Source organism: Microcoleus sp. EPA2, from assembly GCA_020882975.1.
Classification (GTDB): Bacteria; Cyanobacteriota; Cyanobacteriia; order Cyanobacteriales; family Microcoleaceae; genus Microcoleus.
In genome coordinates, this window is record JAHRFD010000012.1 from 115,343 (window position 1) to 157,569 (window position 42,227).

The 42,227-nt window shown below is 43.5% G+C and carries 45 protein-coding genes (1 of these 45 cut by a window edge); 18 read left to right on the forward strand and 27 right to left on the reverse strand.

The genetic code is table 11. The features are described 5' to 3' along the window. The 3 genes from AAFP14_RS13220 to AAFP14_RS13230 all read right to left on the reverse strand — a co-directional run. A protein-coding gene (locus tag AAFP14_RS13220) for a peptidase domain-containing ABC transporter (RefSeq protein ID WP_341732710.1) crosses the window boundary here: on the reverse strand, window positions 1-1,516 show its 5' portion. It extends 1,490 nt beyond the left edge of the window; only the first 1,516 of its 3,006 coding nucleotides appear in the window; the start codon lies at window positions 1,514-1,516; the stop codon falls past the left edge of the window. A gap of 153 nt (window positions 1,517-1,669) precedes the next feature. Further along, window positions 1,670-2,419, reverse strand: coding sequence for a peptidylprolyl isomerase (locus AAFP14_RS13225; protein ID WP_341732711.1), 750 nt, complete (start codon window positions 2,417-2,419; stop codon window positions 1,670-1,672). Between the two features lie 413 nt (window positions 2,420-2,832). After that, a complete protein-coding gene (locus tag AAFP14_RS13230; protein WP_341732712.1) occupies window positions 2,833-6,636 on the reverse strand; it encodes a glycosyltransferase in 3,804 nt (1,267 codons plus the stop codon). 46 nt (window positions 6,637-6,682) lie between these two features. On the opposite strand from AAFP14_RS13230, the gene AAFP14_RS13235 reads away from it, so the two are divergent. From AAFP14_RS13235 to AAFP14_RS13245, 3 genes are all read left to right on the forward strand, one after another. Next, the gene (locus AAFP14_RS13235) at window positions 6,683-8,404 is read left to right on the forward strand and encodes a methyltransferase domain-containing protein (protein ID WP_341732713.1); all 1,722 of its coding nucleotides are present in this window, start codon (window positions 6,683-6,685) and stop codon (window positions 8,402-8,404) included. After that, the gene (locus AAFP14_RS13240; protein WP_341732714.1) at window positions 8,397-8,612 is read left to right on the forward strand and encodes a hypothetical protein; all 216 of its coding nucleotides are present in this window, start codon (window positions 8,397-8,399) and stop codon (window positions 8,610-8,612) included. Before AAFP14_RS13235 ends, AAFP14_RS13240 begins: the two co-directional genes overlap by 8 nt. Window positions 8,613-8,809: 197 nt before the next feature. Beyond that, window positions 8,810-9,676 (forward strand): calcium-binding protein, encoded by an 867-nt coding sequence (locus tag AAFP14_RS13245; RefSeq protein WP_341732715.1) that lies wholly within the window; start codon window positions 8,810-8,812, stop codon window positions 9,674-9,676. 176 nt (window positions 9,677-9,852) lie between these two features. Here the strand turns inward: AAFP14_RS13245 and AAFP14_RS13250 are convergent, their stop codons facing one another. After that, window positions 9,853-10,305 carry a helix-turn-helix domain-containing protein gene (locus AAFP14_RS13250; RefSeq protein ID WP_341732716.1) on the reverse strand — a complete coding sequence of 151 codons (453 nt, stop codon included), beginning with the start codon at window positions 10,303-10,305 and terminating at the stop codon, window positions 9,853-9,855. Between the two features lie 215 nt (window positions 10,306-10,520). On the opposite strand from AAFP14_RS13250, the gene AAFP14_RS13255 reads away from it, so the two are divergent. After that, a complete protein-coding gene (locus AAFP14_RS13255; protein WP_341732717.1) occupies window positions 10,521-11,696 on the forward strand; it encodes a DNA cytosine methyltransferase in 1,176 nt (391 codons plus the stop codon). Here AAFP14_RS13255 and AAFP14_RS13260 read toward each other — a convergent pair. From AAFP14_RS13260 to AAFP14_RS13270, 3 genes are read right to left on the reverse strand one after another with little or no spacing between them, the layout of a single operon-like run. Beyond that, a complete protein-coding gene (locus AAFP14_RS13260) occupies window positions 11,662-11,886 on the reverse strand; it encodes a type II toxin-antitoxin system HicB family antitoxin (protein ID WP_006631052.1) in 225 nt (74 codons plus the stop codon). The two genes, AAFP14_RS13255 and AAFP14_RS13260, sit on opposite strands and share 35 nt — an antisense overlap. Next, window positions 11,883-12,104: a type II toxin-antitoxin system HicA family toxin gene (locus tag AAFP14_RS13265; protein WP_341732718.1), complete on the reverse strand. Its 222-nt coding sequence runs from the start codon at window positions 12,102-12,104 to the stop codon at window positions 11,883-11,885. The genes AAFP14_RS13260 and AAFP14_RS13265 overlap by 4 nt, the downstream gene beginning before the upstream one ends. 19 nt (window positions 12,105-12,123) lie before the next feature. Beyond that, complete coding sequence (locus AAFP14_RS13270) at window positions 12,124-12,864, reverse strand: hypothetical protein (RefSeq protein WP_341732719.1); 741 nt, start codon at window positions 12,862-12,864, stop codon at window positions 12,124-12,126. A 116-nt stretch (window positions 12,865-12,980) separates the two neighbouring features. Here AAFP14_RS13270 and AAFP14_RS13275 point away from each other — a divergent pair, with 116 nt between their 5' ends. From AAFP14_RS13275 to AAFP14_RS13290, 4 genes are all read left to right on the forward strand, one after another. Continuing rightward, window positions 12,981-13,148, forward strand: coding sequence for a hypothetical protein (locus tag AAFP14_RS13275; RefSeq protein WP_341732720.1), 168 nt, complete (start codon window positions 12,981-12,983; stop codon window positions 13,146-13,148). Between the two features lie 132 nt (window positions 13,149-13,280). After that, a complete protein-coding gene (locus tag AAFP14_RS13280; protein ID WP_341732721.1) occupies window positions 13,281-13,670 on the forward strand; it encodes a DUF4258 domain-containing protein in 390 nt (129 codons plus the stop codon). Between the two features lie 2 nt (window positions 13,671-13,672). After that, window positions 13,673-13,882: a YgiT-type zinc finger protein gene (locus tag AAFP14_RS13285; RefSeq protein ID WP_106334378.1), complete on the forward strand. Its 210-nt coding sequence runs from the start codon at window positions 13,673-13,675 to the stop codon at window positions 13,880-13,882. 158 nt (window positions 13,883-14,040) lie between these two features. After that, entirely contained in the window at window positions 14,041-14,220 is a 180-nt protein-coding gene (locus AAFP14_RS13290; RefSeq protein WP_341732722.1) for a hypothetical protein, read from the forward strand. On the opposite strand, the gene AAFP14_RS13295 is transcribed toward AAFP14_RS13290, so the two are convergent. Genes AAFP14_RS13295 through AAFP14_RS13315 form a run of 5 tightly spaced genes read right to left on the reverse strand, consistent with a single transcriptional unit; the run spans window position 14,217 to window position 15,816 of the window. Continuing rightward, a complete protein-coding gene (locus AAFP14_RS13295) occupies window positions 14,217-14,981 on the reverse strand; it encodes an HIRAN domain-containing protein (RefSeq protein ID WP_341732723.1) in 765 nt (254 codons plus the stop codon). The two genes, AAFP14_RS13290 and AAFP14_RS13295, sit on opposite strands and share 4 nt — an antisense overlap. Next, window positions 14,978-15,169, reverse strand: a complete 192-nt coding sequence (locus AAFP14_RS13300) for a hypothetical protein (RefSeq protein ID WP_340520811.1) — start codon at window positions 15,167-15,169, stop codon at window positions 14,978-14,980. The genes AAFP14_RS13295 and AAFP14_RS13300 overlap by 4 nt, the downstream gene beginning before the upstream one ends. A gap of 51 nt (window positions 15,170-15,220) precedes the next feature. Then, window positions 15,221-15,451 (reverse strand): type II toxin-antitoxin system HicB family antitoxin, encoded by a 231-nt coding sequence (locus tag AAFP14_RS13305; protein WP_341732724.1) that lies wholly within the window; start codon window positions 15,449-15,451, stop codon window positions 15,221-15,223. After that, window positions 15,448-15,654, reverse strand: coding sequence for a type II toxin-antitoxin system HicA family toxin (locus AAFP14_RS13310; protein ID WP_106148795.1), 207 nt, complete (start codon window positions 15,652-15,654; stop codon window positions 15,448-15,450). Before AAFP14_RS13310 ends, AAFP14_RS13305 begins: the two co-directional genes overlap by 4 nt. A 12-nt stretch (window positions 15,655-15,666) precedes the next feature. Further along, window positions 15,667-15,816, reverse strand: coding sequence for a hypothetical protein (locus tag AAFP14_RS13315; RefSeq protein ID WP_341732725.1), 150 nt, complete (start codon window positions 15,814-15,816; stop codon window positions 15,667-15,669). A 71-nt stretch (window positions 15,817-15,887) separates the two neighbouring features. Here AAFP14_RS13315 and purB point away from each other — a divergent pair, with 71 nt between their 5' ends. The 3 genes from purB (at window position 15,888) to AAFP14_RS13330 (ending at window position 19,901) form a co-directional block, all read left to right on the forward strand. Then, window positions 15,888-17,183 (forward strand): adenylosuccinate lyase, encoded by a 1,296-nt coding sequence (gene purB / locus AAFP14_RS13320; RefSeq protein ID WP_341732752.1) that lies wholly within the window; start codon window positions 15,888-15,890, stop codon window positions 17,181-17,183. A 336-nt stretch (window positions 17,184-17,519) separates the two neighbouring features. Continuing rightward, window positions 17,520-17,735 carry a hypothetical protein gene (locus AAFP14_RS13325; RefSeq protein WP_341732726.1) on the forward strand — a complete coding sequence of 72 codons (216 nt, stop codon included), beginning with the start codon at window positions 17,520-17,522 and terminating at the stop codon, window positions 17,733-17,735. A 579-nt stretch (window positions 17,736-18,314) separates the two neighbouring features. Continuing rightward, window positions 18,315-19,901: a dolichyl-phosphate-mannose--protein mannosyltransferase gene (locus AAFP14_RS13330; protein ID WP_472851048.1), complete on the forward strand. Its 1,587-nt coding sequence runs from the start codon at window positions 18,315-18,317 to the stop codon at window positions 19,899-19,901. Window positions 19,902-19,969: 68 nt separating this feature from the next. Here AAFP14_RS13330 and trmB read toward each other — a convergent pair whose 3' ends face one another. From trmB to csaB, 3 genes are all read right to left on the reverse strand, one after another. Continuing rightward, complete coding sequence (trmB, locus tag AAFP14_RS13335) at window positions 19,970-20,617, reverse strand: tRNA (guanosine(46)-N7)-methyltransferase TrmB (RefSeq protein ID WP_341732727.1); 648 nt, start codon at window positions 20,615-20,617, stop codon at window positions 19,970-19,972. A 163-nt stretch (window positions 20,618-20,780) separates the two neighbouring features. Then, complete coding sequence (locus AAFP14_RS13340; RefSeq protein ID WP_341732728.1) at window positions 20,781-21,512, reverse strand: Uma2 family endonuclease; 732 nt, start codon at window positions 21,510-21,512, stop codon at window positions 20,781-20,783. A gap of 13 nt (window positions 21,513-21,525) precedes the next feature. Next, window positions 21,526-22,572: a polysaccharide pyruvyl transferase CsaB gene (gene csaB, locus AAFP14_RS13345; RefSeq protein ID WP_341732729.1), complete on the reverse strand. Its 1,047-nt coding sequence runs from the start codon at window positions 22,570-22,572 to the stop codon at window positions 21,526-21,528. 88 nt (window positions 22,573-22,660) lie between these two features. On the opposite strand from csaB, the gene AAFP14_RS13350 reads away from it, so the two are divergent. Both AAFP14_RS13350 and AAFP14_RS13355 read left to right on the forward strand, forming a co-directional pair. After that, complete coding sequence (locus AAFP14_RS13350) at window positions 22,661-22,978, forward strand: DUF2499 domain-containing protein (protein ID WP_341732730.1); 318 nt, start codon at window positions 22,661-22,663, stop codon at window positions 22,976-22,978. 248 nt (window positions 22,979-23,226) lie between these two features. Continuing rightward, on the forward strand, window positions 23,227-27,069 hold the full coding sequence (locus AAFP14_RS13355; protein WP_341732731.1) for a DNA polymerase III subunit alpha: 3,843 nt from the start codon (window positions 23,227-23,229) through the stop codon (window positions 27,067-27,069). A gap of 128 nt (window positions 27,070-27,197) precedes the next feature. Here the strand turns inward: AAFP14_RS13355 and AAFP14_RS13360 are convergent, their stop codons facing one another. Together AAFP14_RS13360 and AAFP14_RS13365 are read right to left on the reverse strand one after the other, a co-directional pair. Further along, the gene (locus tag AAFP14_RS13360; protein WP_341732732.1) at window positions 27,198-27,497 is read right to left on the reverse strand and encodes a DUF3593 domain-containing protein; all 300 of its coding nucleotides are present in this window, start codon (window positions 27,495-27,497) and stop codon (window positions 27,198-27,200) included. A gap of 308 nt (window positions 27,498-27,805) precedes the next feature. After that, window positions 27,806-28,459: an ATP-binding protein gene (locus AAFP14_RS13365; protein ID WP_341732733.1), complete on the reverse strand. Its 654-nt coding sequence runs from the start codon at window positions 28,457-28,459 to the stop codon at window positions 27,806-27,808. A 406-nt stretch (window positions 28,460-28,865) separates the two neighbouring features. Between AAFP14_RS13365 and AAFP14_RS13370 the strand changes: the two genes are divergently transcribed. After that, entirely contained in the window at window positions 28,866-29,582 is a 717-nt protein-coding gene (locus AAFP14_RS13370) for a pentapeptide repeat-containing protein (protein ID WP_341732734.1), read from the forward strand. Window positions 29,583-29,670: 88 nt separating this feature from the next. Here AAFP14_RS13370 and AAFP14_RS13375 read toward each other — a convergent pair whose 3' ends face one another. The 5 genes from AAFP14_RS13375 to AAFP14_RS13395 all read right to left on the reverse strand — a co-directional run bounded on the left by AAFP14_RS13375 (window position 29,671) and on the right by AAFP14_RS13395 (window position 33,979). Continuing rightward, window positions 29,671-30,726, reverse strand: a complete 1,056-nt coding sequence (locus tag AAFP14_RS13375; RefSeq protein WP_341732735.1) for an alpha/beta hydrolase — start codon at window positions 30,724-30,726, stop codon at window positions 29,671-29,673. Window positions 30,727-30,849: 123 nt separating this feature from the next. After that, window positions 30,850-32,310 carry an Asp-tRNA(Asn)/Glu-tRNA(Gln) amidotransferase subunit GatA gene (gatA, locus tag AAFP14_RS13380; RefSeq protein ID WP_341732736.1) on the reverse strand — a complete coding sequence of 487 codons (1,461 nt, stop codon included), beginning with the start codon at window positions 32,308-32,310 and terminating at the stop codon, window positions 30,850-30,852. A 317-nt stretch (window positions 32,311-32,627) separates the two neighbouring features. Next, the gene (locus AAFP14_RS13385; protein WP_341732737.1) at window positions 32,628-33,269 is read right to left on the reverse strand and encodes a Uma2 family endonuclease; all 642 of its coding nucleotides are present in this window, start codon (window positions 33,267-33,269) and stop codon (window positions 32,628-32,630) included. 22 nt (window positions 33,270-33,291) lie between these two features. Then, window positions 33,292-33,651 (reverse strand): HepT-like ribonuclease domain-containing protein, encoded by a 360-nt coding sequence (locus AAFP14_RS13390; protein WP_341732738.1) that lies wholly within the window; start codon window positions 33,649-33,651, stop codon window positions 33,292-33,294. Next, on the reverse strand, window positions 33,638-33,979 hold the full coding sequence (locus AAFP14_RS13395) for a nucleotidyltransferase family protein (protein WP_341732739.1): 342 nt from the start codon (window positions 33,977-33,979) through the stop codon (window positions 33,638-33,640). Before AAFP14_RS13395 ends, AAFP14_RS13390 begins: the two co-directional genes overlap by 14 nt. Window positions 33,980-34,352: 373 nt before the next feature. Here AAFP14_RS13395 and AAFP14_RS13400 point away from each other — a divergent pair, with 373 nt between their 5' ends. From AAFP14_RS13400 to AAFP14_RS13415, 4 genes are all read left to right on the forward strand, one after another. Next, window positions 34,353-36,284, forward strand: coding sequence for a serine/threonine-protein kinase (locus tag AAFP14_RS13400; protein WP_341732740.1), 1,932 nt, complete (start codon window positions 34,353-34,355; stop codon window positions 36,282-36,284). Next, window positions 36,281-36,406, forward strand: coding sequence for a hypothetical protein (locus tag AAFP14_RS13405; RefSeq protein WP_341732741.1), 126 nt, complete (start codon window positions 36,281-36,283; stop codon window positions 36,404-36,406). Before AAFP14_RS13400 ends, AAFP14_RS13405 begins: the two co-directional genes overlap by 4 nt. Window positions 36,407-36,642: 236 nt before the next feature. Further along, entirely contained in the window at window positions 36,643-36,852 is a 210-nt protein-coding gene (locus AAFP14_RS13410) for a type II toxin-antitoxin system HicB family antitoxin (protein ID WP_096829806.1), read from the forward strand. Between the two features lies 1 nt (window position 36,853). Next, complete coding sequence (locus AAFP14_RS13415; protein ID WP_341732742.1) at window positions 36,854-37,072, forward strand: type II toxin-antitoxin system HicA family toxin; 219 nt, start codon at window positions 36,854-36,856, stop codon at window positions 37,070-37,072. Window positions 37,073-37,105: 33 nt separating this feature from the next. On the opposite strand, the gene AAFP14_RS13420 is transcribed toward AAFP14_RS13415, so the two are convergent. The 5 genes from AAFP14_RS13420 to AAFP14_RS13440 form a co-directional block, all read right to left on the reverse strand. After that, entirely contained in the window at window positions 37,106-37,324 is a 219-nt protein-coding gene (locus AAFP14_RS13420; RefSeq protein WP_341732743.1) for a hypothetical protein, read from the reverse strand. 168 nt (window positions 37,325-37,492) lie between these two features. Beyond that, window positions 37,493-38,428: a branched-chain amino acid ABC transporter permease gene (locus AAFP14_RS13425; RefSeq protein ID WP_341732744.1), complete on the reverse strand. Its 936-nt coding sequence runs from the start codon at window positions 38,426-38,428 to the stop codon at window positions 37,493-37,495. Window positions 38,429-38,611: 183 nt separating this feature from the next. Further along, window positions 38,612-39,562, reverse strand: coding sequence for a branched-chain amino acid ABC transporter permease (locus AAFP14_RS13430; protein ID WP_341732745.1), 951 nt, complete (start codon window positions 39,560-39,562; stop codon window positions 38,612-38,614). Between the two features lie 10 nt (window positions 39,563-39,572). Continuing rightward, the gene (locus AAFP14_RS13435; RefSeq protein ID WP_341732746.1) at window positions 39,573-40,781 is read right to left on the reverse strand and encodes a DUF2252 domain-containing protein; all 1,209 of its coding nucleotides are present in this window, start codon (window positions 40,779-40,781) and stop codon (window positions 39,573-39,575) included. A 28-nt stretch (window positions 40,782-40,809) separates the two neighbouring features. Beyond that, window positions 40,810-42,075 (reverse strand): ABC transporter substrate-binding protein, encoded by a 1,266-nt coding sequence (locus AAFP14_RS13440; RefSeq protein WP_341732747.1) that lies wholly within the window; start codon window positions 42,073-42,075, stop codon window positions 40,810-40,812. Between the last annotated feature and the right edge of the window lie 152 nt (window positions 42,076-42,227).

The following is a 42,227-nucleotide window of genomic DNA, read 5'->3' on the forward strand; positions in this document are numbered from 1 at the left end:
TGAACAAAAAGGTACGCAAAGCATTGAGGAGTCCTTCAAACAAGGCAACTCCTAACAGAAATGCCCCTAAAATATCTAGGGTATCAATGCTGCGTTGACCTAATACTTTATCAATAATTACTTGGCTAATTAAGGGATTGGCAAGACCGAATAGCTGTACGAAAAACGAGGCGAGCAACACCTCAATAAATACTGTCTTGTGTTCCATCAAGGCTGGCACGAACCACCAGAAGCTGAACTGCTCTTTTTGTTCAACTTGCGGGGCTTGTAGCAGCAGGACTTCTCCTGATTCTCCCCAGACTTCTCTAAACTGAGCTACGCGCTTTCGCATCAGCCCTTCTTCGGGGCTGGCGATGGTTAATTCCTGCTCGGTAATGCTGTAAATAATGGCAAAGCTGTCTTTCCATTTAATCATTACCGGGGCTTTGATGCGGTTGATGGCTTCTGCTGGTACTTGGGCCATTTGAGGTGTCAGGCCGATGCTTTGGGCGATCGCACCGCAGGCTTGGATACTGATAGAACCAGCGGTTTTTAACTGATTGTCGAGAACTTTGCGGATGATATCTCGACGAAACTTCATGCCAAAATACTTGCTTAACATCTGGAAGCAAGCTAGTGGCCCGTCTATTTGCCCTCGGCCCCGGAAAACTGGGTATTTAGCAGCATCCTTGGTTTGGCCCGATGAGGGTTCTGGGGGACGCGGTGGGGCGATGGTTACTTTGTCAAAGAGACTCTGGTTCTCCAAGTCTCCAGGTTCGATTTCTGCGGGATCGTTTAGGGGATCTGCTTCTGGTGTTGGTGGTGGGGGTTCCCGGAAGCCTACCAAGCGAGTGCCCAGGCGGCCTTCTACTTTTAGGGATTTGACTTCGCCGTTAATATGTAAGCGACTGCCGGTGGGAAAGTCGCCCAAGACGCCACTGCTGACTAGCCAAATGCGATCGCCCTCTAACTCTTTGGCGAGCTCTTGGGTTTTTTTGTTACCATTGGGCAAGTTGATCACTTTTGCATCTTGCCAAGCTTGCACAGTGATGTCCTTGAGGTTAGAGGAGGAATCGGCCTGACGTTGCAATTCTAGGCTCAACAGTTCAAATACTTCGCTCAAGGAACAATGTTCGCGAAAGGCTTCTCCAAATTGCGGCTGTTTTTCTAGTAAGCTGAGAAAATCTTCGGCTTGTATGACGATCGCAATTACATTTGTAGAAGCGATGGCAGTTTCGCAAGGAACACATCTGAGCAAACCCGCCCAGCCGAGAATTTCCTTGGGCTGTACCAACCGTAAACTGACGTGGCGTTGAGAGCGCTGGTCAAAGCCTAGGAGTCGGGCCTGACCATCATAGATAATTGCCACCTGAGTCGGCATTTTTTCCCGTTCAAACAGCGGCTGCCCAGTCCGATAACCTAACAGTTGGCATTTCGCCACCAAAGCGGTGAGTGCCGTCTCCGAGAGTCGGTCAAAAGGGGGAGTTTGAGCCAGGAAATCCTGAATCTGAGATGGGGAAACAGCGGAAGAAGTCATCCGATTTTAGATTTTAGATTTTAGATTTTAGATTGAAAAATTGATTCGCACCCTTTACTGTTTGATGGTGGTCAGGATGCGGAGTTTCGTCCATCGAGTCTCCACGGTCCAAGAGGGGCAATGGGGGCTAACTTACCCCCCATTGCTAGATCTTCATGATATTGAAGAGACCGAAGAGAGGGGCTGTAGCGGGCCTATTTTCGATATTTGTTCGGCGACCCAGGTTTCAAATAATTCGTTAATTAAGTGCAGTCGCATGGATTCGTCTAGCTGAGCTGGCATGAATTTTTCTAGTCGAATAATGACCATCCATTCTGCCAGAGGACGTGGCTGCCAAAGTTGATTTGGTTTGCTCACTGACAAAAGTTTACTGATTGCTGGGTGCGGCTGGCTGAGGGGTACTGGTCCTAACAAGCCACCGGACTTGGACTCTGGGCCTTCGGAAAATTCCCGGGCCACTTCAGCAAAGCTTTGTTCCCCTTCCGAGATGCGAAAGTATAGTTCGTTGGCTAATGCTGGATTTTTAGTGCGGACCAGGGAATAGACTACGTGGTCTAGGCTGGCTTTGCGGGTTAAAAAATAGTTATCTACTTTAGGTCTCCAAGTTTCTTGCTTAAATTTTTCGATCAGCAAGGGTCTGGTGACCATTTCTTGAAGTTCTTCTAGGGTCATATGCTGGCTGCGAAGCCAAGCTTCTCTGGCTTCGGGGGCTGTCAGTTGGTGCTGAACCAGAAAGTTCTCCAAGGCGGATTGGCGTTCTTCGTCGCTGCAACTGAAGGATGCGATCGCTTGGTCGATGATTACGCCCCGCAAAAATTGTGGCATCAACTGATAGCGCTTCAGGAGCGATGGCATATCCTGAGCTTGCAGTAATTTATCCCCGATTTGAAAAAGTCCTGTCATTTTTGTGTCTCCAACTGACTTGCGCTTCCCCTTTTAATCTAACTGTGGTAGGAAAAGAGCGACAACCACTAAACCACTAACAGTTATAATTCCATAGAATTTACTAGGACTAGCCGAGTAAACTTATTCTTTTCGATCGTGTTAACGGGTGCTGACGGCAGCTTTCACCGCGAGCGATCGACACCAGGTAGCGGGTCGGCTATATTTGGCAGAATTTAACGCTACCTCAGTTTCCCGATAATAGCAGACCATTAGCGGGCTAACGCTCTTCCTGTTTGTTTCCTGACGCTTGGTTTTCGGGGGGGTTCCCTAACAACTACATCTGGCAACATTCTCCAAAACTGGCCTGAGAGCGGATTCTACAAACATCAATCTGGTGGTGGGTAGGTACGGGAACCCGCCCCATCTCACATTTAAATCCCCTTGCAAAATATCTCTTCCAACAGTGTTCCGAGTTTCAAGGAGTAAGCGCGACTGTCCAACAATTTTGGGTTGGTCGCCATTTGGCTTTGGACTCGATCCCGATAATGCCGGCGCAATTCTGGGGTAGTTCCCAATGCTTTGCTAATCTCCACATAACCATTCTCGGTGTTTGCTACCAATTCAGGAAGTTGTAGTTCTGCGATTACTGCTGCGGATTGTCGAGAGCGCCCGGTTTGGCCTGCTCTCACCACCACCGGCAACCCCGCCAACAAGGGTGCTATTAGGGATGCAGCGTCGCTATCGGGATAGGAGTCTAAATATATATCAGCCAATTTCAAACATTCTTGGTAATCGGCAGCCGTCGGCAACGCTTTGATCGTCACCAATCGCTGTTTGTCAATCCCAAATTCCGCAAATAGCGATCGCATTTGGTGATAAAAAGGCATCATGGGAAATTTTTCCCGACGCGAATGAAAGGGATATAAAACTAAGATCGAATTCGGTGTAGAGGCAATTATTTTTGCCCAAGTCGCTCTCAATTCTGGGATAATTTTAAAAGCTGTGACACCGGACATAAATATTACAGATTGCTCCGTTGCACCCCAACTGGTTCTTGTGGGTTTCACAGTGGATTTTTCTGAGGTTACAGGATAACTGAAACAAACTCCTGAGCCTTCTAAAGTGATTAATTTTTCCCGATACTCTGGGGTTGCATCTGGGGGCGATGTCAAATTTCCGGTCAAGAAGCGATCGATATTGCGAGCCCAGGTAGTCACCGGCATCGATAGAGGAGCAGCTATTTGGAGCCGCCCTAGTCGGTGTAGGGACAGCAAAGTGCTAGGTTTGGGGGTGTCGGTGGTATTGGTCCCCAGGAGCAGAATGTCTAAATTGTGCGATCGCATTTCCTCTACTTGACTGAGCAAGTCTGCTGACAGGTGTACTACCTTGTCAACCCGACTTTCAAAGTATTTACCCAAGGAATCCTGGGGCAGAGGATAGAAATTATACACAATAATTTCAAACTTATTTCTATCTAAATATTCACAACTTGCCAGGGCGGCAAAAGTCTCTGGTTCCGCACAGATTTGATCCAGTAAAATCCCTAACTTAATTTTACTGCCCGCAGGGGCGATCGGCTCAAAACTAAAATCTATTTTACACCCTATATTCCGCAAATAATCCTCAATAATCTTATTTCTTAACTTCCCCACATTTAAAAGATTAGCTTCGCTGAGACACCAGCTTTTCAAACTGAGATTTTCCGCAATGAACTGCGCCAGATAACGCCAAATTTCCGTAGCGGGAAAACTGGCAATATTCCCAGCCACATACTCTATTAAACGCTGCAAATAGTCCGCATATCGGGCAATTTCTCCAGTTTCTTGAAAATAAATAGGAGACTGAAACAGGAATTTCAAAAAGCCGTCAAAAAACCACTGAGGAATCGCTGCATTTTGATAGGATAATGGCAACTGATAAGCATCACGGTACAGCATAGCTGCTAGGAGATATTGTAGCCTAGATATCAGTTCTCCTCCTAGAGACAAAGTGGAACATAACTCCTGGACAAAACTTTGCTCTTCCTCAGTCATGGTTTCATGTTTGATACCACTATCTAGTAGCAATTGGTGAGCTTTTCCCATGTCTCCCCTGTAAGCATTTTCACATTTTTCTGCTGATAAATTCAGCCAATATCTAGCAATCTGTAGGCGGTATTTCCGCAGTTTTTTGACAATAGACTCATTAGTTGGCAAATTTTGATAATCTTGAATTAGCTTGGATAATTCAGAGGAGTTCCGCTGAGTTTTCAGGTCTAATTTTTGTTGAATAATCTGTTTGATTTGGGGATTTAAAAAACCGTATTCAGGGCTATTTAGGAGTTTTTGGTAAAATCTGACTACATCTTTATGATTTTCACCAGCCGAGAAATTTTTCCAAGTTTGTTGTTCGGGATGAATCCGCAGTGAGGAGAGTGTTTGAGGGACAAATCCGATGTGATAATTTCCCATAATTCGCCACCACATATCTAAGTCTACATACTGAGATAATCCCGAATCAAATAATCCGATTTCGGCAAAAACGCGGGCGGCAATTAAGACGGTAGTCGGTTCACCAATTTTGTTGATGGGGTTGCTTAAACAGTTAGGATCTGCTAGTAATTCTTGTCCGGGCTGAATCGGTTTTAAATTTGACCAACCTTTGTACAAATCTTTAATTGATTGGGAGGCTTTTTGTAAAATGGGATTGGATTCAGATGCGTCTATGGTAATGCCACGGGGGGAAAAAATCATGCCTATATTTGGGTGCTTTTCGGCAAGTTCGACCATTTTTTCAATACATTCTGGTGCGAGTAAGTCGTCTTGAAACAGAAATTTAATGTATTTACCTTTAGCTTGGGAAATGCAGAAGTTCCAGTTTTGCGAGAGGCCATAATTGCGGTGGAGGATGATGCGTAAATCTACTGAGGTTGTTGAGGTGAATGATTGGGCGATCGCAATTGTTTGGTCCGTGGAGCCATCGTCGGATATAATTACTTCTATGTGAGGGTAAGTCTGAGCCAAAGCACTCTCAATTGCTTCGCCAATAAATGCTGCTCCGTTATATGTCGGAATGCAAATACTCACTAAAGGTGGTACTGTTTGGGGATGATTTAGCTGGGCAGTTTTTGAATTGTTTAAATCTTGAAAATTCTGCGTGATTTGAGCAATATATTCCAAACGTTTTTGAATTTTTTTACCTACAGTTGACGGACTTAGTAAACTCTTGATTTCCTGCGCAGCTCTCGTTCCTACTTTTTGAGCTTCCCCGTAATTATTGAATATATGCTGCATTAAATAAGCGCTATGTTCTAGATCCGGTTCTGCCCAAAAATTGCCTTTTTTGTAAGGACCACAATCGGCCTCAAGGGGAATTAATTTATATTTGACTAAAAAGCTATTGCCCACATTCATAAATTCTGTATTTGATGAATAAGCAGTAGCAATTACGGGTTTGCCATAAAACATGGCTTCTGCCATTGTTAGGCCAAATCCTTCACAGCGATGTAGGGATAAATAACAGTCGCAATTGTAGAGCAAACCATTTATTTCATTTTTGGATAGATATCCGTCTAAATGTTGAATATTGGTCGCATTTCCGATGGCGGATTTTAACAATGCTAAATCTTTGATGTTTTTGTCGGAGTTGGAAGATTTGAGGATAAATAGTACGCGCTCGTCTTGACCAAAAGCTTGCTTAAATGCTTGAATTGCAGCCAAAGGATTTTTCCGTTGGATGCGGCTGGAAAAGTCGAATATAAATAGAAAAATAAATTTATTGTCGGGCAAATTCAGGGATTTTCTGTTCAGGTAAGATGGGGGTAAATCAATGCTGGGCATGATTTTGATGACGGGAATTGGCGAGACTAGGGAAATTGCTTCGGCGCAGTAGTTACTGTAAGTCCAGATTTCGTGAAAGTTGTCAAATACTGGTTGCCATTTTTGGGGAAATTCGGGAATTTCCCAGGCCCAAAAGCCGATATTGTAGCGATTTTTAAAATAGCTGGAACCAGAATGTTTTAAGAAAGTGTTGACTTCATCGGCGTTGACTTGAATCAGGTTTATGGGATAAGGATTGTCTGGGCTGAAGTTTTGATAGGTGGTGTCTTGACTGCGGTGGGGACTGCGGGTGAAATTGTTGATAGTGAAGGGAATTTTGGCGGCTTGTACGGATCTAATATTTGCTCTGACTCCTTCTCCCACTCCAAATTCACCGTTGATGTAGCCGGCGATGTTAATTCCTAAGTTAGGGTTCATAGTTTGTGCTATAATTCTTTTTTAGTTGATTTGGTGCTTGACAAATGTGCCGATCGCCATTGTATACTGGCATCGCCATGCTCACAAATTAGAGAAAGTGATCGATAGCATCAACCATGACCTCTTGAATCTGCTACCCCCGGATGCTAAAGTCATTGTGGAAATAGGCTGCGGTACGGGGGCTATGGGCGCACAGTACAAGCTGACAAATCCCCATTGTCAATATATTGGCCTTGAATGCGATCGAGAAAAAGCTAAAATAGCAGTCGATCGGCTAAACTGGGTGGCGATCGCCAATATAGAAGAAACCGATATCGCCAGTCTCGACATCGCCCCGGGCACCGTTGATTGTTTGGTATTTGGCGATTTGTTACCTTACCTCAAAAATCCTTGGGATGTCCTCAAACAATACAGTGCTTTGCTGCATCCCAGAGGTCAAATTTTCGCCAGAATTCCCAATGTTCAATACTGGCGGCGCATTGTCAATTTGTTGCGCGGGCACTGGGAAAATGCCGATGGCAAAATGCAGCACTGGTTTACCCTACAAAGTATTCAATCACTCTTTACTCAAGCCGGATTGCAGGTTTACGAATTGCAAGGAAAGGGACACAAAACCGAAAATTTTGCCCAATTTCAGCAATTGCTGCATCCCATGGTCAAGGCATTAGAGCTACAATCGAGTAGTTTTGCTACGGAAACCAGTGCTGAATATTATATTGTGCGATCGAGCAAAACCCCTGTACAACCACGCAGATTGCTGATTCAAACCATAATTATGGCACCTACAGGGTGCGATCGCCTGCGAGTTTTGGAACCGGACAAATTTAGCGCTACAATTCCCGGTGTCCGCACTATATCAGGCGTAAAAACACTCGAATTAATTGCCCCACTCCCTGGGGAAGAAAAAGTATTTGTTTGGCAGCGGACAATCATGCAATATCCCGCCTATCTTCCCCACATCAAACAACTCCTAAAACAAGACTATTTAATAGTAGCTGAAATTGACGACAATCCCATCCGTCGCCGGGAATATGCAGACAACAATTACCTCAGCTACCGTGGCTGTCATTGCGTTCAAACTTCCACAGAACCCCTCGCCAAAATTTTACGACAGTACAATCCCAATGTTACAGTATTTCCCAATCAATTAGCCTATTTACCACCACCGCGCACTTATGTAGAAGATACTATTACCATCTTTTTTGGAGCTCTGAATCGCGAAAAAGATTGGCAACCAATTATGGCAGCACTGAATCGAATTTTAGTGGCTCACAACCACCGCCTTCGAGTTAAAGTGATTCACGATCGCCTATTTTTTGACTCCTTACAAACAGAGCAAAAACAATTTGAGTCATTTTGCAGTTACGAACGATATCAAGAAATTATGTACAGTTGCGATATCGCTCTCTTACCGCTAGTTCCTAACCCGATCAATGAAACTAAATCTGACTTAAAATTTATTGAATGTGCGGCGCGGGGAGTGGCGGTGTTGGCAAGTCCTACGGTTTACGAACACTCAATTGTCGAAGGTGAAACCGGGTTAATTTATCGCTCTGAAAAAGAGTTTGAAAATAAGCTAAACTTGCTGATTTCCGATGTTCAAATGCGCCGAAAAATAGCTGGCAATGCTTACGAGTGGGTGCGGGAGAACCGTTTGCTGTGCGGGCACTACCGCCAGCGGCGAGACTGGTACTTGCAGATGCGGGATGAGTTGCCGCGTTTGAATGCTGAATTGCGCGATCGACTACCGGAGTTATTTGATGACTGAATGTAGTAAAATTGATGAAGATTTATGCGAAAAATATTGGGAAAAATCCCCCTCCAATTCAGCCCAGCCGAATATAATTCGGGGCATTGGTGTCAACAATCGCCTGAAATCCTTTGTATCTTTTGTTTATAGACGACTGCAAGATCCCCCTCGCATCCCCCTTAAGAAGGGGGACGAAAGAGAAGATTCCGGTTCCCCCCTTCTGTAGGGGCGGTGGCTGTGAGTGCCCGCCCTCTCGGCTAGGGGGGATCTGGCCTTAATAGTCAAACAGCTATCTGTGACTAGGTTTGAGCTTAAGTTGACACCAATGAATTCGGGGCTAAACCTATAAAGTCCCCCTGGGCACCGACTAAAACACCGTCATTAATGTTTTATTGTTTAATGTTTAATTATTAATTCACACCAATGCGAATTCTATTCACTATTGCTCACTTTTACAATCCCAGTGGCGACGGCAAACACGCTTCCCAAAGAAACGATCCGCAACCGCGACTCAATGCTTTAACCGCCGCCGTTGCATCCCTGCAAGCTTTGTATGGCAAATCTCAGTGCATGATTCACATTGGCGAATGTGCAACTATCCCAGCCAATCAAGATCAGAATCACGAAATTGACATTGTGATTTGCACAACCCAAGGCTATCATCTGTTGTCTCAATTGCCGGTGCAGCCAAAATCTTTTATGCACCATGCTACCAAATGCGAACCGCTGCTGTTGGGGTTTGAGTGTCAAGCAGTTTTACGAGCTTGTCTTGACAAATATGATTATTTCTGTTATTTGGAAGATGACTTAATTTTACATGATCCGTGGTTTTTCAACAAATTAAACTGGTTTAGACATCACGGTGGCAATGGAAACTTGTTACAACCAAACCGTTACGAAGTATCACCTCAAGCTCCCGTTTTTAAAGCCTATATCGATGGCGATTTAACACATTCTGCTACGTCTAATTTTCAAAATATTGAAGAACAACGACAGTTAATTGGCAAAATAATGGAACAAAAAATTGTTTTTGAGCGAGCTTTAAATCCTCATTCCGGGTGCTATTTTTTGAATGCAGAACAGATGGCTTACTGGGCTAAACAGTCTCATTTTTTGGATAGAGATACTAGCTTTGTTGGTCCCTTGGAAAGTGCGGCTACTTTAGGGATTATGCGAACTTTTAGAGTTTACAAGCCAGTTTCTGCCTATGCAAATTTTTTGGAGATTCAACACTTTGGGTCGAGTTTTCTCAAGTTGATTGGTAATAAAGTGAGACTTTCGGAAGTTTGATCGGAATATCCAAATCGCCTACTTTTTGGGTATAATGATATGCCTTTGAACAAATTGCTGCATTACATCCTCAAATTCAGGCAAAAAACTGATTTTCTTCGGGGCGCTGAACTTTTAACAGCATATTACTGGCAAATTTTGGTGTCCCTGCTTTTTGACCCAAAAAATTAATTAATTTAGTCATATTCCTCGTACAAGCCTGCTTCTTCAGTCATCTCGATTAACGGGTCTAATAGTTGGCGGCGCTGAACTTTCCGCTGTTGCTTGTAGGTCATTAAATCTTGGAAAAGTATGCGGCGATGGGAACCAACTTTGATGTAGGGAATTTCTCCTTTTTCCAGTAACTTGACTAGAAAGGGTCGCGATACATTCAGGATATCGGCAGCTTCCTGTGTTGTCAGTTCGCGATTGTGAAGCACTAGAGAGATAGCCTGACCTGATGCCATCGCGCCGACAACTTGACCGAGTAATTTGTAAACAGATGGCGGAATTATAATTTCTTTTCCGTTACTTTCGACTAATTTTAGTTGTGCAGATTCTCGGCTGAGTATCTGTGCTAGTTGTGCTATGGATTCTTGTTCTTTTTCTTGCAGAATAACTGACTCTGGCGATGCTTTTTGCTTCAACATAGCAAGATATATTTTTTGGTTGTTGTCTTAACGATAACACTTTTCACGCCATAAACGCAATATCCGCAACAAGCGAAATATCCAAATCTAGAAATGGGAAGAGGGATGCCTCGCAGATGTACAATAGGATGATCGCACTCCCCAACTCCAAGCGCGAACCCGACACTCTGCCCGAAATGGTCAACATCAGATAAAATGCAGTAAAAAACTAGAAAATGGAAGCAATACAACTGTCTTTGTTCTCAAACGAGTCAGAATTAATTCCTGCCAAAAAGCAGAAAAAAGCAAAATTAGGGCGTTACGAACGCATCCAACGCGAACTAGAATCAAATGACTGCGACCCCTACAAGATATTCATTGATATTGAATCTCAGTCACTGCCAAAATCCGACTATACATTTGTCGATCTTTTCTGCGGTGCTGGCGGCATGACCCAAGGTTTATTGCAAGCAGGTTTTCGACCAGTAGCAAGCGTTGAAATTAATCCCATCGCCTCGGCAACTCATACAAGAAACTTTCCTGATTGCCATCACTTGTGCGATGATATAAAAAACTTAAATCCCCAAAAGTTGCTCGCTGAAATTGGTTCGCCAGAAGTTCATGTTGTTGTAGGCGGGCCGCCGTGTCAAGGCTTTTCAGTGGCAGGAAAACGCGACCCGAACGACCCTCGAAACCGCCTATTTAGAGAGTTTGTCCGCGTTGTCTCTGAAATACGTCCTTGGTATGTTGTCATGGAAAACGTACCAGGAATATTGACTATGCAAAAAGGAGCTGTTAAGCAAGCAATTTGCGAAGCTTTTCAGGAAATTGGCTATCCCCATATGTCCGTTGCTGTGCTGGAATCAGCAACCTATGGAGTCCCGCAAATCCGCCCGCGAGCGATTTTTATTGCCAATAGATTTTGGATGCAAAATCCCTATCCCAAGTCGCAATTGTTGCCGGAACAATACAAAGCGATTGAGTCAGCAATTTACGATTTACCAGAGTATACTCCCATCCCAGAAATTAACCACGAATGGACTCGTCATTCTGTTGAGTACATGGAAAGACTTGCTAAAGTTCCACCAGGCGGTTCTTTGTATGAAAGCTACGCCGATGCTTTCAAGCGACAGTATCCGGGAAAACCGAGTATGACTGTTAAAGAAAATCATGGTGGCACTCATATTCATCCTTATCTCAATCGCGTGATTTCAGCTCGCGAAATGGCTAGATTGCAAACTTTCCCGGATTCATTTATTTTTGAAGGTTCAATGAAAAAGGCAATGTGGCAAATTGGAAATGCCGTGCCGCCCCGTTTAGCAGAGTGTATCGGTTTTGCACTTATTCCATATTTGACTGATATTGCTGTGAACAAATTTAAGCAGCCTGAAATAATCGTTCTAGCTTCTTAGTTGCTGGTAATGGTTTACCTTCAGCTTGACAACTCTCGATTAGTAACTCCAGTACCTCTCGCGCATTGTAAATAGCTTCTTCATAAGAATCTCCGTGAGTTACTGGTTGCATTACATCCTCAAATTCGGGCAAAAACACGACAAAGCACCGATCTTCTTCTGACCATTGGATAACAACTGTATATTTCACGGTTCTGTCTCCTCTGCTTCGATTTGCCTTAAAGCCTCAAGTGTTTCGTTGACTAACTTCTCTAAATATAGTTTAGCATCATTTCCGTCTTTACCAGCTATGATAATAGCCTTGGTTAATTTGGGATGCTTCCACTTACTATGACTGCCTTTTGCTGGTTGGCAAACGAATCCTGCTTTTAGCAATATGTTTTTCAATTCTCTAATCTTTTTAGGCATTATGCAATCATTAATGTATTTACATAAAAAAGTCTGTTATCAGATACACAGCCTTTGAAAATTCAGCCTCATCTTCTAAAAAATCGTCTGTATGTTCTGATAGCCTCTCAACAATATCTCTCTTGCGAGGAGAAAATTCATATTCTTGTTTTTCATCCGTTGTTATATGGTTGAGTTGTGTTATCTTGTTGAGTTTTGTATTAAAATTGTCAATTAATTTCTCACATGAGTCAGCCGAGGTAAATATCTGAGAATTAGTCAACTGCATTTCTAATGGGATTAGGCCCTGAAAAGTTTCTAATTTAATTAAGTCTGCTTTTATGTCTTCCATTTTTTTTAGCTTGTCTAGTAGTGTGGCATAAGATTTGTGTTTTCTAAAATCTTTGATATGAGATTTGTTTTCGTTGGCTATCGTAGAATTGCTGAGTAATTTGCGATAAAGTACGTGAATTGCAGCTTTTTCTCTATCGGAGTTCATTTTTTTATTATTTGCTTCTGCTAATAATTGCCCAATTATAAAAGTAGAAACAGGAATAACTGATGATAAAGAGCCAGGAAGTGGGTGAATCAAAAGTAGTGGAAACAAGAACGGAAAAACAAGCACTGAGAATGAAGGTATAAGAATTTTATATTTATCATTTATTTTTTTAAAGCAATTAAAAAATTTCAGCCTGTATGCCAGGAAAAGCCCAGGTAAAGTAAGCCCAAATAAAGCTGAAATTAATATATCTTCTGAATTAGGAACGTTCGTTTGAATCATATAAATATAAATTACAACAAATGGAAGCCAGAAATTCAAAATCTTCTGCATTGCTACATATATCTATGATAACTCGCAACATCTCAGACGAGATGACCTAAAGCGGGCAGAATCTTATGTTTCGATCGATTCATCTGCCAATTGTCAGTCTCTGCGGACGATCGGTCTACGGACGATGTGTCACATATCTGGAAAGTTCGATCGCCGAAATTCCCATCCCGACTCAAGACCGATGCCTCGCAGATTTAAAATGGTGTGATCGCACTACCCGACTCGAACCGTGATATCGCGCTACACTCTCCCCGAAATGGGTAACATTAGATAAAAATTTGACACATCCAGTAAAGAGCGTTATTATCGAAGAGACAACTTAAAAACGACTCACAGGTACTTATGACGTAGCCTACCTAGCACCCATGCTCTTTAACATCCAGCGTGAATTTTATGTTCAGCAGGATAGTTGTGTCAAAAAAGGAGCAAAAATGGGAACAGGTAAATCGAGGCTGCATAAGTTCACCGTAGAGGCGATTAAAGCTGGCCGCATCTGTATTTCAGGACACGCGAGAGACCGCATGGAAGAATGTGATCTTCTGGTAGAAGGCGTTATCTATTCCGTGCTCCGTGGCACATTGATTGAAGAGAATTTTTACTACAAACGTTATTATAATCCTACTTGCTCGATCAAGGGCATCACCAAGAGTGGTGTTAAAGTTAATAGTATTTGGGCCTATAATGAAGAGACAAAGTGGGCTATGCTCGTTACAGCTTACTGTGATAAAGGCTGGTTCAGCCGTGTAAGGAGATAAAGTTGCTGCCTTTTGAGAAATGCCCCGTCTGTGCGGGGCAAATAGTAGAAAAAGAAGTAAATGAGAAAATCAAAGGAGGCGGAAAAGCAGTAACGCTCAAAGTTCGCGCCTATGTTTGCAGTCAGTGTTCGGAACGACTGTACTCTCTTGATATTGTCAAGAAGTTTGAAAGGATCAAAGCACAACTCGAACGCCCTGTTTCTCCTACATAAAGCAACAGTGGCAGGTACTCTCAATGACAAACTAAAGGCAAAGACCGATACCACACAGATGTACAATTAGGACGATCGCATTCCTCGACCTCAACCGTGATAGACCGCTACACTATGCCCAAAATAGGCAACATTGCAAGGTGCGTTAAAAACGGATAATGAGACTATCGCCAATATTGAGGGAAGATGACTTCTCACACGATCGAACTTTTGGAAGATTTGCTAGGCAAGTTACAGCAGTTACTCCCCGAAAATCAGCAGCTTTTGTTGACTTTTGCAGAGTTTTTGCTGGAACGACAGATGCGATCGATCGCCGAAAACACTTCAGTCTACTTTAAGCAGATTTCACCGCAATCTCTGCGATCGGGGGTTGATATTGACAACTGGAGAAGAGACGAAAATCATCTCTACAATGGACACTCATTTTACATAACAGGCGAAACTGGAGTGGAGTAGGAGGTTTATTGACACGCTCTACCCGCACCTCTAAGTTAGAATTTTGTCGCAGCAACTCAAAAACTTCTGCTAGCAAATATCGCGGAAAATAGCCGACAATGGAGCGATCGCTAGTGTTTGAAATTAGAACCCGATCGTCGTAAGGATTTTGAAATTCGCGAGCTAACCATAACTTTTCCCCAGGCTCAAACTGATTAATCCGATCGATCGCACTTCTGGGCAAATGTCGCAAACCCTGCGAAAAAAAGTAAAGATTGTACCGTCCTTCTTCGTCAACTTCCGGATCGGGAAAAACGGCAAACGTATCTGTGACTCGTTCCCCACCACTGCGAGCTAAAATTTCAAGTGGATCGTCCCCACCATCGGGAAGATCCAGCCATTCGATAAAACTGGAATAATCGGGACGCGATCGCGACATAACCCGATTCGCAAATACGGGAAATAAATAAGTTGACGTATAAACCTCATTTAAGCGTGGAAACGAAAGCAACGGTGTAAAAGCACATTTCTCTTCGGCTTCTTTTACACCTTGGGTATAAACAAATTGATAGATATTCTTATCAAAGGTTAATCGACCGATCGTAAACCAATTAGGACTGATGGGGTCTTTCCAAGCTAAGAATAGCGTTTTTGGTGTTTTCAAAGTAGTGCTTCTCTCAAAGTAAGTAACCGATGTTTGTTGATTTCAAGAATCGCCAGAGCAAAATTGCTAGCTTCGGGGGAGATGCGCGATGAATTGATGCGATTAAAAATATTTAAAATATCGGCTGGTGAAATATTTTCAAGCTGCACCAACCATAGGCGAGCAGCTTCGGGATAGCGATGAGCCACAAGGGAGAACGCATCAAAAGTTTTAAGAGTTTTTCGATGGTATTAATAAATTTATGCTATCTGCAATCGTTTTCCCAAAGTTTGAGGTTCTGGTAGAGGTTTGCCATCTTCTTGATAGAGTTCAATCAATGTTTCTAACAATTCTTGTCCGTGTTTTGCCGCTTCTTCGTAAGTGTGTCCGTGAGTGCAAGGCTGCATGACATCGGTAAACTCAGGTAAGCTGACCACAAAAAGTTGATCTTCTTCTGACCACTCGATGATTAGACTATAATGGCTATTCATTCTTCTATCTCCTTCAGCTTCTGTAAATCAGAAATTACTCTTTTTTCGTGATAATTTGGCGCATCATCACCATCATTACCTGAGAGTGTAATTTTTTCAGGTAATAAAGGGTGTTCCCATACAGTGTGACTGCCTTTTCCCTGTCTGTAAGTAAAGCCTGCTTTTAGTAATAGGCTTTTCAATTCTCTGATTTTTTTAGGCATGAGTGATGCCAGCTAACGGGGTTTACGATATTGTAGCCGATCGCCCAAACTACCAAAATACAACAACCTAGTTTCTTCACTCCAACCAAAGAAACCGGGTTTTTTACGAAAATACTGCGTTGCAGCCCGCAGATTCGGTAAAAACCCGGTTTCTGGGCCCATGTGTAAGTCCTATGGCTCTTGCATCCCCACACAGATGTACAATGGTGAGATCGCATTCCCTAACGACCACCGTGATTGACCGCTACACTCTGCCCGAAATGGGCAACATCTGGACTGAAACCGCCAAGCTCAAAAGCTGGCTACAAGTAGAAATTGCTGTCTGCGAAGCTCAAGCCGAACTCGGCTACATCCCCGCCGCCGCAGTCGCAGAAATTAAAGCTAAGGCTAATTTTGACCCCAAACGTGTCCTGGAAATTGAGGCGGAAGTCCGCCACGACATGATCGCTTTCTTGACAAATGTCAACGAATATGTAGGCGATGCCGGCCGCTACATTCACCTCGGTTTAACCAGTTCAGACGTGCTCGATACCGCTTTGGCATTACAATTAGTCGCCAGCGTTAATATCTTGTTGGAACGTGTCGAAGAATTGAGCCAAGCTATTCGCTATCAGGCTCAACAACACCGCTATACTGTGATGGTTGGCCGATCGCACGGAATTCATGCAGAACCCATCACCTTTGGCTTTAAACTAGCAGGATGGTTGGCGGAAGTGTTTCGCAACCGAGAAAGATTGGTGCATTTGCGATCGTCCATTGCTGTTGGCAAAATCTCCGGCGCAGTCGGCACCTATGCTAATATCGATCCGCGCATAGAGGCGATCGCCTGTCAAAACCTCGGACTCGAACCGGATTGTGCATCGACTCAAGTCATTTCGCGCGATCGACACGCCGAATACGTCCAAACCTTAGCATTGTTAGCCGCCTCGATCGAACGTTTTGCAGTCGAAATTCGCAACCTGCAACGCACCGATGTTCTCGAAGTCGAAGAATTCTTTTCCAAAGGGCAAAAAGGCTCCTCCGCCATGCCCCACAAACGCAACCCAATTCGATCGGAAAGACTCACAGGAATGGCAAGAATTGTGCGCGCCAACGCCGTCGCAGCCTTAGAAAACGTGGCGCTTTGGCACGAAAGAGACATTTCTCACAGTTCCGTAGAACGGATGATTTTGCCAGACAGTTCCACTGTCACCCACTTCATGTTAGTGGAAACCACAGACTTAGTGAAAAACCTGCTAGTCTATCCCGAAAACATGAAGCAAAACATGAATGTTTACGGCGGAGTTATCTTTAGTCAGCGCGTCATGTTAGCTTTAGTAGAAAAAGGCACGAGTCGCGAAGAAGCATACAAAATTGTACAATCTTGCGCTCACGAAGTTTGGAACAAACCCGGTGGCAATTTCTACAATTTGATTGCTAAGGACGAGCGAGTTACTGCTAAGATGACTAGCAAAGAAATTGATGATTGTTTCGATCCGCAGTATCAATTGAGGCATTTAGATTTAGTGTATCAGCGCTTGGGAATTTGAAGAGATATTGATGCTAATTTTTCCTAAAATTTATCGCCATTCACCCTGAAGCATATAAGTTGGGATTTTCAATCGTATTTTAGGGCGATTCTGCGGCCAGCATAGCCGCTTTTTTTTGTATAATATTAGTATTGAAAAGTTATGACGTTAAGTGCGAGCGAGTTTCAAATGCAATTGAGCGAACTTTACGAAGGAGTTAGTGTTGAGATGAATGATGACTAATATGAGATCGGGAAGACGCAACTCTTTTGCAGATTACAAACCGGATGCACACAACTGGATAACTCCGAGGCGATAGCAACTACTTTGCGCCATTTTGCTAAGGGTTGTGAACGCATGGGCGCTTTTGTCAGCCAGCCAACATCCCCACACGAGAATACATCCAATGACGAGTCTCGACAATTATCGCTTTTTAACTTAGATGAATGTCGGTTTAAAGCTGAGTCTCTACCTGAAAAAAGCGAGATAGTTAATAACTTTGCTCTTTATGCAACTGATTCCTTTGCTGGGGAACTAGAAGATATTGTGAAGCAATGGATAGAATGGCAGTAGCAGCGTAGAAAAGAATTCACCAAGAAACTGGGTCTGAAGCCCCGTCCTCCGCTTGACGGCTTTTCTTTAACTTTGAGGCTCCTGATTAACTCCCTAAGTATATCGGTTTTAGTCCGACCTACAGATTTATGGATATAACCATTGACGAAACACCAACGGATATAATCATCCACAAAACGGCAACGGAGGACACGGCAATCCCAATTGGTGTCAACTTAACGTACAACCAATAGTCCGGCAGGGGTTTAAACCCCTGCCTCAAAGCGAAAGTCCTCTCGAAGAGGACTAATGAGTTCTTCAGTCCTCTTGGAGAGGACTTTGACTATTAGACAGGGAATTGATTCCCTGGCGGACTGCCGGGTAAGTGGGAGGACTAATGAGTTCTTCAGTCCTCTTGGAGAGGACTTTGACTATTAGACAGGGAATTGATTCCCTGGCGGACTGCCGGGTAAGTGGGAGGACTAATGAGTTCTTCAGTCCTCTTGGAGAGGACTTTGACTATTAGACAGGGAATTGATTCCCTGGCGGACTGCCGGGTAAGTGGGAGGACTGGCGGACTAAAAGCTTAAGTTGACACCAATGCACACGGCGCCGTGTCCTGATGGTTCGGCTTTGCTCACTCTCGAATCTACTATCTTTTTGATGCCTTTTATGAAAGCGAACAAAAAACTATTCAACAAATCTAATTTTATTTTTTACCTAGGAATGCTCGCTGTGTTCCTCGTCTCCTTAACTCTCCGCTTTTGGCAACTAGAGCGATTTAACACTTTCGTATTTGACGAGGTTTACTACGCTAAATTTGCCAACGATTATCTCACCAAAACGCCTTTTTTCAACGCTCACCCGCCTCTGAGTCAGTACATAATTGCGATCGGCATCTGGATCGGAACTCATCTTCCCTTCGGCAAAACCGCCGTAAACAGTATGGCAGGTTCCCTACTTTCTCCTTGGGATTACCGCTGGCTCAATGCTCTCACAGGCTCCTTTATTCCCCTAGTTGTGGGAGCGCTAGCCTATCAGCTCGTTAAACGTCGTAGTTATGCTTTTATTGCTGCTTTATTTGCCGCCTGCGATGGTCTATTTTTAGTCGAATCTCGGTACGCACTGAATAACATTTATCTAGTTTTATTTGGAATATTAGGTCAAATATTTATTTTAAAATCCGTCGAAACAGAAGGGAAAAACCGCTGGATTTTGCTAGGGCTATCCGGCGCTAGTTTCGGCGCTTCCGCTGCTATTAAATGGAACGGCTTATGGTTTCTTTTTGGAACTTATTTAATTTTAATCTGCGCTTGGGTCGTGCAACTTACTCAACAAAATCAAGAAGAATCACAACTGGAAAACCAGGAATTATCAACAATCCTTCCGGCCGCAAGTCCAGTCCAAAAATTGACAAAACTCAATTTTTTAGAAGTAGGACTAAGTTTAGCTATTATTCCTATTGTAGTTTACAGCATCTCTTGGATTCCTCACCTACACCTTAATCCAACTCCCAATTTCTGGCAGATGCAAACAGAGATTTTGACTTATCACCAGCGAATTAAGAGCGGCCCCAACGTTCATCCTTACTGTTCCGCGTGGTACGGTTGGCCTCTGATGTTGCGCCCCATCGTTTACTTCTACAAAACTGCTACGAATAATTCACCACCAGATCCTGTTTTGCCACCTCTGCCAACCGGTGCGACTAAGGTAATTTTTGACGTTCACGCAATGGGCAATCCCATGCTTTGGTGGCTGTCAACTTTAGCTTTAATATTAGTAGCAGTAATTTTGGTTAACCGCTTTTGGATTTGGCGAAAAACCCGCAATGAGGCTTCTGTTAATCTCTTGGAACAGCAGCAGCTATTTGTGTTTCCGCCCACTACTGAAATGTGGTTAATGTTATACTTAATAGTTAACTGGGCTGCTAATTTGCTGCCTTGGATCAAGGTGACTCGTTGCATATTTTTGTATCATTATATGGGTTGTTCTGTATTTGCAACGCTGGCAATTGCTTGGTGGGTTGACAGGTGGATTAATAGTCCTCAAAATCGTCTCCGAGGGATGGCGGTGACAATTATTTTTATGGTTTTGGGTGGTTTTGCTTTCTGGATGCCTATTTATTTGGGACTCCCTTTGTCGGAACTTGAATGGAAAATTAGGATGTGGCTTCCCTCTTGGATTTAATTAAGTGAATTTAACAGATGCTAAGTAGAAAGGTGGAAATAAACAGCACGCAAATGGGACTTATCAATTTAAGATGGCGATCCACATTTATGATATAATGCTCGATAAACTGGTTCGCCGCGTTGGAGTCTACCAATTTCTCTCTCCGTGGCCACAGGTAGGGGATTTTCTGCTAACCATTCGCCATTGTATTGACGCTTAAAGCTAGGGTGAGATGAAAAGCGATCGCACATTTCCCTTTCTACTTCTTCAATATCAGATTGCATAAAAACTTCGCCACCAATTGCCAAATAGGTTGCCAAATCATTGACTAACTCCGGTTGGACTACCCGCCGTTTATGGTGTTTGTTTTTGAACCAAGGATCTGGGAATTGAATGCTAACTCGTTGCAAAATACCTGGTGGCAAAGTTTCTAAAATGGGCTTGAGAGAACTATTGGCATTGCCAAATAAATAGTGGAGATTTGTCAAGCCTTTTTCATCCCGCCAAACATTTGCCTCTTCTACCAGAGGTTCCCGAATTTCTAATCCGAGAAAATTCCAGTCTGTTTGGAGTTGCGCCATGTGCCACAAAAACCTTCCCCTACCGCAACCGATATCTAAATGCAGCGGCAAATTTAAGTCAGCATAAATTTTTGTCCAATCCGGGGGATTTACGGATGCTTGATATCGAATGGATAGGGGATTGACGTGTTCCCGAACTCTAACTCTTGCCAATTTTGATGTCTCCTTAATGGGATTTTTCACCGCAGATGAAGGCAGATTAACGCTGATAATTATTGATTTTTGCTAACTGGTCTAATTTTTTTCACGAATTAGCGATCGCGCCATTAGAAATCAAAAATTGCATGATTACAATGTTTCACTTCTAATTATTGTATCAAGCTTCTGGTTCAATGCCTGCTGCTCTTAATTGTGCTGCTAGTCGATCGCCCCGCTCTTGAAAAATTTCTATTTCTTGCCTTTTCCTTTCTACCATTTCTACTCCCCACAATAACATCTGTCCGCTTTCATCCCACCACCGCAACCAATATCCGGTTCTTTCCGCTTTTGTTCCCTGCCAAACACCCAGAAATAGCCCAACTCCAGCAACCCAATAACGACCATTTAAATCGGGTTGCTGTGCTTGATACCTTCCTCCTGAATCCAACTGGTAGACTTCTAGCACTCCGGCGGCTGGTTCAAAGATTGCATAGATTGGAACTCGCAATACTTGTTCGTAAAAAAACCATTTACCGGGGGGATAACTTGGCTTGATTGAATATTCATCGCTGGGAGTAGCTGACAAGAACTCCATCACGATCGCCGGAATGTCCCCTTCTAAGTTGGGAGTGTAACTGCGGCGAATTTCTTGACTGGGAAGTGCTTGTACGTTGCGGGCATAAAACCAATCTGGAGCTTTGATGACTAGCTTGCTGTCTACTGTCGCACAAATACCCATATTTGGAGCAATTAATATTCCTGCTACTATTAGCCCTGCAATTTCTAAGATTTCTCGCAAGGCAGCAGCTAGCAAAGGCTGGTCGATGTTTTCCACTGGTTCCTCGTCTAAAATAAAATCGGCGGGCAATTTTTCCCAGGTAATTTTCAAGTCGGCTGTACTGACTGTCATGGTATTTTACCTCTTATGGAGATTGCTGGAGTGCGGTTTTCAATACTTCTTTATGAAAGAGCGATCGCCCTACTATAAATTTTATCCTGTCTGGCGATAATGCGTCGCCATTAGCATAGTGTTCGATCCAGATTTTACTGATTAAATAAGGATCGTCTGGCAAGTCTGATAATAAATATCCCGGCATTTCTAACTCGTCCATCAACTGACTAACTTTCGGGTCGTAGCTGAGGGCAAAACAGCGACATTCTTCTGAAGCTGCCATAATTAAACTATGGTAGCGCATCCCGATCGCCATTTCTACTCCCCGGAACACTCCTTTGAGTTTCCTGGGGTCTGCTAAACTTAGGATACGACTCCTTTTTGGTAGGGCTTCATGCAAATGTTTGGCAATTTCTAAGTCTTGGGAAGCTTGAAATGGTAGCAATAAAATTAACGTGCGGGTGGCTTTTTGAAAGTCCACTAAAGCTTGAGTTAAGATAGATAACCGAGCGGGAGTTAGGCTAGGATGCGATCGCAAACAAACCGCAACTCTGGGCGCTGGTAAATCCCACAAACCCGACACTGGTGAATTTTCCAAAGCCCACACCGGATCGGGCGCTAAAGTAAAAGGAATTTCCCAATCTGCTAGCAGGGTAGCAGAACCTTTATCCCGCACGCTAACCGCAGTACATCCAGCAAAACACCGCTGAGATAACTTACGGGTAATTTCTCGATTCAAAGGCCCAATTCCCTGGGCCCAAGCCACAGTTTTTAATCCCATTTGTTGTGCTAATCCCATCAAACCGCCATAATAAAATGGGCTGATAATGCTAGTAGTATCTTGGATTAAACTGCCACCACCCCAAATTAGGGCATCGGAGGTGCGGAGTGCTTCAAGGACTTGAAACGCATTCATGCGATCGCGCGCAGCTACACCGTAACGCTGATTTGTCTCCACAGGATTGCCAGAAAGGACGATCGGTGTCACATCATCTGGTAACATTTGCAGTAGCGAGGCTAATAGCGCCTCGTCGCCACCGTTGCCTTTACCGTAATAGCCGCACAAAATTGCTCGCATTTTTACTCTTTTCTTAGTTTACGATGGGGAATCTAACTATTACAATATCTAATCAATACATCTTGCATCTTATTTCAGAATACAAACAATGCACGCTTTGTCAATTCCCACCTGGATTATTCACATCTCTAGCGTCGTCGAGTGGATTATCGCCATCTGGTTAATTTGGACCTACGGCGAAGTTACTCACAACCGAGCTTGGTGGGCCCTTTCCGCCGCCATGTTACCCGCCCTCGTGAGCGCTATGTGTGCCTGTACATGGCACTATTTTGATAACTCTCCAGCCCTAGAATGGATTGTTACCCTGCAAGCCGCCATGACTCTCATCGGCAATTTTACTCTATGGGCGGCTGCTTGGTGGATTTGGCGATCGGCTCAAACAACAGAAAAAATTAAACAGGACTAGAATTTGGTCAGAAAAATCTCCCATTCACCTATTATTACATCTCCCAAAAAGCCTGTCTTGAACAGGCATAGAGCCTGTTCCACAATAGTTATGGGATCTGTCTAATGATGATATTTCACCGTTATTGTTTACTTAAAATTAATTAAATCGGTGACATCATTATTTCGACTCCCAAATCTTTTTATTTTATCTTTCTCTACCCCCATGGTGTACAATCTAAAATCTCAGATCTCATATCTTAAATCCCTATGTCTTTCGTTGGTTTGCACATCCACAGCGATTACAGCCTGCTAGACGGGGCATCTCAGCTACAGCAGCTAGCAGAGCGGGCGGTGGAATTGGGGATGCCCGCGATCGCCCTTACGGATCACGGAGTCATGTATGGGGCGATCGAACTGATTAAAGTTTGTCGCAATAAAAATATTAAACCCATTATTGGCAACGAAATGTACGTTGTCAACGGCGACATCGAAGTAAAAGTTCGAGGTAGAAGAAAATACCATCAAGTTGTTTTAGCTAAAAACACCCAAGGTTATAAAAACTTAGTCAAATTAACTACAATTTCCCATTTAAAGGGAATGCCAGAAAGAGGAATTTTTGCCCGCCCTTGCATCAACAAAGAACTCCTAAAACAATACTCCGAAGGCTTAATTGTTACCAGCGCTTGCTTGGGTGGAGAAGTTCCCCAAATGATTATGCAAGGAAAGCTAGATGTCGCCCGTGAAGTCGCCAAATGGTATCAAGAAGTATTTGGAGAAGATTACTACTTAGAAATACAAGACCACGGCTCCCAAGAAGACCGACTTGTAAATGTAGAAATCGTCAAAATTGCTCGCGAACTAAAAATTAAAATAGTCGCCACCAATGATTCTCACTATATTTCTTGCAACGACGTAGAAGCTCACGACGCTTTGTTATGTATTAACACCAACAAACTAATAGAAGAAGAAAAGCGGATGCGCTACAGCGGCACAGAGTATTTGAAGTCCGCTGACGAAATGGCGCAACTATTCCAAGACCATTTGGATGCTGAAACGATCCAAGAGGCGATCGAAAACACGCTAGAAGTAGCAAACAAAGTATCAAGATATGACTTAACAGGAGAAGCTCGGATTCCCACCATTCCAATTCCCCCAGAACATACCGCCGATACCTATGTAGAAGAAATATCCTGGCAAGGACTATTAGAACGCCTCAAATCCCGCACCAAAAATGAAATACCTCCCGTCTACAAACAAAGACTAGAATACGAACTCAAAATGATTCAGCAAATGGGATTTTCTGAATACTTTTTAGTAGTTTGGGACTACATCAAATACGCCAGAGATAACAATATTCCCGTCGGACCAGGACGCGGTTCTGCCGCAGGTTCTCTAGTTGCCTACGTCCTCAAAATTACCAATATAGACCCCGTACACCACGGGTTACTATTCGAGCGATTTCTCAATCCCGAACGCAAATCAATGCCAGATATTGATAGCGATTTCTGCATCGAAAGACGGGATGACATGATTAAATACGTGACCGAAAAATATGGAGAAGACCGCGTAGCGCAAATTATCACATTTAATAGAATGACATCAAAAGCTGTCTTGAAAGATGTTGCCAGAGTTTTAGGTATTCCCTACAAAAAAGCAGACGAAATGGCAAAAATGATTCCAGTGTCGCGGGGAAAACCAGAAAAACTGAAAGTGATGATTTCCGATGCAACACCTGCACAGGAATTTAAAGACAACTACCAAAACACAATTTGCATCAATCCAGAAACTGGCACCGAAGTCCCCGTCCGTCAGTGGATTGACATGGCAATTCGCATAGAAGGAACCAACAAAACCTACGGCGTTCACGCCGCCGGTGTGGTGATTTCTTCCCAACCCCTAGATGAAATCGTACCGCTGCAAAAGAATAACGAAGGTGCTGTGATTACCCAATATTTCATGGAAGATTTGGAATTTTTGGGGTTACTGAAAATGGACTTTTTGGGACTTAAGAATTTAACAACCCTCCAAAAAACTGTTGATTATGTTAAGCAAACGCAAGATATAACCATCGATGCCGAAGGGCTGCCTTCTGATATAGAACGCAGAGCTCAAGAGACATTTACTAGAAACAACAAGTTGCCCGGTGATGTAGCAAAAACTTATAAACTCTTAGAAAAAGGAGATTTAGAAGGTATTTTTCAGTTAGAATCTTCTGGGATGCTGGATGTAGTAAAAAAAATTAAACCTTCTTGTCTGGATGATATTTCTTCTATTCTGGCACTTTACCGTCCCGGCCCCCTGGATGCTGGTTTGATTCCACAATTTATCGATCGCAAACACGGTAGAGAGGTAGTTAAATACGACCATCCACTGTTAGAACCGATTTTAAAAGAGACTTATGGAACGCTTTGTTTCCAAGAGCAAATTATGCGGATGGCTCAAGATTTAGCAGGCTATTCTTTAGGTCAAGCTGACTTGCTGCGTCGCGCCATGGGGAAGAAAAAAGCGGAGGAAATGCAGAAGCAAAAGGAAACATTTATTGATGGGGCAACTAAAAATGGTGTCCCTCAAAAAATTGCCGAAGAATTGTTCGACCAAATGCTGAATTTCGCGGAATATTGCTTTAATAAATCCCACTCAATGGCCTATGCCTACATCACTTATCAAACTGCTTATTTAAAGGCAAATTTTCCTGTAGAATATATGGCTGCACTGCTGACTGCTAACAGTGGGGACCAGGATAAAGTACAGAGATATATCGCTAATTGTCTCAAACTGGGTATCGAAGTAGAGCCGCCGGATATCAATAGTTCTGAACTGACGTTTACACCTATCAAGATGAAACATCCTGCAAAAGATAAAATTTTGTTTGGGATTTCGGCGGTCAAAAATGTGGGTGAGGGTGCAATTGAAAATATTTTAGCTGCGCGACAGGAAGGTGGGGATTTTAAATCTTTACCCGATTTGTGCGATCGCGTCAATCTTCATGCTGTCAACCGCCGCGCCTTGGAAGCATTAATTCAATGCGGAGCCTTTGACAAAATTGAGAATAACCGCCAGCAATTAATCAACGACATGGAAGGGGTAATTAAATGGGCACAAGACCGGAAAAAAGACCGAGAAAGCGGTCAAGGTAATCTATTTGATTTGTTAGGTGGGATGAACTTTGGGAAGTCTGCAAATAAGTATGAGTCTGCGCCAAAATCTAAAATAGTCAAAGATTTCGATGCACAAGAAAAGTTGCGATATGAAAAAGAATTGCTCGGATTTTATGTCTCAGAACATCCCCTGAAAATTTTGCTCTTAGTAAACCAAGAACCCGATGTGGTTACTATCCAAGAACTAGCAGAAAAGAAGGGAAAAGTATCAGTTATTGCCATGATTAGTGCTATCAAACCAGTAGTTACTAAAAAAGGTGAGAAAATGGCAATTTTGCAATTAGAAGATTTAACCAGTCAACTCAAAGCTGTAGTTTTTCCCAAAACTTACGAACAGATTGGCTCCCATATTACAGAGAATGCTGTGTTACTGATTAGTGGAAAAATTGAGAAAGATGGGGAGGAAATTCAGATAATTGTAGACGGTGCTAAACCATTAACACCAGTAGAGACTGGAGAAGAAACAAATCCCTTAGAACCAGAAGAGCCAAAAACTTGGGAGCCAGAACCACTCAACAGGGTACAAGTACCAAAACCAGTAGCAATTTTACAAATGGTGATTATTAACTTGACACCCCAGCAAATAAAAGACACCAAAAAACTGAATTCTCTCAAAGCTATTTTGCAAGAACTTTCCAATCGAGGACAAGATGGTAGCGTTTCGGTGGGGGGAATTGTGGTAGGTGAATATTCCTGTCAACCCCTTCGCATTAGCCCTCAATTGTGGGTGCAAGATGGCGAAGAAACTGTTAGCCGTCTTAAGTCTGCTGGATTTGATGCTCGCATTTTTCCCCTGAATAATCAGGGGGATATGCTCGTATTTGGAGAAATGCGCGATCGACTAAATTTACACTCTTGGGCTACCCGTTTACTTGACACAGAACCCGATCGCATTTCTCAGTATCTGAACTATCTCACCCAATCATCAAAAACCCCAATCCATCCCTTTTAGAGATAGCATAAATGGTAAATCCACATCCTCAACAGTGAAAAAAAACAGACTAAAACACTTTGTTTCTCTCCATTTTGCCTTTTGGCTGTTTGTTACTCCCACCGATAAATCCCTTCACCCTTGAGAAACTATTCCGGTGAAGATTCTTTGGCTTTAATCACTGCTTCCCTAAATCCTAAAACTACTAAAATATTCGCAAGTGTTAAGAATAATTCCGCTGAACCGTGAAGCCAGTCAACATTGGCGAGGGATTCGTTATAAGCAACTTTTGCATAAATTGCGGCGGGAATTGTCACACCCACGAATACCAGAGTGCCATAAAATCCCATCAGAGCTAAACGTGGTGTTTTTCCAGATTTAGTCAAAAACCAAAGAAACCCCAAGTAGGGAAACAGAGACAAAACAAATAAATTTTCCTTAGCAATCATTAGCGGTCGTTAGTAATTGGTGATTGACCATATACTATGATAAATCAAAATTTTAAGATTATTGACAATAATTTTAAAATTTTAATATTTAATTTGAAAGATGCACCATTTTCCATCGAACCTCTACAGGCTTACCCAAGCACCGTAGATATTATCAAAACTCACAACACGAAGGTAATATGTAAAATACCTTTCCCCATCTACAGACAAAACCCACAGACAAAACCGATAAATATTCCCCTAAGCACCGTTCTTATTCAAGAAGAATTTCAAAGAACGCAGTTTCTTGATTGTCATATATAACATCTCTATCCAGCAATCAGAAACTGAGAGTTGACAAAAGTGTTTTTTTTGCTATGAGGAATCAAGGAAGTCTTGCTAAAATCATCGAGATTGAAGCAGACTTTTCTATCTTCCAGAATAAATTCAGTGATTTTAGCATCCAAATCAAAATACACTCCGCAATCCCAAATTCGGAACTCCAAGCGTCCGTGAAAAACCATAACTTCCAGTTGAATAGGAGTTTCAGCGGGCAGATTTTTGTGAGCGTGACGAACTGCATTAGTGAAACCTTCAACAACTGCTAGCTGAAGGGCGTACCAAGTCTCACTAGGAAACGATAAATCCTGCAACTGCTCAAACAACTCGAAAACTTTAGTTACATCATTCAAATCAGTATTTACTTCCCGGTTAAGAGTTCTCAGGGGAATATCGTCTAAGACTTCTTCCTGTTGTTCTATATCCAGCCAGTCCCACCGATTTAACAAATTTAGTAACCCATCTAAAGCACTGGCTTTTTGATTTTTTTTGTGTCGAACACGGCCTTCTGGTTCGTAACTTTTAGTGAGTAACAAACAATTGCGACCCTCGAAATTGCGGGTGTAAGTTAGCTGGTCTGCAATCTGCCACATCAGTTTAATACCACGGCCGCCTTCTGCCAGTTCATCTATGCTAGTAGACATTTGTTCTCCTCGTCTGAAAGTGTTAGCTTTAATCAATTTGCACACCCGCCGTTTACTAGCTGTACTTTTTTATACTTTCGTACTCAGTATTATTTCGGCGATTACACAAGAATGCTATCTTTTTTCTAGAAGCCAAGGCATCAGCAATATGTCTAAAGACTCTAAGCCAATTGGCTTAGTTACTCAACACCTGTACGCAGACCATTACCCTCCGTAGTAAAACAAAACTTAACAGAGTATGAATATTCCTCCTTTGTACTCTTCATTGGCTTGTTGTAGGGGGTATAACCCCTACATGGTAAATCCTTTGATGGCTGAGACTGCTGATGGCTCAGATATGCTAGCCCACCCTGAAACCTCTACTGTTACCGGAACTTTCACCCGAACTACGTAAGTAATATTTGCTATGACCAAAATCCAACGGACTATTCTGACAGCAGCAATAGTGCTGCTACCATTTTTCGCAGCAGTTCCCTTACCAGCTCAAAATTTGTCCCTAGTCCAGCGACTGTTAGAAACTAGAGGATGTCCAGGATGCGACCTATTTGGAGCTTCCTTGAACCGTGCAGACCTGTTTGGAGTAGATTTAAGCGGTGCCATCCTGAGCAGGGCAGACTTGATTGATGCCGATTTAACCGGGGCTGATTTAATGGCAGCTAATTTAAACAACGCCAACATGAGAAATGCCTTTTTGACCAACGCTGACATCAGCAAAGCTAACATCAGCAGGGCTGACATCAGGGGAGCGAACTTAGAAAATGCTAACCTCAGCGAGAGTTCTCTCAGAGAGGCTTCTCTCCAGTTTACTAATTTAAAATGTACGAATTTGAGTGCATCTCAACTAAGTGGGACCGATCTCAGGAATGCTGATTTAACTGGTGCAAATCTCAGCGGTGCAGATCTGACAGAAGCGGATTTAACTGGTGCAAATCTCACTGGTGTAGATCTCAGGAATGCCAACCTCAGCGATGCTAGATTGATTAAAGCCAATCTCAAAGATGCCAATTTATGTGGTGCCCGGATGCCCAACAAAAAAACATCTCAGCGAGGTTGTCCAGCTAAGAAAGAGGAATCAGAATCAATCAAGATCAATAGTTACTGCAATTACTGTCCAGCCCTGTGAATATTTTCCAATTCAGGAATTAGGCGATCGCAGTTAGATACCCGACTTTTTTTAACAAATCGGGTATCTCGATTATTCTGTTTACTATTTAATGTTTAATCGTGTTTGACTGTTGAAAAAAATTGCTGATTTTTTCGATATATTCAGCACCTGCAAAGTCTGCTAAATTATTGTGACCGGCATCTGGAACTATGTATAACTGTTTGGGTTCAGGGGCTGCATCAAACAGTTTTTTGCTCATTTCAACGGGAACTACAGTATCAGCGGTTCCGTGAATAAATAGTACAGGCATTTCCAGGCGATCGACTTTAGCAATAGAATCAAACCGCTGTCTCAGCAATAAATCGATGGGAAATATCCGATACACCGCAGACTGAAAGTCTACCATTTCCCGTGCCGAAGTAAAAGAGCCTTCCACGATTAACCCCGCGGCTTCCGGGTTTCGCACTGCTAGATCGATCGCGATCGCCCCTCCCAAAGAATGACCATAAATATAAATTTGCTTAGGGTTAATTCCCCGTTGTTTTACTAAATAATCCATAGCGAGTTGAGCATCTTCATAAACCTGAGATTCTGTCGGAAACTCGCCCTGGCTTTTTCCATAACCGCGATAATCTATGAGGAATACGGACAAACCTAACCGATGAAATCGATTAGCGTGTTCCACGTTGGCCCCTACATTTAAACCATTCCCGTGCAGGTATAAGACTACCCCCCCTAACCCCCCCTTATAAAGGGGGGGGACAGGAGAGGAGCCTTCCTTATAAAGGGGGGGGACAGGAGAGGAGCCTTCCTTATAAAGGGGGGGGACAGGAGAGGGAGAGACGGGTTTGTCATTGTTTAGGGGAACGGATTTTCTTACTCCCCCCCTTGCTAAGGGGGGGCTGGGGGGGGTATCTGATGTGGGAATCCACCAGCCGTGTACGCTTTCTGCTACACCCGTTTTACGGGAAATTGGGAGTACCACATCTTGATATTTCAACTGAAAATCTTTGGGAGTTGAAGAGATGACCTGCGTCGGAAAAAAGATAAACTTACCTTGCGCTAAAAATAAATATAGACAAGCACCAGAATAGGCGATCGCCAGAAATATCCCAAAACCGATGAAAGATTTAGACAAAATTAATACCAGCAAGTTATTCATGGGAAATAGGAGAGTGCACGGCTAATGGGCTATTAGTCAAAATTTATGGCTAATTATGAATTGACATAATTAGCCATAATCCATTACTAACTTGCGCCGCAGCATTCCGCCTAATTTCAAAAATCAATGCAATTTTGGGCTATGCAAGTGCCAATTCGTAGACTGCTCGTAAGCGTGAGCCACTTGAAACAAGCGAGATTCTTGCAAAACATTACCAATCAGTTGTATTCCCACCGGTAGTCCCTTATCATCAAAGCCACAGGGCAAACTCAAAGCGGGCAAACCAGCCAGATTGACCGGAATAGTCATCAAATCTGACAAATACATACTCAAGGGATCGTTGAATTTTTCGCCCGCTTTAAAAGCCGTAGTTGGAGCTGTAGGACAGACCAAAACATCAACTTGAGCAAAAGCTTTCTCAAAGTCTTCTTTAATTAAAGTCCGAACTTTTTGAGCTTTTAAATAGTAGGCATCGTAATATCCAGCCGACAAAACATAAGTGCCGATCGCAATCCGGCGCTTCACCTCGGAACCAAACCCTTGAGAGCGAGTTTTGGCATACATATCCAAAAGATTGTCAGAGTCAGCAGCCCGGAAACCGTACTTAACTCCATCATATCTCGCCAAATTAGCCGAGGCTTCTGATGGAGCAATAATGTAGTAAGTGGGCAAACCATAGCGGAACCTGGGACAAGAAACTACTTGAATTTCTGCTCCCAACTTTTGAAATTGTTCGATCGCCTTAGTAACACATTCTTTCACCGCCGGCTCTAACCCTACACCAAAAGTTTCTTTAATTACCCCAATTCTAATCTGACCTTTCGGGCGCAAATTAGGTCTCAAAGCTTGAGCATAATCAGGAATTTCCACATTCAGACTCGTGGAATCTCTCTGATCGTAACCGGCGATCGCCCCCAACAAAATCGCCGTATCCTCAACAGTCCGGCCAAAGGGGCCGATTTGATCGAGAGAAGAAGCATAGGCCACCAAACCGTAGCGAGAAACCAACCCATAGGTGGGTTTTAGCCCTACCAAGCCACAAAAGGAAGCTGGTTGACGGATCGAACCTCCAGTATCCGAACCCAAACTCACAACGCATTCTCCCGCCGCTACCGCAGAGGCAGAACCGCCAGAAGAACCACCAGGAACCCGCTCTAAGTCCCAAGGATTCGCTGTAACTTGATAAGCAGAAGTTTCCGTCGAGCTTCCCATTGCGAACTCGTCCATGTTCGCCTTACCCACAATCACCGCACCAGCGGCTTGGAGTTTCGACACAACAGTGGCATCGTAAGGAGGGACAAAATTCTCCAAAATCCGAGAGGCGCAGGTTGTGGGAACGCCTTGGGTGCACATATTGTCTTTAACGGCGATCGGGATTCCGGCCAAGAGGCCAATTTCTTCTCCGGCGGCAATTTTGGCATCCACTTGGACTGCCTGCGCCATTGCGCGGTCTGCTGTCACGCACAGAAAGCTTTTTAATTTTGGCTCTAGCTGGGTAATACGGTCTAATGCTTCTTGAGTAATTTCCACAGCAGAGCGTTCTTTATTGACCAGTTGTCGGTGCAACTCGCGGATGGATGCCATGCTCGTACCTTTATTTTTTCTACTTTCGGCTTATATGTCAATATAGCTGGCAATTGCACCTGCTTACTGCCGGGATGCAAAGTCCGCATCTGAGGTGGGTGCGGGTACTATCTTTGTGGAACAGGCATCTTGCCGGTTATTGATATTAGTCAAAAAGTGCGATCGATCTGAGATATTCCATCATTCAACTAGCTGTAGGGACGGGTTCACCAACAATATATAACAAGAACCAACAATCTCAATAAACCCGCCCGCCCCTAACTTTGCCCCGCATAAATTGTGCCGCTGAAGTCTTTACTACAAACCAAATCACAGATTCAAGAGTTCTCTTTTTCAATTTTCCGTCGCAACTCCCGAATTACTGTACTTGTATGGTTCTCGCGCGACATTTGCCAGCATTCCTCCACAATTTCTGATACATTAAAATTGGGAAAATAACGGCTGATTAAACTTTCGACATATAGACCATTTTCCAAACAGTAAATTATGAGCCTATTTTTCTTAAACAGCCACACTTCCGGCACTTGATAAGGCAAGTAATCATCCAAATTAGTGTAGCTAGTGACATCCACTTCAATCACCAGATCGGGCGGTGGTTCAACACCCCAAGCAATCCGATCTTTACCCAGAATTGCGGCGCAATTATCGATATAAAAACAATAATCTGGTTCAACACCTCTTACCTCCGGCAAATCCATCGTAATTGGCGTAAACGCTTCATAATCTCTGCCCAAGTAATCTAGCAAAACTTTGACGACATCAGCAATTATATCTGCTTGTTTTCCGTGTACGGGTAAAGGGGACATTAATAAAATCTCTCCTGGTCGATATTTGATGCGCGGAATCTGACGATCGCCCAATTGTTCTACAAGTGCTTGGTAATCCTGCCAACTACCAGGAAATTTTATCAGTGTTCCTGGTGGCAAGTGAATTTTTTCTGGCGTGACGACTGCGAACATAAAACTTATACCTCCTGACTAATTATATGTGTTTTAAGCTAGAGTCGCCAGCAATCAATGGCTTAATCTGAACTAGCAGTTGAGGAATTTTGTTTTGAGCAACATCCCAAACGATGTCTAAATTTACTCGATCGTAAGCATGAGAAACCCAATCTCTCATTCCTGCCATATCTTTCCAAGGGATTTCTGGATGTTCAGCGCGAAATTCAGAGGATATGCGTTTTGTGGCTTCACCAATAACTATTATTCTATAAATAATAGCAGCTTGTTTCTCATCAGAAGCTGCCAATTCCTCGCTGTCAATTCCGGTGAGATAACGTTGAATCATCTCGCCAGCCTGTACAATATCCAACAGGGAAGCCATATCTCTATTTGCTGACATAAATTACCTTTGCAGAGTTGAGAATTTCTTGTTTTCTAATCCAGTTAATACTTTGTTCGATACATTGTTTGCTAAGGATATCTACCTTGCGTCCGCATAAAGTTTCAAGTTCCTCCTGCATCTGCATCGCGTCATCAAATGTCCATCGGTAATCAGGTGCAAAAGTTACGAGTATATCTATGTCGCTTGTTTCTGGGCAAAAATCTTCTCGCAAAACCGAACCAAACAGCGCTAACTCTACGATCCGCCACTTTTTACAAAAGGCGATCGTTTGTTCGGCAAACCTTCCTAAGCGATTGAAACCTATATCTAACTGAATCCTTGACATGATACTGCTTCCCAAAAATACGGCAAATATTATATATTATAATGATTTCACGACCTCCAAGGCTAGTCCTAGCACCTCTGCAATTTGCTCATCCTTCAATCCCAACTGTCGTAATTTACCAACCATTTCAATCTTAACTTTATTGGTGCTGTTGCCCCAAGTAATCTAGCAAAACCTTGACGACATCAGCAATTATATCTGCTTGTTTTCCGTGTACGGGTAGATTGTAATCGTAGTAAAATGTTGAAGCGTCTCAATCTTTTCTATCGCTCAGATTCAGGCACGGTATCACGAATCGGGTACGACAGAAATAACTAATCTCAAAGGAAAGGCGGCTCCTATATACTACAAGTAACCGCTCTCAATACTAGCTATGAGCCTTTGCATCAACCCAACTTGCCCAAAACCAGACCACTCGCAGAACACTAACAACCGCCACTGTCAAAGTTGCGGTTCCGACTTACTGCTGCAAGGACGCGATCGCGTGATGCGACTTCTCAGCGATAAAAGCGGTTTTGGCAAAATTTACACCGCAGAAGAACGGGGAATCTCTAAAATACTGAAAGTCCTCAAAGAACATTTCAACAACGAACCGAAAGTAGTCGAACTATTTCAGCAGGAAGCAAAAGTATTAGCGCAATTCCAGCATCCCGGTATTCCCAAAGTCGATGGTTATTTCCAGTATCAAACCAGAAACGGGTTGATATTGCACTGCATTGTGATGGAAAAAATCGAGGGGCCAAATTTAGAAGAGTGGCTACAACAGCAGGGAAATCATCCCATTTCCGAACGGCAAGCAATAGCCTGGTTAAAGCAACTGGCAGAAATATTGCATTTAGTACATGGGAAGCAGTATTTCCATCGGGATATTAAGCCGCCCAATATCATGCTAAGACCGAATGGGCAGTTGGTGTTGATTGATTTTGGCACGGCGAGGGAAGCGACCTATACTTATCTTGCCAAGGTGGGTGTGGGAAAGCAAATTACGGCGGTAGTTTCTGCTGGGTACACGCCACCGGAACAAGCAAACTCCCAAGCAGTACCGCAATCAGATTTTTTTGCATTGGGACGGACGTTTGTGTATTTGCTGACGGGACAGCATCCTTTAAAATTTTACGATGCCCATAACGATGTGTTTCGCTGGCGACAGGCGGCGAATATTTCACCGAGTTTGGCAGATTTTATCGATAATTTGATGGCGCGAAGGCCAGGGGATAGACCGCACAATACCCAGGCGCTTTTGCAGCGGATAGAGGAACTGGCGCAAAAGTTGGCAAAGCGGAAAACTAATTTACCTCTAGGCGTGGGGGCGGTGGTGTTGTTGGTTTTGGGGGGAGGAATTGGGTTTTGGTTCTCTACATTAGGTGGGAGTTCTGTTAGTCAGAGAGATGTTAGTGCGAGTGGAAGTTCTTTAGAAAATGTTTCTTTAGTTAAAACTATTACTGGTCATTCCCACTCGTTTTGGTCTGTCGCCATCAGTCCAGATGGGCAAACTTTGGTTGGTGGTAGTAATGACGATACGATTAAAATTTGGAATTTGACAACAGGCAATTTAATCCGCACTTTGTCGGGTCATTCTGACAATGTTTTGTCTGTCGCCATCAGTCCAGATGGGCAGACTTTGGTTAGTGGTAGTTGGGACGATACGATTAAAATTTGGAATTTGGCAACAGGCAATTTAATCCGCACTTTGTCGGGTCATTCCAACTGGGTTTATTCTGTCGCCATCAGTCCAGATGGGCAGACTTTGGTTAGTGGTAGTGAGGACAATACGATTAAAATTTGGAATTTGGCAACAGGCAATTTGATCCGCACTTTGTCGGGTCATTCCTACTCGGTTTATTCTGTCGCCATTAGTCCAGATGGGCAGACTTTGGTTAGTGGTAGTGGTGACAATACGATTAAAATTTGGAATTTGGCAACAGGCAATTTGATCCGCACTTTGTCGGGTGATTCCTACTCGACTAGGTCTGTCGCCATCAGTCCAGATGGGCAGACTTTGGTTAGTGGTAGTTTTGACAAAACAATTAAAATTTGGAATTTGGCAACAGGCAATTTAATCCGCACTTTGTCCGGTCATTCCAACTCGGTTATTTCTGTCGCCATCAGTCCAGATGGGCAGACTTTGGTTAGTGGTAGTGAGGACAATACGATTAAAATTTGGAATTTGGCAACAGGCAATTTAATCCGCACTTTGTCGGGTCATTCCAACTCGGTTATTTCTGTCGCCATCAGTCCAGATGGGCAGACTTTGGTTAGTGGTAGTGATGACTATACGATTAAAATTTGGCAGGTGTCGCGTTGAAGTTCACTGTCAACTCGTTAAACTCAGGTTTTGCACGCCTTGTCATCACCTTTGTTTCTGGCAACAGTTTCTACATTGAACCTAGTGCGATCGCCCACATCGTCGGTTGGGTTGAAGCATGAACCCTGCGTTTCACTCCGCCCAACACCTAAGCCCCGCTCAAGCCAATGGATGTTGGGTTTCGCCTGATTCGATAAATGACAGGCAACAAGCTCAATGCTGCTCGATCGACAGACAATCTAATTGTTGCAGTGGAGTAGTCAATCTGTAATCTAAAATCTAAAATCTAAAATCGAATGACTGATATGGGAAAGGGTTATGTTATGCTTATTAGAGAAAACTTGAGGGATAAGATGCAATGAAAAATCGCAGCTTTACAGTTCTTCTGTACAAAGAAGATGATATGTACATAGCTGAATGTCCAGAAGTTGGAACAGTAGATCAAGGTGAAACGATCGAGCAGGCGATTGCGGGTTTGAGAGAGGCTACGCGGTTATATTTGGAGGAATTTCCCGTACCTGAAACATCTCCGAGATTTGTGACCAGCATTGAGGTCAGCTATGCCTAAAATGCCGCGAATTTCAAGTAGAGAAGCAATTCGTGCATTGGAGCGTTTAGGATTCGAGCAAGTTCGTCAAACTGGCAGTCATGTTGTTCTGAAGAAGGCAACCGAAGAAGGCGAAATTGGTTGCGTTGTTCCTGTGCATCAAGAATTGAAGGTTGGTACGTTGAGCGGCATTCTCAAGCAGGCGCAAGTCACAGTCGAGGAGTTCATTGAAAATCTGTGAGGTCTAACAATAGAAAAGGGAAACTGGATCGTACTAGGCATGAGTAGATGCCTCTCGGTCATCCCGAATCATCTGCATCATAATGTTTGCAGCTTCCGTTGCGTCGTAGGGCGACCAAACCGGATACTCTGATGCAGAAAAGATAACTTGTAGTTCAGCCTTTGGGATTTGCACGGCTAGGAGTTTGAAGAGTGATAATTTGTCTGACTGGCTCAGACTGTCCACCAAAGGAATTAACTCAGCGAGAGACATAGTTTAAACTCCCAGACATACGATAATAGATTTATTATAAGCGATCTGTGAGACACGGTTTTATAGATAGGCGATGAATCAAAAGTATCGCACCTTACTTTTTTATGGATAGGCGATCTATAAGGAGTGGGGAGGCGATCGCACTTTATATCTACCAATAATCTAATTTTAAACAGAAGTACGATCGCCCTTCCTCCACCTCTTCAACAACTCCGGCGTCACCAAACCTTGCGGAAAAAATATCGTCCCCAAAACAATCAGCACCCCAAACACAATTAACCGCCCATCCCGCAGAAATTGTGCCAGCCAAACCGGCAATCCCTGAATAGTCGCCATCCCCCTCAAAACCTCCGGTAAAGCAGTAAAAACCATCCCACCCAAAACTGCTCCCAGAAACGTTCTGCTACCACCAATCAACACAGAAGTCAAGTAAATAATACTAGCATCAAAAGTCCCTTGACGGGCGTTCCAAGTATTCAGAAAATGGGCACTAACCGCACCGACAACCCCAGCTAAAATAGCACCTAACGTAAAAGCCAAAACCTTATAAAAAGTTGGGTTAATCCCGATCGCATCCGCCGCCAACTCATCAGCCCGAATCGCCGCAAAAGCCCGCCCCACCCGAATCCGTTCCAACCGATAGACAATCGCCATACTTACCAACAGCAAAGGTAATACAATCCACAAATACTCGATCGGCGTCCCAAACGGTTGCGGAATCCCAAAAATGCCCACAGCCCCGCCAGTGATATCCAGATTCAGCGATAAAACCCGCAAAATTTCCACAAAAGCAATAGTTGCGATCGCCAAATAAATCCCACTCAAACGCAGCGCCGGAATTCCCACCAAAATCCCCAACAACCCCGAAACAACCCCTGCAATTATCATCTCCAGTAACAGCAATGGCAGAGGAAATAAACCCCCTGTCGGCTTAAACACCGTCGTAGACAAAATCGCCGCAATATACCCACCCAACGCATAAAAACCAGGGCTAGCCAGAGACAACTGACCAGTCATTAAAGGCAAATACAGCGACATTCCCAACATTGCACCTAGCAACATCGAGACAATCAGAAACCCGTAAGTAGTAAAAAATGCAGCCATGATTTTATTTTAAATAATAAACATACTTAAATACCAACTTTATCTCAAATCCAATCCCATCATAATCATTCAATTCTCTCTTCTCTTTCTCTGCGTTCTCTGCGTCCTCTGCGGTTAAATCATTCCGATCTAATTAGTTTATGTAGGGGCAATCCCCCCGTGGTTGCCCCAATTTTAATCATCCTACACCTTTTGAATCAAACGCCTTCCAAACAAACCCTGCGGCCTAACCAATAGCATAATAAACAATATCGCAAAAGCCACAGCATCCTTATAAGCCGAAAAATCTCCCGGTACAAAAGCCTCCACCAAACCAATAATAAACCCACCCAAAACCGCCCCAGGAATACTCCCCAACCCCCCCAGCACGATCACCGCCAAACCCTTCAAACCAAAAGCAATCCCAAAATAAGGCCCCGCAATACTCACGCTAGAACCCACCAAACTCCCCGCCAAACCAGCCAGAAAACTACTCACAAAAAACGTCAACACAATATAGCGATCGGTATCAATTCCTAATAGACTAGAAGTAGTAGCATCTTCAGCTACAGCCTGCATTGCTTTGCCAAACTTAGTGAAATTTATTAAGTAAGTTAAGACAGTTACGATCGCAACTGATACCGCAAAAATTACTATTTGCACAGTCCGAATCGGAATCGGTTTATCCGCTGTTCCGAAGTTAATTGCAGCAGGCAAATATCCGTAAGTATTAGCAGGAAAAGTATAAATCTCCGCCCCGACAAGATATTGGATGATATTGGCGATCGCAACTGCAACACCCAAACTAGAAACCACCGTCAGCAGAGGATCTGAGTGTCGGCGGCGCAAAGGTAAAAAAGCAACTCGTTCAACAATTACTCCCACCCAACCAGCCATGACACTTCCCAAAATTAACGCCGCAGCAAAAGGCAATTGCACCGGAATTCGAGCATTAGCCCACAACCCATTAAAACCGACAGCACCTCCCATCAGCGCATAAGTGAAATAAGCACCCAAGGTAAATACGGCGCCGTGAGCAAAATTAATAATTCCCAAAATAGAAAACACCAGCGTGTATCCCAGGGCAAAAATAGCATACACGCTGCCGATCGACAAACCATTCAAAAATTGTTGAATAAATTGAGTGAGATCCACATTACCTCTTTTAACCCGCCGACTTTTTCTGAGTAATTTCCGAACAAAAATCTTGATAATCTGCTTGTACTTTAGTAAAATATGCTTGAGCATAGTCCAACAGAGGGTCATGCCAGCGATCGGCATTTTCCGCCCAATTAATTAACTCATCTGCAATCGCCGATCCTTGGCTACCACTACTGCGTAACTGATTCCAAGCAGTAATTTCCCCCATAGTTTTTAGCACCTTTTTTAACCGCCCCAACTTCCCATTCCACTGATCCAAACTCACCTTATCTTGAGTTGGTTGTAACCCCCGCAACACAAACGGTTCTCCATCCATTTCCACCACCGAAACCCAAGCTTGTGGCATAGCTTCCATCCGCTTTTGGATAGCCACAATTCTTACGGCTTCATTAGCCCATTGAGGCTGAGACAACTTCAAATACGGCATCAAAGAAGAGGGAAGTGCTTGTTTAATATCCAACAAATAATTCCCATCAGGAGAACCCTTTCCTTCCACTAAAACCACATAGCGCTTTACCCCCAAACTCCCCGTACCAGCAATTCTTACCCCCACATCTAACAACTTAAAAAACTCGGCATTTGGCTGTTTAGCAGCCCAATTCTTCATCAAAGATTCCACGAGCGATCGCTCCTGCGAGGATATAGCCGCCGTCCGCTTATTATCAATAACCAAGCGGCGAAGACCCTTTTTCACCTCCGTCCGCCGATCCAAAAAATCTTTCCGCTGACGTAACTTCAAACTATCCAATAAATCTGCAACCATCCCCTCAGCATTCCCCCTCTCCACAGTACGAGCAGTTCCCAAGGCTAAAGCATCAGTGTAAGCTTGGAGAAAGCAGCGACACAAAATCAATGCTTCCGACTGATTCACCCCCAGCGTATTCGCACCAACTAAAACGCTAGTCAGAAAACGAGTTATTTCCCAACTAGCCGGAGCCAAAGCGGATTCATCAAAATCGTTTATATCAAAATAAACCAATCCATTATCACCCTTGTAGCTGCCAAAATTTTCCAAGTGCAAATCACCACACACCCATACAGGTGGTGTATCATTCAGCACATAACTTTTATCTAAATCTTCATAAAATAAATGGCAAGTACCGCGAAAAAAGACAAAACTATTAGTTCTCATTGCCTGGTACTTCAACAAAAGTCGCTCCGGGTTGCGCCCGTGATTAAATTTCTGGATTCTTTCTAAAACCGTCTCACTCATGTTTTTGATTGCTTAATTGCCTATTTTTTTACTTCAAAAACTCAAATTTCCCATTAGTTCCATCCGCCTCCATTTTAATCGTTGCTACATAAAAATCTTTCTGATTAATCTCACCTTCTGCTGTAAAAGAAATTTGTCCTAAAGGGGTGTCGTATTTTCCAAGCAACAACTGCTGATTCAAATTTGTACGCAATTGTGGCAAAGGTTGTTGGCTAACCTTAGACTGAGAATTGATCGCCTTTAATGACTCGACAAAAACTTGAACACCAGTAAAAGCTTGAGCGCTAAACTGAGGCGGTTCTTTTTTAAATTGAGCGCGATAAGCATCACGAAAATCTTTATTAATCAGATTGGAATATTCTGGGCTGTATGCTTGGGCAATCAAAACTCCATCACAGAGCGCTTTACAAACAGGAAATATATTAGAAGTATTCAGACCGTTGCCCCCAATCATAACCCCTTTGTAACCTAACTCCCGCAATTGCTTAATTAAATTGCCTCCATCGGCGGCCAACCCGGAAATAATAATCAGATCGGGCTTGACATTGATCGCATTAGTGGCTTGAGATTGGAAATCTGTATCAGTAGTTAAGAATTTTTGGACTGTTGCCAATTCCAGCCCCATATCTTTAACCGTTGTCTGGAAAGTTTCCGTCTCAGATTTGCTAAAGGCATCATTCTGAGCAAAAAATACAGCTACTTTCTTAATATTGGGATTTTGCTTGAGGGCTGCTTTAACTGCGTTAGGTGCTACCACGGCTACAGGCGCGGAGACTCTGGCCACATAATCGCCAATCTGGGGAATCCCTTTAGCGGTGTTGGATGGTCCCAGAACCGGTACTTTGGCGCGATCGGCGATCGGATCGGCACTAAAAGCTTGCTGGGACAGGCTTGGCCCCACAATACCCACCACCCGATCCTGATTGATCAGAGTATTGAAAGCATTGATCGCCCCTTGTTCATCTCCACCAGTATCTTGGAAAACCAGCTTAATCGGCGTCCCATCCACACCGCCCTTGTCGTTAAAATACTTCTCGGCAATTTTCGCCCCAGCCACTTGTTCCTGGCCGAGTAAAGCCACGTTGCTAGTTTGGGCCACCCCAATCCCTATATATATATTGTTGGAACTTCCCGCAGCCGAACCCCCTGGCGAAGCACTGGCAGATGGCGAAGTCGCCGGAGATGCTGTGGTAGAGGTTTGGGGAGTGTTCGTCTTGTCCGTCTGACTGCAAGCCAGCAGCAGTGAAGCACAGGTAATGAATAAGGTAGTAGGGCGAGCTGTAGGTTTTTTCATGAGCGGGCGAACATAAACTATATAGATCATCTAAACGTAAAAATATTCTAGCTATGGGTGGTAGCTCCAGCACCCAAAATCCCCCACTGAGGCAAAAAAAAGACTCCTTCTGGGAAAAAGGAGTCAGCCGGAGGATGTCGGAGCTGGAATTA

Coding starts and splice junctions, on each gene's coding strand:
- AAFP14_RS13225 (WP_341732711.1), bottom strand. CDS start 2,419: ATGACAGGACTTTTTCAAATCGGGGATAAATTACTGCAAGCTCAGGAT.
- AAFP14_RS13230 (WP_341732712.1), bottom strand. CDS start 6,636: ATGAACCCTAACTTAGGAATTAACATCGCCGGCTACATCAACGGTGAA.
- AAFP14_RS13240 (WP_341732714.1), top strand. CDS start 8,397: ATGACTGAATGTAGTAAAATTGATGAAGATTTATGCGAAAAATATTGG.
- AAFP14_RS13245 (WP_341732715.1), top strand. CDS start 8,810: ATGCGAATTCTATTCACTATTGCTCACTTTTACAATCCCAGTGGCGAC.
- AAFP14_RS13250 (WP_341732716.1), bottom strand. CDS start 10,305: ATGTTGAAGCAAAAAGCATCGCCAGAGTCAGTTATTCTGCAAGAAAAA.
- AAFP14_RS13255 (WP_341732717.1), top strand. CDS start 10,521: ATGGAAGCAATACAACTGTCTTTGTTCTCAAACGAGTCAGAATTAATT.
- AAFP14_RS13265 (WP_341732718.1), bottom strand. CDS start 12,104: ATGCCTAAAAAGATTAGAGAATTGAAAAACATATTGCTAAAAGCAGGA.
- AAFP14_RS13270 (WP_341732719.1), bottom strand. CDS start 12,864: ATGATTCAAACGAACGTTCCTAATTCAGAAGATATATTAATTTCAGCT.
- AAFP14_RS13275 (WP_341732720.1), top strand. CDS start 12,981: ATGTTTCGATCGATTCATCTGCCAATTGTCAGTCTCTGCGGACGATCG.
- AAFP14_RS13280 (WP_341732721.1), top strand. CDS start 13,281: ATGCTCTTTAACATCCAGCGTGAATTTTATGTTCAGCAGGATAGTTGT.
- AAFP14_RS13290 (WP_341732722.1), top strand. CDS start 14,041: ATGAGACTATCGCCAATATTGAGGGAAGATGACTTCTCACACGATCGA.
- AAFP14_RS13305 (WP_341732724.1), bottom strand. CDS start 15,451: ATGAATAGCCATTATAGTCTAATCATCGAGTGGTCAGAAGAAGATCAA.
- AAFP14_RS13310 (WP_106148795.1), bottom strand. CDS start 15,654: ATGCCTAAAAAAATCAGAGAATTGAAAAGCCTATTACTAAAAGCAGGC.
- AAFP14_RS13315 (WP_341732725.1), bottom strand. CDS start 15,816: ATGGGCCCAGAAACCGGGTTTTTACCGAATCTGCGGGCTGCAACGCAG.
- AAFP14_RS13325 (WP_341732726.1), top strand. CDS start 17,520: ATGGGCGCTTTTGTCAGCCAGCCAACATCCCCACACGAGAATACATCC.
- AAFP14_RS13330 (WP_472851048.1), top strand. CDS start 18,315: ATGCACACGGCGCCGTGTCCTGATGGTTCGGCTTTGCTCACTCTCGAA.
- AAFP14_RS13340 (WP_341732728.1), bottom strand. CDS start 21,512: ATGACAGTCAGTACAGCCGACTTGAAAATTACCTGGGAAAAATTGCCC.
- csaB (WP_341732729.1), bottom strand. CDS start 22,572: ATGCGAGCAATTTTGTGCGGCTATTACGGTAAAGGCAACGGTGGCGAC.
- AAFP14_RS13350 (WP_341732730.1), top strand. CDS start 22,661: ATGCACGCTTTGTCAATTCCCACCTGGATTATTCACATCTCTAGCGTC.
- AAFP14_RS13355 (WP_341732731.1), top strand. CDS start 23,227: ATGTCTTTCGTTGGTTTGCACATCCACAGCGATTACAGCCTGCTAGAC.
- AAFP14_RS13360 (WP_341732732.1), bottom strand. CDS start 27,497: ATGATTGCTAAGGAAAATTTATTTGTTTTGTCTCTGTTTCCCTACTTG.
- AAFP14_RS13365 (WP_341732733.1), bottom strand. CDS start 28,459: ATGTCTACTAGCATAGATGAACTGGCAGAAGGCGGCCGTGGTATTAAA.
- AAFP14_RS13370 (WP_341732734.1), top strand. CDS start 28,866: ATGACCAAAATCCAACGGACTATTCTGACAGCAGCAATAGTGCTGCTA.
- AAFP14_RS13375 (WP_341732735.1), bottom strand. CDS start 30,726: ATGAATAACTTGCTGGTATTAATTTTGTCTAAATCTTTCATCGGTTTT.
- gatA (WP_341732736.1), bottom strand. CDS start 32,310: ATGGCATCCATCCGCGAGTTGCACCGACAACTGGTCAATAAAGAACGC.
- AAFP14_RS13385 (WP_341732737.1), bottom strand. CDS start 33,269: ATGTTCGCAGTCGTCACGCCAGAAAAAATTCACTTGCCACCAGGAACA.
- AAFP14_RS13390 (WP_341732738.1), bottom strand. CDS start 33,651: ATGTCAGCAAATAGAGATATGGCTTCCCTGTTGGATATTGTACAGGCT.
- AAFP14_RS13395 (WP_341732739.1), bottom strand. CDS start 33,979: ATGTCAAGGATTCAGTTAGATATAGGTTTCAATCGCTTAGGAAGGTTT.
- AAFP14_RS13400 (WP_341732740.1), top strand. CDS start 34,353: ATGAGCCTTTGCATCAACCCAACTTGCCCAAAACCAGACCACTCGCAG.
- AAFP14_RS13410 (WP_096829806.1), top strand. CDS start 36,643: ATGAAAAATCGCAGCTTTACAGTTCTTCTGTACAAAGAAGATGATATG.
- AAFP14_RS13415 (WP_341732742.1), top strand. CDS start 36,854: ATGCCGCGAATTTCAAGTAGAGAAGCAATTCGTGCATTGGAGCGTTTA.
- AAFP14_RS13420 (WP_341732743.1), bottom strand. CDS start 37,324: ATGTCTCTCGCTGAGTTAATTCCTTTGGTGGACAGTCTGAGCCAGTCA.
- AAFP14_RS13425 (WP_341732744.1), bottom strand. CDS start 38,428: ATGGCTGCATTTTTTACTACTTACGGGTTTCTGATTGTCTCGATGTTG.
- AAFP14_RS13435 (WP_341732746.1), bottom strand. CDS start 40,781: ATGAGTGAGACGGTTTTAGAAAGAATCCAGAAATTTAATCACGGGCGC.
- AAFP14_RS13440 (WP_341732747.1), bottom strand. CDS start 42,075: ATGAAAAAACCTACAGCTCGCCCTACTACCTTATTCATTACCTGTGCT.